The sequence below is a fragment of the Nocardioides sp. zg-1308 genome (assembly GCF_013155375.1).
Taxonomy (GTDB): domain Bacteria; phylum Actinomycetota; class Actinomycetes; order Propionibacteriales; family Nocardioidaceae; genus Nocardioides; species Nocardioides renjunii.
The window spans coordinates 745,865-801,881 of sequence record NZ_JABJQY010000004.1 but is presented as its reverse complement, the minus strand read 5'-3'; the positions used below and the strand labels follow the sequence as shown (position 1 = coordinate 801,881).

Sequence of the window (56,017 nt, the reverse complement as noted above, 5' to 3'; positions counted from 1 at the left end):
GACCTCCATCGAGCAACGACGACAGAACGCTGGGGAAGGCGCATCTGGAGCGTCGGAACTCAAGGAGGTCATGGTGACCACACGCATTGCTCCCCGCCCGGACGGTCCGGGGACGCGGGGCATTCTCTACGTGCACTCTGCGCCCTCCGCGCTCTGCCCTCACATCGAGTGGGCGGTCGGCGGGGTGCTCGGAGCTGCCGTCTCGCTCGACTGGACGCCGCAGCCTGCCCAGCCGGGCGCGTACCGAGCGGAGCTGTCCTGGTCCGGCGCGGCCGGCACCGCTGCCGCCGTCGCGTCGGCGCTGCGCGGTTGGAACCACCTGCGCTTCGAGATCACCGAGGAGCCGACCTCCTCCACCGAGGGCACGCGCTTCTCGTGCACGCCCGACCTGGGCATCTTCCACGCGATCACCGGACCGCACGGCGACATCCTCATCCCGGAGGACCGCCTGAAGGCGGCCGTCGTCAAGGCGGCGCTCGGTGACACGACGCTGCTGCTCGAGATCGACAGCCTGCTCGGCAAGCCGTGGGACGACGAGCTCGAGACCTTCCGCCACGCCGGCGAGGGCGCTCCCGTGCGGTGGCTCCACCAGGTCGTCTGACGCCTGTCCGTCCCGCAGGGGCGGCCGCACCGCGGCGCCGGGCGCGTCCGGCGCCCGTCGCCGAGGCGGGTCAGAGCGGGATGTTGCCGTGCCGCCCGCGGCGTACGCCGGCGGTGTCGATCTCGTGGCGCATGGCCTCGGCGATGGCGCTGCGCGTGCGCGTCGGCTCCACGACCTCGTCGACGACGCCGATCTCGACGGCCTTGTCGACGCCCCCCGCGATGCGCTCGTGCTCGGCGGCGAGCTCGGCCTCGACCTGCGGACGGATCTCGGGGGAGACCTCGGCCAGCTTGCGCCGGTGCAGGATGCGGATCGCCGCGACGGCACCCATGACGGCCACCTCGGCCCCCGGCCAGGCGAAGACTCGCGTCGCGCCCAGCGAGCGGGCGTTCATGGCGATGTAGGCGCCGCCGTAGGTCTTGCGGGTCACCAGGGTCACCCGGGGGACCACGCACTCGCCGAAGGCGTGCAGCAGCTTGGCGCCGCGGCGGACGACCCCGTCCCACTCCTGGCCCACGCCGGGCAGGTAGCCCGGGACGTCGACCAGGACGACGAGCGGGACGCCGAAGGCGTCGCACATGCGGACGAAGCGGGAGGCCTTCTCCGCGGAGAGGGAGTCGAGGCAGCCGCCGAGCCGCAGCGGGTTGTTGGCGACCACGCCCACGGTGCGCCCACCGAAGCGGCCCAGGGCCGTCACGATGTTGGGCGCCCACCGGGCGTGCAGCTCCTGCACGGTGCCCTCGTCGAGCAGGCCGTCGACGAGCGGGTGCACGTCGTAGGCGCGCTTCTTGGACTCGGGCAGCAGGGCGCCGAGGTCGCGGTCGTCGACGGACTCCACGGCGAGGCTGCCCTGGGCGCCGAGGAGCGAGGCGACGGTGCGGGCGCGGTCGAGCGCCTCGCGCTCGGACTCGGTGAGGATGTGCACCACGCCGGAGCGGCGCCCGTGCGGCTCGGGACCGCCGAGGCGCAGCATGTCGACGTCCTCGCCGGTGACCGACCGTACGACGTCGGGGCCGGTGACGAAGATGCGGCCCTCCGGGCCGAGGATCACCACGTCGGTGAGGGCGGGGCCGTAGGCGGCGCCGCCGGCCGCGGGGCCGAGGACGACGGAGATCTGCGGGATGACGCCGGAGGCCTGGGTCATCACCTGGAAGATGCGGCCGACGGCGTGCAGCGACAGCACGCCCTCGGCCAGGCGGGCCCCGCCGGAGTGCCAGAGGCCGATGATCGGCACGCCGTCGGTGATGGCGCGGTGATAGGCGTCCACGACGACCCGGCAGCCGACGTCGCCCATCGCGCCGCCCATCACGGTGGCGTCGGAGCAGAAGGCCACCACGGAGGTGCCGTCCACCCGGCCGACCGCGGCGAGCATGCCGGAGTCGTCGTCGGGCGTGATCAGCTCGAGGGTGCCGTCGTCGAGCAGGGCGGTGAGGCGGTGGACCGGGTTGCGCGGGTCGTCCTCGCGCGGGAGCTTGACCGGCTTGGTCGCGGTGGTCGTCATCAGTGGTCCTTCCGGGACGGTTCAGATGCTCCCGAAGGCCACGGCGACGTTGGCGCCGCCGAAGCCGAAGGAGTTGTTGAGGGCCACGATGTCCCCGTCGGGCAGGTCGCGCCGCGACGTCGGGATGTCGAGGTGGACCTCGGGGTCCTTGTCGTCGAGGTTGATCGTCGGGGGGCTGACCCGGTCGCGCAGGGCCATCACGGTCGCGACGGCCTCGAGCGCGCCGGCGCCACCGAGGAGGTGGCCGGTCATCGACTTGGTGCTGGTCACGACGCAGCGGTCGACGTGCTCGCCGAGGACGGCGTGCAGCATGAGGCCCTCCGCGATGTCACCCTTGGGCGTGGAGGTGGCGTGGGCGTTGACGTGGACCACGGTGGCGGGGTCGACGTCGCCCTCGCGCAGCGCCATCTGGATGGCGCGGGTGCCGCCGCGGCCCTCGGGGTCGGGCTGCGCGATGTCGTGCGCGTCGTTGCTGATGCCGGCGCCGCGCACCTCGGCATAGATCGTGGCGCCGCGGGCGCGGGCGTGCTCCTCGGACTCGAGGACGAGCAGGGCGCCGCCCTCACCGAGCACGAAGCCGTCGCGGGCGGAGTCCCAGGGACGGGAGACGGACGACGGGTCGCGCCCGTCGTCGCCGCTGGCGGTCTTGGACAGGGCCATCATGTTGGCGAACGCCGCCATGGGCAGCGGGTGCATCGCGGCCTCGGTGCCGCCGGCGAGCACGACGTCGGCACGGCCGAGGCGGATCAGGTCGAGGGCCATCGCGATGGCCTCGTTGCCGGACGCGCAGGCCGACGTGGGTGCGTGGACGGCAGCGCGCGCGCCGTACTTGAGGCTCACGTTGGCAGCGGGGGCGTTGGGCATCAGCATCGGCACGGCGAGCGGCGAGACGCGGCGCGCGCCCTTCTCGAGCAGCGCGTCGTAGTTGGCCAGGAGCGTCGTGACGCCGCCGATCCCGGAGGCGACGGCGACGGCGAGGCGCTCGGGGTCGAGGCCGGAGCCCTCGAGCCCGGCATCGGCCCAGGCCTGCTCGGCAGCGACCATCGCGAACTGGCTCGACCGGTCGAGCCGGCGGGCCTTGACGCGGTCGAGGACCTCGGAAGGCTCGACGGCGACGCGGCCGCCGATCTTGACCGGCAGCTGGTCGACCCACTCGTCGTCGAGGTACCGGACGCCGGACGTGCCGGCGAGCATCGCCTGCCACGTGGAGGCGACGTCTCCACCGACGGGGGAGGTGGCGCCGAGGCCGGTGACGACTACGCGGGTCGAGGGCATCAGATGAGGTTCCGTTCCGTGCGGGGGTGAGGGTTTCCGTGGTCGCGGGGGCCGGGCTGCTCGCCCGGCCACCCGCGACGTGGCCAGAGGGCGTCAGCCCTGGGCGCGCTCGATGTAGGCGACGGCGTCACCCACGGTCTTGAGGTTCTTGACCTCGTCGTCCGGGATGGTCACGCCGAACTTCTCCTCGGCGGCCACGACGACCTCGACCATGGAGAGCGAGTCGACGTCGAGGTCGTCCACGAAGGACTTGTCCAGCTGGACGTCGTCGGCGTCGACGCCGGCCACCTCGTTGACGATGTCAGCGAGGTCGGCGCGGATTTCTTCGGTGGTGGCCATGGGCCTCCCTTTCTTCTTGGGGTGGTTCTTCGGACGGATCAGGGGCTTGCGGGGCGGTCTCGAGGGTGGTCCGGGGGACCGCGGGACTGGTCAGGGGACGGTGACGACCTGGGCGGCGTAGGACAGGCCGGCGCCGAAGGCGATGAGGAGCGCGGTGTCGCCCGGCCTGGCCTCGCCCTCCTCCATCATCCGGTCGAGGGCGAGTGGGACCGACGCGGCGGAGGTGTTGCCCTGCTCGGCGACGTCGCGGGCGATCCGGACGGTGCCGGGCAGCTTCATCGAGCGGGCCATCGCGTCGATGATGCGCATGTTGGCCTGGTGGGGCACGAAGACGTCGAGGTCGTCGAGGCTCACGCCGGCCGCGTCCAGCGCCTGCTGGCCGATCTTGGCCATCGCGAACGACGCCCAGCGGAAGACCGGGTTGCCCTGCATGGTGAGGTGCGGCATCACGCCACTGCCGGGGACCTCGGGGGTGCCGACGACGTCGCGCCAGTCCTCGCGCTGCCGGATGAGGTCGAACTGCTCGCCGTCGGAGCCCCACACGACCGGGCCGATGCCGGGCGTCTCGCTGGGACCCACGACGGCCGCGCCGGCGCCGTCGGCGAAGATGAAGGCGGTGCCGCGGTCCGTGAGGTCGAGGATGTCGGTCAGGCGCTCGACACCGACGACCAGGACGTAGCGGGAGCTGCCGGCGCGGACGAGGTCCGAGGCGAGGGCGATCCCGTGGCAGAACCCGGAGCAGGCGGCGGAGATGTCGAAGGCGGCGGCGTCGGTGCCGAGCTCGTGGGCGATCGCCGTGGCGACGGCCGGGGTCTGGAGCAGGTGGCTGACCGTCGCGACGACCACGCAGTCGATCTGGCCGGCGTCGAGACCGGCCCGCTCGAGGGCGATGCGCGAGGCCTCGACGGACATCATCTGCACCGACTCGTCGGGACCGGCCCAGCGGCGCGTCCTGATGCCGGAGCGCTGCTGGATCCACTCGTCGCTGGAGTCGATCGCGTCGACGACGTCGGAGTTGGGGACGACCCGGACGGGTCGGTAGGCACCCACGCCCATGATGCGGGCGTGGGGGGCTCCGGTCCTGTCGGTGAGCGCCGCCATCAGAGGGTCGCCTCGGGGTGGAGCCGCAGCAGCGGCTGCCCGGGGGAGACCAGGTCGCCGTCCTCGACGAGCCACTCGACGACGGAGCCGCCGTGGGGCGCCGTGATCTCGGTGCGGTCGCGGAGGCTGGCGACCGCGCCGATCGACGCACCGGGGGCGAGCACGTCGCGCTCGACGGCCTCGGAGGAGAGGTGGAAGGTGCCCTTGGCGGGCGAGACCACCATGCGCCAGGTCGGCGTGGTCTCGATCATCGAGGCCTCCCCGTGCTTGTCGCAGAAGTCGCGGGCGGCGTCGAGCTGGTCGGGCGTCTTGAGGGCGAACGTCTCGACGCCCTTGAGCGCGCGCTTGGCGATGCCGGTCAGCGTGCCGGCGGGCGGCATCTCGAGGACGCCGGTGACGCCGAGGTCGGTCATCGTCTCCAGGCACAGGTCCCAGCGGACCGGACTGGCGATCTGACCGACCATCCGACGCAGCACGTCGCGCCCGTCGTGGACGATCTGGCCGTCGCGGTTGGAGATCACCGGCGTGCGCGGGTCGTGGGTGGAGACCGAGCGCGCGAGCGAGGCGAGCCGGTCGACAGCAGGCGCCATGTGGGTGGTGTGGAAGGCGCCTGCGACGCTCAGCGGCATCAGGCGGGCCTTGGCCGGCGGGTCCTCGGCGAACGCGGCGAGCTGCTCCATGGTGCCCGCGGCGACGACCTGGCCGGGGCCGTTGTCGTTGGCGGGGGTCAGGCCGTGGCGCTCGATCGCCGCGAGCACCTCCTCGCGGTCACCGCCGAGGACGGCCGTCATGCCGGTGGCCGTGGTGGCGGCGGCGTCGGCCATCGCGTTGCCGCGCTCGCGGACGAGGACCATCGCCTGCTCGGCGGTGATCACCCGGGCGCCCGCGGCCGCGCTGAGCTCACCGACGCTGTGGCCGGCGACCGCGCCGATGCGGGCGAAAGCGTCGGCGGGGTGCGGGAACAGGTCGAGGGCCGCGATGAGTCCGGTCGCGACCAGCAGCGGCTGGGCGATCTTGGTGTCGCGGATGGTCTCGGCGTCGGCCTTCGTGCCGTAGTGGGCGAGGTCGATGTCGGCGACGGTGGCCAGCCAGTCGAACCGCGCGGCGAAGACGGGGTCCTCGAGCCAGGGCGTGAGGAAGCCGGGGGTCTGGGCCCCCTGGCCGGGGGCGACGATGACGAGCACGGGGTCCACTCTGCCGGGTGCGCGGCTCCGCTCGCGGGTCCGACGCCGACGAAACTCACCCGGGGATCGTTGGAGGTTTCCTACAACTCGGTGCGGCCGGACTGGCGGCCGAGGATGAGCGCGAGCTGGAGGGCGAAGGCCTCCCGGGGACGGGTCGGCGACCACCCGGTGAGCTCCGAGACCTGGCGCAGCCGGTAGCGCACGGTGTTGGGGTGCACGAAGAGCGCACGGGCCGTCCCCTCGATGGAGGCGCCGTGCTCGAACCAGGCGCCGAGGGTCTCGAGGAGCGTGCCGCGCGTGGCCATGAGGGGGAGGTAGACCTCGTCGACGAGGTGTCGCCGGGCGTGCCCGTCGCCGGCGAGCGCGCGCTCGGGGAGCAGGTCGCGGCTGGCCACGGGACGGGGTGCGTCCGGCCAGCCGCTGGCCGCTCGGTGGGCCGACAGCGCGGCGCGGGCCGAGGCGTTGGCGTGGGCGAGGTCAGCGGTCACGGGTCCGACCACCACCGGTCCGTCACCGAAGTGGTCGAGCAACCGGGTCGCGGCCTTGAGCGGATCCGTGACGCCGCCGAGCACGACCACGAGCCGCTCGCCCTGCGTGGCGCAGAGTGCATCCATGTCGCCGACGCGTGCGGAGCGGCGTACGGACTCGAAGACGTCGAGCTCGGCACGGTGCGGGGGAACCGCGCCCAGCACGACGGCCACGTCGCCGTGGGCGCCCCAGCCGAGCGCGCTGGCGCGCGACAGGACCGTCTCGTCGGCCTCGGCCCGGACGACCGCGTCGACGACCAGCGCCTCGAGGCGGGCGTCCCAGGCGCCGCGGGACTCGGCGGCCCGCGCGTAGACGGCGGCGGTGGCGAAGGCCACCTCCCGGGCGTAGAGGAGCACGGCGTCGTGGACCTCGCCGACGTCCTCCGGGTCGAGCAGGGCGTCGATGTTGGTCTCGACCACGCGGATGCTCAGCCGCACCAGCTCGACCGTCTGCTGCAGCGAGATCACCCCCGTCAGCTCGCGGGGTGCGGCGCCGAAGACCACCACGTCCAGCGGGTCGTGGGAGGAGACCTCGACCTCGCGGTCGTACCAGTCGACGAAGCCGCGGATGCCGGCCTGGACGATGAGCCCGACCCAGGAGCGGTCCTCGGCGCTGAGGTCGGCGAACCAGGGCAGGTCAGTGGCCATCCGGCCCGTCGCGGCGGTGCTCAGCGTCCCGGACGAGCTGCGCAGCGCCTCGGCTGCGCGGCGTCTGGACGGTGGCATGGGACGACTGTAGTGCCGCAGCGGTTCTCGTGGGGTTCCCACGAAGGGCCCCCGGGCGGGACGGTCGCCGGTGGCGGGCGCCGCAGGTCACGACTGCGCATCGTCACCGTCGTGGCGGGGTACGACGGCGTCCCGTCTGGTTGAATCCGGCACCTGTCCTGACCGGTTGGAGTCCGAGTGCCCCGCCGAGCCGCCCCGCACCTGCAGCACGTCACCGTGCACGGGCACCGTCGGGCGTACGTCCGCGCGGGCTCGGGGCCGGTCGTCCTCCTGCTGCACGGGCTCGGCTGCGACCACACGACCTGGGACCCCGTCATCGGGCAGCTGTCGCGCACGCACACCGTGATCGCGCCCGACCTCCTCGGCCACGGCAGCTCGGACAAGCCGCGCGCCGACTACAGCGTCGGCGGCTACGCCAACGGGATGCGGGACCTGCTCACCGTGCTGGGCGTCGACACCGCGACGGTGGTCGGGCACAGCCTGGGCGGGGGAGTGGCGATGCAGTTCGCCTACCAGTACCCCGAGCGCACCGAGCGGCTGGTGCTGGTGGCGTCCGGCGGCCTCGGCCCCGAGGTGTCACCGGCGATCCGCGCGGTCACCACCCCCGGGTTCCAGGAGGTGATGGGCCTGCTCACGCTGCCCGGGCTGCGCCACGTCACCACGACCGCGTTGCGGGTGCTCTCCCGCACCGGCGTGCCCGAGCTGCGCGACCTCGGCGAGGTCGCCGCGATCTACGACTCCTTCAAGGACCCCCAGACCCGGGCGGCGATCCGGCACGTCGTCCGCGCGGTGGTGGACTGGAAGGGCCAGGTCATCACGATGGCCGACCGGGCCTACCTTACCGAGGCGATGCCGATGTGCGTCATCTGGGGGGCCGACGACCAGGTGATCCCGGTCGCCCACGCGCAGAACGCCGGCGAGCTCGCCCCGACGGCGCGCATCGAGGTGGTGCCGAACGCCGGCCACTTCCCGCACAAGGACCATCCCGAGCGGTTCGTGCGGATCCTGCGCGACTTCATCCGCACGACCGAGCCGAGCCGGCACGACCGCGAGCGGTGGCGCGAGCTCCTCGAGGAGGGTGCGCCCGTGGTCCCGGCCGAGGCGGAGGCGGGGGAGCCCCCCGTGACGCCGGTGCCCGCCGCGGGGTGACCCGCGGCGGGCCGGCGTCGGGGACGGCGTGCGCCGTCAGGCGTCGCCGCCCTCCTGCTTGATGTCCTTGGTCGCCGTCGGGTCGTCGATCCGGTAGCGCTGGGCTGCCTCGACCGCCTTCTCGGCGGGCAGCTCGCCGGCGTCCGCGAGCGCCTGCAGCGCCTGGACGACGACGCTCGGCGCGTCGATGTGGAAGAAGCGACGTGCGGCCGGGCGGGTGTCGGCGAAGCCGAACCCGTCGGCGCCGAGGACCCGGTAGTCGGCCGGGACCCAGCGCGCGATCTGCAGCGGGACGGCCCGCATGTAGTCGGACACCGCGACGACCGGACCCCGGGCGCCGGCGAGCTTGTCGCTGACGTAGGCGGTGCGGTGCTGCTCGCCGGGGTTGAGGAGGTTCCACTCCTCGGCGGCGGCGCCGTCACGGGCCAGCTCGTTCCACGACGTCACCGACCACAGGTCGGACTGGACGCCCCAGTCCTCGGCGAGCATCCGCGCCGCGTCCTGGATCCACGGGAAGCCGACGCCGGAGGCCATCAGCTGGACGCGCGGGCCCTCGCCGTCGGCGGTGGACACGCGGTGGATGCCGCGCAGGATCCCCTCGACGTCCACGTCGGCCGGCTCGGCCGGCATCGACACCGGCTCGTTGTAGACGGTCAGGTAGAAGATGACGTCCTCGCCCTGGCCCTCCGGCCCGCCCGAGCCGTACATCCGCTCGAGGCCGTCCTGCATGATGTGGGCGATCTCGTAGGAGAACGCGGGGTCGTAGTGCACGACCGCCGGGTTGGTCGCCGCGAGCAGCGGCGAGTGGCCGTCGGCGTGCTGGAGGCCCTCGCCGGTCAGCGTGGTGCGCCCGGCCGTCGCGCCGATCAGGAAGCCGCGGGCGAGCTGGTCGGCCATCGCCCAGATCGAGTCACCGGTGCGCTGGAACCCGAACATCGAGTAGAAGATGTAGAACGGGATCATGTGCTCGCCGTGGGTCGCGTAGGCCGACCCGGCCGCCGTCGCCGAGGCCATGGCACCCGCCTCGGAGATGCCCTCGTGGAGCATCTGGCCCTGCGCGGACTCCTTGTAGGAGAGCAGCATCTTGCGGTCGACCGACTCGTACTGCTGGCCGCCGGGGTTGTAGACCTTGGCGCTCGGGAACATGGAGTCCATGCCGAAGGTGCGGTACTCGTCGGGGGCGATCGGGACGAGGCGCTCGCCGATCTCCGGGTCCTTCATCCAGTCGCGGAGCAGGCGCACCACGGCCATGGTCGTGGCGAACTTGTTCTTGCCCGAGCCCTGCTTGAGCTCGGCGTAGAGCTCGTCGCCGGGGAGCTTGAGCGCGGTGGACCGGTTGATCCGGCGGGGGATCGAGCCGCCGAGTGCCCTGCGGCGCTCGAGCATGTAGTCGATCTCCGGCGAGGAGGCGCCCGGGTGGTAGAACGGCGCTCCGCCGGTCTTCTCGTAGGACTCCTCGAGGTCGCGGTCGCTGATCGGCAGGTAGAGCCGGTCGCGGAACTTCTTGAGGTCGGGGAGCGTCAGCTTCTTCATCTGGTGGGTGGCGTTCTTGCCCTCGAGGGCGTCGATCGTCCAGCCCTTGATGGTGTGCGCGAGGATCACCGTCGGCTGCCCGGTGTGCTTGGTCGCGGCGTCGAACGCGGCGTAGACCTTGCGGTAGTCGTGGCCACCGCGCGGCAGCTTCTCGATCTGCGTGTCGCTCATGTGCTCGACCATCGTGCGCAGGCGCGGGTCGCCGCCGAAGAAGTGCTCGCGGACGTAGGCGCCGTCCTCGGTCGAGTAGGTCTGGAAGGCGCCGTCGGGCGTGGTGTTCATCTGGTTGACCAGGACGCCGTCGACGTCCTTGGCGAGCAGCGCGTCCCACTCGCGGCCCCACACGACCTTGATGACGTTCCAGCCGGCACCGCGGAAGTTGGCCTCGAGCTCCTGGATGATCTTGCCGTTGCCCGTGACCGGGCCGTCGAGCTGCTGCAGGTTGCAGTTGATGACCCAGGTGAGGTTGTCGAGCTCCTCGCGGGCCGCGACTCGGATCGCGCCGAGCGACTCGGGCTCGGCCATCTCGCCGTCACCCATGAAGGCCCACACGTGCTGCTGGTCGGTGTCCTTGATGCCGCGGTTGTCGAGGTAGCGGTTGAACCGGGCCTGGTAGATCGAGTTGATGGCGGTCAGGCCCATCGAGACCGTCGGGAACTCCCAGAAGTCGGGCATGAGCCGCGGGTGGGGGTACGACGGCAGGCCGGCGCCGCGGCCGTGCTGGACCTCCTGGCGGAAGCGGTAGAGCTGCTCCTCGCTGAGGCGGCCCTCGAGGAACGCGCGGGCGTAGACACCCGGCGAGCCGTGGCCCTGGATGTAGATCTGGTCGCCGCCGCCCTCGTGGTCCTTGCCGCGGAAGAAGTGGTTGAAGCCGACCTCGTAGAGGCTCGCCGAGGACTGGTAGGTGGCGATGTGGCCGCCGACCTCAAGGCCCTTGCGGTTGGCCGAGGACACCATGACCGCGGCGTTCCAGCGGATGAAGGCGCGGATGCGGCGCTCGACGTCCTCGTCGCCGGGGAACCACGGCTCGCGCTCCGGCGGGATGGTGTTGATGTAGTCGGTCGAGCGCAGGGCCGGGACGCCGACCTGCTTCTCGCGCGCACGCTCGAGGAGGCGCAGCATCACGTAGCGAGCCCGGTCGCGGCCCCGGTCGTCGAGCATCGCGTCGAAGGACGCGAGCCACTCCTGGGTCTCGTCGGGGTCGATGTCCGGCAGCTGGGTGGGGAGTCCCTCGTGGATCACCGACGCGATGGCCGGGCTCTTGCGGGACTTGTCAGCGTCACTCACTCACTCATCGTGTCACGCGACGCGGCGCCACGAAATCTACCCATGGGTAGCGGCATCTGCCGTGAGACGCGTCCCACCGACACGCTCGACGGACGGGCCGGGGTTGCGGCGCCTGCTGTGTTCGGGTGGACTATGCGCAATCCCCGCCTGTCACAGGCGTACCCGGACATTGGAGGCACTGCGTGAGCTCGACGGTGGGCGACTCTGCCCCGGCGACCGGCACGGGCGATCGGCTGGGGCTCAAGCCCGGCATGGTCGTCCAGGAACTCGGCTGGGACAACGACACCGATGACGAGCTGCGCGTCGCGGTCGAGGACCGGATCGACGCAGACATGGTCGATGGTGACTACGGCAACGTCGTGGACGCGGTGCTGCTGTGGTGGCGCGACGACGACGGCGACCTGGTCGACGGCCTCGTCGACGCGCTGACCGACCTGGTGGGCGGCGGCTCGATCTGGCTGCTGACGCCGAAGGTCGGGAGGCCCGGGACCGTCGACCCGGCGGACATCGCCGAGGCGGCACCCGTCGCGGGCCTGTCGCAGACGACCACGGCCGCGGTCAGCAAGGACTGGCAGGCGACCCGCCTGGTCGCCCCGAAGACGCCCGCGTGACCGGTCGCGGCCTCGCGCGCGCCCTCACCACGAGGGCGGGCGGGGCCGCCACCACGGTCCGGGTGCTCGGCAGGGCGGGCGTGATCCGCGCCCACGGCCCGCGGACGCTCGCCGGCGTCGGCCGCGTGGTGCTCCGGTGGGGCACCGGCCCGGCCGGCGGGTTCGCCGGCCTCGCCGCCCGTGCCCCGCACGAGGTGGGCGTCGTCGACGAGCTCGGCGAGCTGACCTGGGGCGAGCTGCACCGACGCTCGAACTCCCTGGCCAGGGCGCTGTGCGAGCGCGGCGTGGGCGAGGGCGACTCGGTCGCGGTGATGTGCCGCAACCACCGCGGGTTCCTCGACGCCACCATCGCCGTGGCCAAGCTCGGCGCCGACATCCTCTACCTCAACACCTCCTTCGCCGGCCCCCAGCTCGTCGACGTCATCCACCGCGAGGTGCCGAGCATGGTGGTCCACGACGAGGAGTTCACCGACCTGCTGGCCGGGGCCGCCGTCGAGCGGCGCGTGCTCGCCTGGACCGACGGCGTCCCGCCGGCAGGGGTCGAGACGCTCGAGCAGCTGGTGTCGGCGTACGACGAGGGCGACCTGCAGCCGCCGGCACGCCACGCCCGGATCGTGATCCTCACCTCCGGCACCACCGGCGCGCCCAAGGGGGCGCCGCGCAAGGAGGCCGGCATCGACGCCGCGGTCTCGCTGCTCTCGCGGATGCCGTTGCGGGCGGGGTGGCGCACGCACGTCGCGGCGCCGCTGTTCCACACCTGGGGCTTCGCGCACCTCGCGCTGGCGATGCTGCTCGGCTCGACGCTGGTGCTGCGGAGGACGTTCGACCCCGTCACCGCGCTGCGCACGGCGCAGGACGAGCGTTGCGAGTCGATGGTCGTGGTCCCGGTGATGCTCCAGCGGATGCTCGCGCTCGATCCCGGGGTGCTCGACGGGATCGACCTGTCCCGCATGCGGGTCGTGGCGTCGTCGGGCTCCGCGCTGCCGGCCACGCTCGCCGAGGCGTGGATGGACCGCTTCGGTGACAACCTCTACAACATCTACGGCTCCACCGAGGTCGCCTACGCCTCGATCGCCACGCCCGAGGACCTGCGGGCCGACCCGACCTCGGCGGGCAGGCCGCCCCACGGCACGGTCGTGCGGATCCTCGACGAGTCCGGTCGCGAGCTGCCCCGGGGGGAGACCGGGCGGATCTTCGTCGGCAACGCGCTGCTCTTCGAGGGCTACACCCACGGCGGGTCGAAGGAGGTCGTCGACGGGCTGATGTCGTCGGGCGACGTGGGCTGGTTCGACGACGCCGGCCGGCTGCACGTGGCGGGACGGGACGACGACATGATCGTCTCCGGCGGCGAGAACGTCTTCCCGCAGGAGGTCGAGGACTGCCTGGTCACCCACGAGCGCGTGCGGGAGGTCGCTGCCGTGGGCGTCGAGGACGACGACTATGGTCAGCGCTTGCGCGCCTTCGTGGTGCGCACCGGCGAGGTGTCGGACGACGAGCTGCGCGAGCACGTGAGGGTCAACCTGGCGAGGTTCAAGGTGCCCCGCGAGATCGTGTTCCTCGACGAGCTGCCGCGCAACGCCACGGGCAAGGTCCTCAAGCGGGAGCTCGCCCGGCTGGACCGGCCCCCGCACGAGCAACCCGGGGACGACCCGGGGACCGGCACCGAGGACGGCACGAGGGACGGCAAGGAGAAGGCGTGAACGGCGAGGGCCTGTGCATCGGCGACGAGGCACCCGACTTCACGTTGCGCGACCAGTTCGGCCAGGACGTGCGGCTCAGCGACTTCCGCGGGCGCAAGGCCGTGGCGCTGATGTTCTTCCCGTTCGCGTTCACCGGCGTGTGCACCGGCGAGCTCTCCGGCGTGCGCGACCGGCTCGACGAGTTCCTGTCCTTCGACACCGAGGTGCTGGCACTGTCCTGCGACTCGGTCTACGCCCTGCGCAGCTTCGCCGAGGGGGAGGGCCTCAACTTCCCGCTGCTCTCGGACTACTGGCCGCACGGCGCGGTGGCCTCGGCCTACGAGGTGTTCGACCCGGTCAAGGGCGCCCCGCGGCGCTCGTCGTACGTCGTGGACCGGGAGGGCCGCCTGCGGTGGGCCGTGCACAACGCGAACCCGGACGGACGCGACCTCGACGAGCACCTCCGCGAGCTGCACGCCGCCGTCGGTCCGGGTCTGGTCTAGACACCTCGCGGCCTTTTCCGTGAATCCCGGGACGCTGTTGCGGACTGGTGTAATCTTCTTCTTGTTGAGCCGCTGGTGACCCGAGACGCCAGCGGCTCAACTCATTTCTCCCGCGGTCGAGAGCCGGTCCCGGCGCCCCGGGCAGGTCCCGTAGTGTGTGCCACTGCGCGTCGGTAGCTCAGCGGTAGAGCACTCGGTTTACACCCGAGCGGTCGGCGGTTCGAAACCGTCCCGACGCACCGGATCCTCGTGCATGAGAGGCCTCTCATCAGCGCCTCACGGACGGCTCACGCCGCCGCAGCAGTGTCCTCGTCATCGGGCCGACACGGCCCCTGACGAGAGGAACCATGATGAGGAAGCTCCTTCCCACCGCCCTCCTGGGTGTCGCCGGCCTGACCGCGGTCGGCCTGATCGGCATGTCGTCGCCCGTCGTCGCCAGCGGCGCCGACGAGGCCGCCAAGCGCGAGGACGACGCGCCGTCCCTCGTGCTCGTCGCCGACGACGATGACGACGACACCAACGACGACGACGGTGACGACGAGACCCGCACCCGCACCGGCAACAGCCGCGACACCAACGACAACACCGCGAGCAACGTCACCGGGGTCAGCCGCGACCGCGACAACAGCCGCGGCGACAACACCCGTGACTGGACGCGCGACGGTGGCGACAAGACACGGGACAGGACGGCCGGCAACACCAACGACCGCAGCCGCAACGACACCCGCGGCTGACGCGGCCGACCAGACGCGACGACACGGGACGACAGGGGAAAGACGATGGGCACGCGCGACGACGGCTGGCACCTCGGGGAGGGCGACCTCCTCGCTCCGGGGCTGAGCGCCCTGAAGCGCCTGGGCGGGGGAACCGCGTACGAGGCGTGGCTGTGCTTCGACGAGGTCACGTGGTCGGCGGTCGTCGTCAAGGTCCTGCGTCCCTCCCAGGTCGACGACGAGTCCTCCCGGCGCGGGCTGCGCCGGGAGGTGCTCGCGCTCGCCACGATCAACCACCCCGTCGTGGTCCGCGGGCTGCGCGACGGGCAGCACGGCGACCGGCCCCACGTCGTCCTCGAGCACATCGACGGCCCGCGGCTCTCCAGCCTGGTCCGTCGCCATGGCCGGCTCCAGGAGCAGCAGTACCTGCCGCTGGCGATCGACGTCGCCTCGGCGCTGCACTACCTGCGCCAGGTCGGCTGGACGCACCTCGACATCAAGCCCAGCAACGTGATCATGGGCGCCCCGGCCCGTCTCATCGACCTCTCGGTCGCGCGTCCCGAGGAGGACGCCCGCCGGCTGCGCCACCCCATCGGCACCGACGCCTACATGGCTCCCGAGCAGTGCGACCCGACGGCGCCGGGCGGAGCGGTGCCGTCGTACGCCTCCGACGTCTGGGGGCTCGGCGCCACGCTGTTCCACGCCGTCGCGGGTGTCCGGCCGTTCGCCCACGGCGACCCGGACGCCGACGACGTGCGCCTGCGCTTCCCGCAGCTGGTGGCCGACCCGGCGCCGCTCCCGGACGACGTGCCGCCGACGGTGGCCGACGTCGTGCACGCCTGCCTGCGTCGCGACCCGGCCGGGCGGCCGCTGCCCCACGAGGTCGCCGACGCCCTCGAGCCGGTCCTGGCGGGGCTGCCCCGCGGGTCGCTGGCCGGCTTCCGGATCAGGGGTTGAGCCGATAGCCGACCCCTCGGACGGTCGAGATCGCGTCGGTGCCCAGCTTCTTGCGCAGGTAGCCGACGTAGACGTCCACGACGTTGGAGCCGGGGTCGAAGTCGTAGCCCCAGACGAGGTCGAGCAGCTGCTCCCTCGTCAGCACCTGCCCGGGGTTGAGCAGGAAGATCTCGGCGAGGGCGAACTCGCGCGCCGACAGCTCGGACTCGCCGCGCGGACCCGAGATGCGACGCGTACGCCGGTCCAGGCGGAGGCCGCCGACCACGACGTCGTCCCCGGTGCTCGGGGCATCGGCGGGGGCGAGCGACCGCAGCCGCAGCCGGATGCGCGCCATCAGCTCGGCGAAGCGGAACGGCTTGGCCATGTAGTCGTCGGCGCCGCTGTCCAGGGCGGTGACCGTGTCGGTGACCGAGTCGCGCGCCGTCAGCACGATGACCGGCATCCGGCTGCCCTGCGAGCGCAGGTGGTCGAGGACCTCGAAGCCGTCCATGCCGGGCAGGCCGATGTCGAGCACCATCAGGTCGAAGCGACCGGACAGCGCCTCGTCGAGCCCGCTCGGTCCGTCGCCGGCCACGGTCGGTTGGTGCCCCTCGGCACGCAGGCCCTTGGCCACGAACGAGGCGATGCGCTCCTCGTCCTCCACGATCAGGATCTGGGCCACGTCGTCTCCTCGATGTGCGGGCCGGGCTGGTGGCGGGGCTGCTGCCGGGGTCGGTGCGGGGGCTGCTGACGTGCCGGTCGTGGCTGGTCGCGGCCCAGGGACCGGTCGGGCAGGACGATCTCGACGTGCGCCCCCCGGGGCTCGGCGTCGGTGATGCGGACGACGCCGCCGTGCGCGTCGGCGATGGCGCGGACGATGCTCAGGCCGAGCCCGAACCCGTCGTCCCCGGCCCGCACGGTGCTGCGACCGAAGCGCTCGAGGACGGCCTCGCGGTCCTCGGGCGGGATGCCGTCGCCGCCGTCGCGGACCCACAACCGGACCTCGCCGTCCTCGCGGGCCGAGCCGACGGCGACCACCGAGCCGGGGTCGGTGTGCTTGACGGCGTTGTCGGCGAGCTGGAGCAGCGCCTGGGTCACCCGCTGCTCGTCGAGCACCGCCCGGCCCCTCGCCGTGCCGTCGAGCCGCCACTCCCGCTCGCCGAGCGCGGTGGCCTTGGCCAGCACCGACCGGGTCAGCGCGTCCACGTCCACCTCGCCGAGGACCAGGAAGTCGTGGCGCCGGCTCTTGGCGAGCAGGACGAGGTCGCCCACGAGCCGCGACATCCGGTCCACCTCGTCGAGCAGCAGCTCGCGGGTCTCGGCCAGGTCCTCGGCGTCGCCGTGGTCGAGCAGCTCGAGGTGCCCGCGGACGACGGTGAGCGGGGTCTTGAGCTCGTGGCCCGCGTCGTCGAGGAACTGGCGCTGGGCGGCGAAGCCGGCGTCGAGGCGCTCGAGCATGCCGTTGATGGTCCGGGTGAGCGCGGTGATGTCGTCGTTGCCGCGCTCGGGGATGCGCCGCGACAGGTCCGTCGCCGTGATCTCGCGGGCCGTCTCCTCGAGCGTGCGCAGCGGCGCGAGCAGCCGGCCGGACTGGAAGGCAGCGATCGTGGTGATGAGGCCGAGCGACAGCAGGGCGATGAGGGCGTACGTCTGCAGCGTCCGGTCCAGCTCCTCGTGCTCGTCGCGCAGGAAGTTGACGATGACCAGCGCCCCGTCGCCCTGGGTGTTGGTCACCGGCACGAGCGTCACCCACGTCTCGCCGAAGGTCGGCGACTCGATGACCCGGGTGCCGCCGGCGTCGGCGAGCTCGGCGAGGGCGTCCTGGTAGTCGGGCTCGTCCAGCACCTCCTGGCCGTAGCGGTTGGCCGTGCGCTCCGGCACCTCGCCGCGCACGTAGCCGACGAGCATCTCGTCGTCGTCGGGGACGTTGCGGGTGAGGAAGACGTTGAGCACGCGGCCGACGTCGTCGAACGGGCGACCGGTGTTGGGGTCGACGCGCAGGTTGCGGAACTCGGCGATCTCCTGCTCGATCTGGTCGTTGACGGCGCGCTCGATGCGCGCGGACTCCAGGGCGTAGACGAGGATCCCGGCACCGGTCATCGCGGCGGCGGTGAGCAGGGCGATGACGGCGGCGATGCGGGTCCGGACGGAGACCTGCGCGAAGCGGCGCGGGGCACCGTCAGTCGTCCCCGCCGTCGTCCCCGTCGTCGTCGGTCTCGTCGTCGGTCGTGTCGTCACTGTCGTCACCGTCATCCCACTCGTCGTCGTCATCCTCGCCGATGGGCGTGGGTTGCGGTGTCACGACCACGGCGTCGTCGCGACCGGAGCCGTCGCGGTCCCCGGGCGTCGGGGACGGCGTGGGGGGCGGCGTCGGGGCCCGCGTGGGGGTCGGCGTCGGGATCGGCCGAGGGGCGGGCTTCGGGGTGGTGCTGGTGGTCGGGCTGGAAGTGCGGGAGTCCGGGCGGGAGTCCTGGGTGGAGTCCGGGGTGGAGTCCGGGGTCGACGGGCCGTCGCGCAGGATCACCGGGCTGTGGTCCCCGGGACCGGGCAGGTCCGGGGTGGCGAGCGACGTCGCGACGTAGGCCGTCACCGGGACCACGAGCACGAGGAGGACCACCCCCTTCACCAGCTGGCTCATGGCGCGATGGTCGCGCCCGGTCGTCGCAGGAGGATGAGACGGAGATGAGAGACCTCTCATCCGGCCGCTCGTCGCGGCCGCGCGACCGTCCGCCGCAGCCGCTGTCGGGGCCCTCGTCGGGGCGGGTGACGCATGCCACAGTGGGATCATGATCGTCCCCTTCAGCGTCACCGACTTCATCGAGCGGGCCGCTGCCGTCTACGGCGAGCGTCCCGGCATCATCGACGAGCCCGACCAGCCCGCGGACCCGCTCGGCACGCTGACCTACGCCGAGGCGTACGAGCTCTCCCGCCGCCAGTCGGCGCGGCTCGACGAGCTCGGGATCGGGGTCGGGGAGCGCGTCGCGATCGTGAGCCACAACTCGGCTCGCCTCCTCACGTCGTTCTTCGGCGTGAGCGGCTCGGGCCGGGTCCTGGTGCCGATCAACTTCAGGCTGCGCGCCGACGAGATCTCCTACATCGTGTCCCACTCGGGCGCACGGGTCCTCTACGTCGACCCGGAGCTCGTCGAGACGCTGAGGGGCATCGACGTCGAGCACACCTTCGTGCTCGGCGACGACGCGTCGATGTATGCCGCCCCCGGGACGGAGCCCAGGCACTGGGAGCCGGACGAGAACGCCACCGCGACGATCAACTACACCTCCGGCACGACGGCACGGCCCAAGGGCGTGCAGCTGACGCACCGCAACCTCTGGACCAACGCGGTGACCTTCGGCCTGCACGCCGGGGTGAGCGACCGCGACGTCTACCTCCACACCCTGCCGATGTTCCACGCCAACGGCTGGGGGATGCCCTTCGCGATGACCGGCCTCGGCGTGCCGCAGGTGGTGCTCCGCAAGGTCGACGGCGCGGAGATCCTGCGCCGGGTCGAGCAGCACGGGGTCACCGTGATGTGCGCAGCGCCGGCGGTCGCCGCCGCGGTCCTCGACGCCGCGCAGGACTGGGAGGGCGAGATCCCGGGCCGGGACCGGGTGCGGATCATCATGGCCGGCGCCCCGCCGCCGACGAGGACCGTCGTGCGGGTCGAGGAGGAGCTCGGCTGGGAGTTCGTCCAGATCTACGGCCTGACCGAGACCTCGCCGCTGCTGACCGTCAACCGCTCACGATCCGAGTGGGACGACCTGTCCGCCGAGGACCGGGCCGCCAAGCTGGTGCGGGCCGGGGCGCCGGCCATCGGCGTACGGCTGCGCACCGACGAGCACGGCGAGGTGCTGGCGCGGTCCAACGTGATCCTCGAGGGCTACTGGGAGCGCCCGGACGAGACGTCGAAGGCGCTGGTCGACGGCTGGTTCCACACCGGCGACGGGGGAGCGATCGGCGACGACGGCTACCTCTCGATCAGCGACCGCAAGAAGGACGTGATCATCACCGGCGGGGAGAACGTCTCCTCGATCGAGGTGGAGGACGTGCTGTTCTCCCACCCGGCCGTCGCCGAGGTCGCGGTCATCGGGGTGCCGAGCGAGAAGTGGGGCGAGACCATCAAGGCGCTCGTCGTGCTGGCCGACGGAGCCACTGCGGACGAGGCCGAGCTGATCGCGTGGTGCAAGGACAGGGCCGCGGGCTACAAGGCGCCGACCTCCATCGAGGTCCGCGACGAGCTGGCCCGGACCGCGACAGGCAAGCTGCAGAAGTTCAAGCTGCGCCAGCCCTACTGGGAGGGCCACGACCGGCAGGTCAACTGAGCCCCGCCGCCCGTCCCCGGCGGATCCTCGATACTGGCGCCATGCCCACCCTCGCCGACGTCGTCGACCTCCTCCACGACTGGTACCCGCCGCGCAGCGCCGACGCCTGGGACGCCGTCGGCCTGGTGGCCGGGGACCCCGCGGCCGAGGTCTCCCGCGTCGCGTTCGCGGTCGACCCCACGCTCGAGGTCGCCCGCGAGGCCGTCGCGTGGGGTGCCGACCTGCTCGTGGTGCACCACCCGCTCCTCCTCACCCCGGTCAGCTCGGTGGCGGCGACCACGCCCAAGGGCCGCACGCTGCACACGCTCACCGCGGGAGGGTGCGCGCTGCTGACGGCGCACACCAACGCCGACCAGGCGGAGGCCGGCGTCTCCGAAGCGCTGGCCTCCGCTCTCGGGCTCGTCGACGCCGTCCCGATCCGGCCCGCGCCCGGCGAGCCGCTCGACAAGGTCGTCGTGTTCGCCCCAGCCCCCTCAGCGGACGCCGTGCGCGCGGCGATGACCGCTGCTGGTGCGGGCCGGCTGGGCGACTACGACTCCTGCACCTGGTCGACGCCGGGCGAGGGCCGCTTCCGCCCGCTCGACGGCGCCTCGCCCGCGATCGGCCGGGTCGGCGACCTCGAGGTGGTCGAGGAGGTGCGGATCGAGGCCGTGCTGCCGCGCGGGCGTCGTACGGCGGTCGTGCGGGCGCTGCTCGCCGCGCACCCCTACGAGGAGCCGGCGTTCGACGTCCTGCCGCTGGCCGACGCCGGCCTCGCCACCACCGGGACCGGGCGGGTGGGCGCGGTGGAGGAGACGACGCTGGAGCAGTTCGCGGCGCGGGTCGCGCAGGCACTGCCCGCCACCGCCCACGGCGTACGGGTCGCCGGCGACCCGGCCCGCCGGGTGCGGCGGGTCGCAGTGTGCGGCGGCGCAGGCGACTTCCTCCTCGACGAGCTCGCCCACGGCGATGCCGACGTCTACGTGACGAGCGACCTGCGGCACCACCGCGCGGGTGAGTTCCTCGAGCACGGCGGGCCGGCGCTGGTCGACGTCGCGCACTGGGCGGCCGAGTGGACCTGGCTCCCGGTGGTGGAGGCTCGGCTGCGCCGGGCGCTGGGCGATAGGGTCGAGACCCGGGTCAGCACGCTGTGCACGGACCCGTGGACGTTCCGTCCTGGCAGCCATGAGTCGTCACCCCAGTCGTCACCGAAGCAGGAGGGCCGTTGAAGGCCGATCCCACCCACCAGGTCGCGCTCCTCGACGTCGCCGAGCTCGACTCGCGCGCCGCGCAGCTGCGGCACCAGCGCACGCACCTGCCCGAGCTGGCCGAGATCGCCGCGCTCGAGGCCGAGCGCACCGCGCTCACCGACCAGGTGCGCGACGCCCGGATCGTCGTCGACGACCTCACCGTCGAGCAGGCGAAGGCCGACCGCGAGGTCGAGCAGGTCAGGACGCGCCGTGAGCGCGACCGCAACCGCATGGACACCGGGCAGATCACCAACCCCAAGGACCTCGAGCGGATGCAGCACGAGCTGGTCTCGCTCGAGCGGCGCATCAGCAGCCTCGAGGACTCCGAGCTGGAGGTGATGCAGGCCCTCGAGGAGGCCCAGCAGGTGCTCGACGGCCTCGGGATCCGCGCCGAGGACATCGACGCCCGCCTGGCCGAGCTGGTGGCGGCGCGCGACGAGCGGCGCGCCGCCATCGACGCCTCGCTGGAGGAGGTCACCGCCGCGCGGGGACCCGCCATCGACGGCATGCCCGACGACCTGATGGCGCTCTACGAGCGGCTGCGCGAGCAGAAGGGCATCGGCGCCGCGCTGCTGCGCGCGCGCCAGTGCGGGGGCTGCAACATGACCCTCGACGCCTCCGAGCTCTCCCGCATCCGCTCCGCCCCGGCCGACGAGGTCATCCGGTGCGAGGAGTGCCAGCGCATCCTGGTGCGCACCGACGAGTCGGGACTTTGAGAGCGGCGACCCGTGCGCTACCTCGACGCGGAGCTGGTCGCAGCCCGCGGTCGTACGTCGCTGCGGGCCCGCGTCGGCCGGCTGCGGGCCAAGGCGTGGGTGATCGGCCAGTGCGCGGTCGCCGCCGGGATCGCCTGGTGGCTGGCCGCCGACGTCTTCGGGCACCGGCTGCCCTTTTTCGCGCCCATCGCGGCCGTGGTGTCGCTGGGGATGTCCTACGGCCAGCGCCAGCGGCGGGTCGCCGAGGTCACCGTGGGCGTCGCCCTCGGGGTGCTGCTGGGTGACGTCGTCACCCACCTCATCGGCTCCGGAGGGCTCCAGATCGCGCTGATCGTGGCGGTCGGCATGTCGATCGCGCTGCTGCTCGACGCCGGCCAGCTGCTGCTCATCCAGGCAGCGGTGCAGGGCATCGTCGTGGCGGCGCTCGCCCCGGCGCCGGGGGATGCGTTCCTGCGGTGGACGGACGCGCTCATCGGCGGGGCCGTGGCGCTCGCCGCGGCGACCATCGTGCCCCGCGCGCCGCTGCGGCGCCCACGCGACCAGGCGGCCGTCGTGGTCCGCAAGATCGCCGAGCTGCTCCGCTCGTCGGCGGACCGCATCGGTGACGGCGACGCGGAGGCGGCCCTCGCGGTGCTGCGCGACGCCCGCCAGACCGACTCCCTGATCGCCGAGCTGCGCGCGGCCTCGCAGGAGGGCCTGTCGGTGGTCAGCTCCTCGCCCTTCCGGCGGCACCACGGCGAGCACCAGCGCCAGCTCGCCGAGCTGGTGGAGCCGCTCGACGTCGCCCTGCGCAACACCCGGGTCGTGGTGCGCCGGGTGGCGGTGGCCGCCCACCGCCGCGAGCCGGTGCCCGCGTCCTACGCCGCGCTCATGCGCGAGCTCGCCGACCTGGCCGACCGGGTCGCCGACGAGCTGGTCGAGGACCGGATGGCCACAGCCGTGATCGAGGACCTGGTGGCGCTCGGCCGGGCGACCGCGACGGTCGAGCGGAGCGAGGACCTGTCGGCGGAGGTGATCCTCGCCCAGGTGCGCTCGATCATCGCCGACCTGCTGGCGCTGTGCGGGATGGACCCGCTCGAGGCGACCGACGTCATCCCGCTGCGCTGAGGTCCCTCAGACGTCGGTGACGACCACGTCGAGCTGGGTCCCTCTGGCGGTCGGGTGGCCGACCTCGACGGTCCAGCCGAGCCGGGTGAGGGTCTCGGCAAGGGCCTTTGGTGTGCGCGGGTCGGCGCCGTCCTCGAGCAGCGCGCGGACGATGCGTCCCTTGGTCGCCTTGTTGAAGTGGCTCACGACGGTGCGGCGGCCGCCGGACTCGTGGAGGACGCGCACGGTCGCGACCCGGCGACCGACGTCCGCGGCGGGCCGCCAGAAGGCGGCGTACGTGCTGGAGCGCAGGTCGACGAGCAGCCCCGAGCGCATCGCGTCGGTGACGGCGTCGCCGAGGACCTCGCGCCACACGCCGGCGACCGACCCGACGCCGGGGAGGACGGCGTCGCCGGAGAGCCGGTAGGCCGGGATCCGGTCCCCCGGCCGGACGATCCCGAACAGCGAGCTGGTGACCGCCAGCCGCGACGTCGCGCGGCGGCGGGCGGCGGGGGAGAGGGTGGCCGGACCGAGGGCGTCGTAGAGGACACCGGTGTAGATCGCGTCCGCCCGCGCCGTCGGGGCGGTGGGCAGGCCGGCGTTGCGCTCGACGAGGTCGCGCTGCGCCGGACTGAGGCCCAGCACGCCCGCGGCCTTGTCGGGGTCCTCGCGGCACAGGGTCGTGAGGGCCTCGAGGAGCGTCGCGCGGGTCCCGGTCAGCGCGGGCGAGGACAAGGAGGCGAGGTCGAGGGGCTTGCCGCGGCGCGGGGCGGTCTTGCCCTCGCTCGGCGGCAGGAGGATCAGCACGCGGGCAAGCGTAGAGCGCGCTGCTGTCGCGCCCGGCTAGGGTCGGGACATGCCGAGCAACCGTGTGGTGAAGGTCCGGTCGACCGGGGAGAGCGTCACGGCGCAGGAGATGCGGGACGGCATCGCCGCCATCCAGCAGGAGATGAAGCTGTCCGCGGCCTTCCCCGACGCCGTCGAGGAGGCGGCCGCAGCCGCTGCGGCCGCGCCGCGGCTGCCCGAGCTGGACCGCACGGACATCGAGCTGGTCACCATCGACCCCGAGGGCGCGCGCGACCTCGACCAGGCGATGCACATCGCACGCGACGCCGACCACCCCGGCGGCTACGTCGTCCACTACGCCATCGCCGACGTCGCCGCATTCGTCACGGCCGGTGACCCGGTCGACGTCGAGGCCAACCGCCGGGGCGAGACGCTCTACGGCGCCGACTCGAAGATCCCGCTGCACCCGAAGGTGCTGTCCGAGGGAGCGGCCTCGCTGCTTCCCGACCAGGTGCGTCCGGCCCTGCTCTGGACGATCCGCGTCGACGACGTCGGTGAGGGCGTCGACGTACAGGTCGAGCGGGCGCTGGTGAGGTCCCGGGCCCAGCTGTCCTACCTCGAGGTGCAGGCCGACCTCGACGCCGGACGCGCGCCCGAGCTGATCGGCCTGCTGAAGGAGGTCGGCGAGCTGCGGCTGGCCCGCGAGGCCGCCCGCGGCGGCGTGTCGTTGCCGCTGCCCGAGCAGGAGCTCGTCGAGACCGGTGACGGCCACTGGGAGCTCGAGTTCCGCCGCCTCACGCCCGTCGAGAACTGGAACGCGCAGATCTCCCTGCTCACCGGCATGGCCGCGGCGTCGCTGATGGTCTATGCCCGCGTCGGCATCCTGCGCACGCTGCCTCCCGCCGACCCCCGCGACGTGCAGCGGCTGCACCGCACCGCGCGGGCGCTGGGCATCGAGTGGCCGGCCGAGCAGCTCTACCCCGACTTCATCCGCACCCTCGACCCGTCGCGGCCCACCCACGCGGCGATGATCGTGGCCTGCACCCGGCTGCTGCGCGGCGCGGGCTACGTCACGTTCAACGGCGAGCTCCCCGAACAGGCGCAGCACTCGGCGCTCGCCTCGGAGTACGCCCACGTCACCGCGCCGCTGCGACGCCTCGCCGACCGCTACGCCGGCGAGATCTGCGTGGCGCTGTGCGCCGGCACCGAGGTCCCCGACTGGGTGATCAGCGCGATGGCCGAGCTGCCCGACACGATGACCAGCTCCGGCCGGCGCGCCAACCAGTACGAGAACGCCGTGGTCAACCTCTGCGAGGCCGAGCTGCTCAGCGACCGGGTCGGCGAGACCTTCACCGCGGTCGTCGTCGACCTCGACGAGAAGGACAAGAAGAAGGGCGACATCACCATCCAGGACCCCGCCATCGAGGCGAGCGTCGTGGGCTCCGCCGACCTCCCGCTGGGGGAGGAGGTCACCGTCGAGCTGGTGCAGGCCGACCCCCGCACCCGGACGGTGGAGTTCCGCCTGGCGTGAGGCGTACGGCGGCCCGCGCGGCGCGTCGGCCTGTCGGGCAGGACGAAGTCCGCGCGAGCCGCGGGTCGTACGCTCGCCTGCCCTCTGGTCCCGGGGTTCGTCCTGTCTGACGGGCCGCCTGTGGAGAGCGACGGCGCGCGGTGCGCCGGACTTGGCAGGCTGGCGCGATGGACCCGGTCGAGGCGCTGCAGCGACACGGCGGCGTGGCCAGCCACGCGCAGCTGCTGCGGCTGACGACGCGCCGAGCGCTGAGAGGCGCGGTGCGCCGGGGGACCGTCCTCAGGGCGTCGCGGCACCGCTACGTGGTGCCCACCGCCGAGGACGCCCGTCGTGCGGCGTCCGCGCTCTCCGGCGTGGTGTGCCTGCGGAGTGCGGCGGCCCACCACGGTTGGGCGACGAAGGAGCAGCCTCCGGAGCCGGAGGTCGCCGTCAACCCACGGCGCCACCTGGCCGCGAGCCGGCGGGAGGGCGTACGCGTGGTGTGGATGCCGGTCGCGGAGGACGACCTGGTCACCGGCGTGACCGGCCCGCTCAGGACCGTCATCGACTGTGCCCGTCACCTTCCCTTCGACGAGGCGCTGGCGATCGCAGACTCCGCGCTGCGGACCGGATCGGTCAGGCGCGCCGAGCTCGACGGCGTACGTGTGCGCGGCGCCGGTGCGGCGGCCGTACGTCGGGTGCTGGTGTACGCCGACGGGCGGGCTGCGAACCCGTTCGAGTCCGTGCTGCGGGCGCTGTGCATCCTGGCGGGGCTCGAGGTGGAGCCCCAGCAGGCGGTCGACCTCGGGTCGGGCACCGTCCACCCGGACCTGGTCTCACGGGCGCTGAGGGTCGTGCTGGAGGCGGACTCCTGGACGTTCCACGCGACCCGCGCGGCGCATGCCCGCGACTGTGCGCGCTACAACCTGCTGGTGATCCACGGCTGGCGCGTCTTCCGCTTCACGTGGGAGCAGGTGATGCTCGACCAGGCCTACGTCCGGTGGGTCCTCGCGCAGGTTGCACGGCCTGTCGAACAGGAGGAAGCCGGCGGTGGGTGGGCGGTCCCCGCGTGACGAGGGACGCGTCTGAGGGTTCGTCCTGTCCGACAGGCCGGGAGTGGGTCGGCCTGTAGGCCGGGTTCTGTCCCGCTGACGCGGGGGCGACCATCCATCTGCGACGACCGTTGCCGGCCGCCTGGTGCGATCTACCCGGATGCTCGGGCGGGCCGCCCTCGAACGCATCCTGTCTGATCTTGCTCCGGGTGGGGTTTGCCTAGCTGCGCCGGTCGCCCGGCGCACTGGTGGTCTCTTGCACCACCGTTTCACCCTTACCGCCCGGCACGCCGGGAGGCGGTCTGTTCTCTGTGGCACTGATCCCGCGGGTTGCCCCGGGTGGCTGTTGGCCACCACCCTGCCCTGTGGAGCCCGGACCTTCCTCGACCCGCCACTTCGGGTCAGACCCGGAGGAACGAGCCGCGGCCGCCCGGCCGACCCACTCGCGGAGGAGTCTAGGGGTGGGTCAGGACCTCGGCGCCATCCGCGGTGACGAGGAGCGTGTGCTCGAACTGGGCGGAGCGCCGCCCGTCCTGGGTGACCACGGTCCAGCCGTCGTCCCACATGTCGTAGTCGGGGGTGCCGAGGTTGAGCATCGGCTCGATCGTGAAGGTCATCCCGACGCGGATCTCGTCGTCGAAGCGCGGGTCGTCGTAGTGGGGGATGATCAGGCCGGAGTGGAACGAGGTGCCGATGCCGTGGCCGGTGAAGTCGCGGACGACGCCGTAGCCGAAGCGCTTGGCGTAGGCCTCGATGACGCGTCCGATGATGTTGACCCGGCGGCCGGGCTTGACCGCCTTGATCGCCCGGTCGAGCGCCTCGCGGGTGCGCTCGACGAGCAGGCGCGTCTCCTCGTCGACGTCGCCGGCCAGGAAGGTGGCGTTGGTGTCGCCGTGCACGCCGTCGATGAACGCGGTGATGTCGATGTTGACGATGTCGCCGTCCTCGACGACCCGGGAGTCGGGGATGCCGTGGCAGATGACCTCGTTGACGCTCGAGCACAGCGACTTGGCGAAGCCGCGGTAGCCCAGGGTCGAGGGGTAGGCGCCGTGGTCGCAGAGGAACTCGTGCCCGATGCGGTCCAGCTCGTCGGTGGTGACCCCGGGTACGACGTGCGCGCCGACGAGCTCGCGTGCCTGCGCGGCCAGCCGGCCGGCGATCCGCATCCGCTCGATGGTCTCGGCGTCCTTGACCTCCTCGCCGGTGAAGCGCTGGGGCGCCGGGCGGTCGACGTACTCCGGGCGGGGGATGTGCGCCGGGACGGCCCGGCGCGGGGAGATGGTGGCAGGGGCGACGACAGGCACGTGCGCGAGTGTAGTTTCGGGTCATGAGCGAGAACGAATACTGGTTCTGCCTGACCCACCACGCGGTCGAGGGCCGGGACGGCTGCAAGAACTCCGACCGCCTCGGGCCCTACGCCACCGCCGACGAGGCGTCGCACGCGCTCGAGAAGGTGGCCGAGCGCAACGAGGCGTGGGACAACGACCTGGAGTGGAACGACGACGAGCCCGGGCCGGACGGTCGGGTCAGCGAGCGCTGATCACTTCTTCTTCTTGCCCTTGCCCGGCGCAGCCGACTGAGCGGCGTCCGCGGCCGCACGCACGCTCTTCAGTGCCTTCTTAATGCTCTTGTCCAGGGTCTTGGTCAGCTCGGCGATCGCCGCCTCGTACTGCTGGCTGACGCGGGCGGCGGTCTCGGCGGCGACCCGCTCGGCCGTCTCCGAGGCGACCTTCTGGACCAGCGCCGCCGTCGCGACGGCCTGCGCCCCGACGTCGGCGGCACGCTCGGCGGGGGACCGCCGGGCGGCCGTGGCGACCGGCTTGGTCGACGGGGTGGTCCTGGCGGTGCCGCTCCCGCCGGCCGGCGCCTTCTTGGCGGTCGTCTTCTTGGCAGGGGCCTTCCTCGCCAGCGCCTTCGTGGCGGTCGACTTCTTCGCGGGCGTCCTCGCGGTCGCCGACTTCGTGGTCGCCGACTTCGTGGTCGCTGACTTCTTGGTCGCCGTCCTCGTGTTCGCCGACTTCGTGGTCGCCGACTTCTTCGCCGGCGACTTCCTGATCGTCTTGCTCGTCGCAGCCGTCTTCTTGACCGGGGTCTCGCTCACCGCTCACTCCTCGCGTCGCTGGATGCCTGATCCTGCCGGTCCCGGAGGGCGTTGTCACCGGGGGTTGCGTCCCGGCGTGCTCGTCCAAGCGCCGGACGACCGGCGCGGACAGGAGTGAGGACGGGAGCTAGAAGGTGTGGTCGGGCCCGGGGAACGTGCCGCCGCGCACGTCGTCGGCGTAGGCCCGGGCCGCGTCGAGGAGCACGCCGTGCACGTCGGCGTACTGCTTGACGAAGCGCGCCATCCGGCCGGTGCGCAGGCCGAACGCGTCCTGCCAGACCAGCACCTGCCCGTCGCAGCCCGCGCCGGCGCCGATGCCGATCGTCGGGATGGTGAGCTCCTTGCTGATCTGCTCGGCCACGTCGCCGGGCACCATCTCCATCACCACGGCGAACGCGCCGGCCTCCTGGACCGCCCGCGCGTCGGCGACGACGCGGTCGCTCGCCTCGCCGCGGCCCTGGACGCGGTAGCCGCCGAGGGTGTGCTCGGACTGGGGCGTGAAGCCGATGTGCGCCATGACGGGGATGCCGCCCTGCGTGCACTTCTGGATGACCGGTGCCATCTCGGCGCCGCCCTCGAGCTTGACGCAGTGCACGCCGGCCTCCTTCATGAACCGGACCGCCGTGAGGTAGCCCTGCTCGGGGGACGCCTGGTAGCTGCCGAAGGGCAGGTCGCCGACGACCATCGCCCGCGTGACCGACCGGGCGACCGCGCGGGTCAGGGGGAGGAGCTCGTCGACGGTGACCGGCAGCGACGTCTCGTTGCCGTAGACGTTGTTGGAGGCGGAGTCGCCCACGAGGAGGAGGTCGATGCCCGCCTCGTCGAACGTCGCCGCGGTGTACATGTCGTAGGCCGTCAGCATGGTGATCTTCTCCCCGCGCTCCTTCATCTCGCGGAGATGATGGGTGCGGACCCGCCGGACGGGGGCCGCGGGGGGAGCGGCCGGGCCGGAGCCGTAGGGGGCGGTCTCCTCGGGCTGTGCGGGCTGAGCAGGCTGTGCGGACTGTGCAGACATCGTGCGCTCCTCGTCGTCTCGCAGCTCCCCGGTGGAGTCCACGGACCGTTCGTCAGGCTAGTGCCGAACCCGCGGGTACGTCCGTGTGGCGGCGCTCACACGCGGCGCGACGGATCACTCGACCAGCGTGCGGGCGGGCTGGAGGTTCTGCGCCTCCACGTAGTCCTCGTCGTCGCCGCTGTAGCGGTGGCACGGACCCTGGAAGCTCATCGACCACGTGCCCGGCGCCTTGGCCGCGAGCTGCTGGGAGAAGTCGAGCTCGACCCCGCGGCGTACGACGCTGACGTGGCCGTCGGCCTGCGTCTCGTCGTCGAAGCCCCCACCGACGAGCGCCTCGCGGACGGCCTCGAGCTGGGCCGCACCGTCGCCTTCTGGAGCGGTGAGCGTCCCGCCACCCTGGAAGCGGTGCCCGACGCCGCCGGGGCAGCTGTTCCACTTGCCGTCGACCACGGCGGTGGTGGCGCCCAGCGCGTCGCGGGCCAGCGGCACCGCCTCGTCGACGGTGTCGACGACCTCCTGCTCGCGGGTCTTCGCGGGCACCTCGTCGCCCCCGAGGCTGCAGGCCGAGGTGGCGCCGAGGAGCGCCGCGAGCGTGAGCAGGGTGAGTGCGGTGCGCATGGCACCCAACCTAGTTGTCACGGCCACCGCGGAGGCCACACGCTCTCCCACGCGTCGTCCCAGGCGTCCTGCGCGCCCTCGACCGCGTCGTCGACACCGTCGCGCACGCCCTCATAGGTGTCGACGACACCGTCGCGCACGCCCTCGTAGGTCTGCACCACCCCGTCACGCACGTCCTCGTAGGTCTCGACGACCGGCTCGACCACGTGGTGCTGCACCTCCTCGCCCGCCCAGTCGTAGAGGTAGTCGTGCGCGTCCTGGGTGCGGCCGCCGGTGTCGACGACGTCGTCGGAGTTGCCCGAGACGATGTCGGCCATGTTGGCGAGCGCGGGGTTGCCGTCGTCGAAGTAGTTGACGTGGTTCTGCATGAAGCCGGTGCTGACGAGCCCACCCGGCCCGTGGAACTCCTGGCCGTTGTCGACGCCGAAGACGTGGGCGCCGAAGTCGCTCTGCGCCGGGTCCTGGCCGAGGCCGAGACTGTCGTCCCACGAACCCGGGAGGAGGCCGTCCTCGCCGCCCAGCCACGAGACGGGGTCGTTGTCGGCGGCACCGACGAACACCTGGCCGGGCGGCATGTTGAGGTCGGAGGCGTGGTGGGCTCCCTCGCTGGCGCCCGGGCTGCCGATCAGGACCAGCGAGTCGGCGTCCATGCCGCCGACCGCAGCGTAGGACGACGTGGTGGATCCGTAGCTGTGGCCGATGACCGTCAGGTGCGGCTGGTCGCCCTCGGAGTGGGTGCTGTTGAGGCCGTCGACGAACTGCGAGAGCGCAAGTCCGCCGGCCTGCGCGTTGGCCTCGGTCACGGTGTGGCCCACGTCGCCGGCGGAGTCGCCGAGGTCCCACGGCCACATCGACTCGGGGTTGAAGTTGGGCGAGTCGTAGCCGATCCAGGCGATGGTCGACACGGAGCCCGGCCGGGGCGGGTCCTCGGCCAGCATGCTGTTGAGCGTCTCCTCGTAGAGGTTGAGCGCCTGCGCACCGTTCTCGTCGATCTGGGTGCCGTCCTGCATGATGCCGGGCACGTAGACCGCGGTGTGGTCGGCCGTGTCGGGGTCGCCGTAGGCCACCGCCGCGATGCCGTCGCCGCCGAAGGCGTGGGGCTGGTAGGCCATCACGAAGGCGTCGACGCCCAGGGCGGCGTACTGCGCCGAGGAGGCGTTGGCGACGGCCAGCTCGATCGACTGGGCGTTCTCCAGCCAGCGCTGCTCGGACGCGCTGAGGTCCTGTCCGGACGCCTGGAGGCCGAGGAGGTACTCGATGTCGCGCTGGACGGCGGAGGTGTTGGCCTCGTCGCGGTCGCCGGTCGGGACTCCGTTGGTGTTGCCGACCAGGTCGGGGTCGCTGATCATCAGGGCGTTGCGCTCGGCCTGGGACAGCCCGTTCCACCAGGCGTTGACCGCGTCGGTGTCGGTGCCGAGGCGGCGCAGCTCGGAGGCCAGGGCCCCGGTGTCGACGCGGGCGGGGTCGGCCGCGGCGGTGACGCCCTCCGCGAGCTCGTCGACGGCCGCGAGCGCGCGGACCGCCGCCTGCTCGTCGGCGTCGACCCGGTCGCGCCACGCGACGAGGTCCTGGTGGTAGGAGGTGAAGCGCTGCCGCAGCGCGGACGCCTCGGCCTGCAGGGCCTCGACCTGGTCCGCGGTGGCACCCTCGATGCGGGCGAGCAGTGCCTCCCGGTCGTCGTTGAGCCGTTGCCGGCGCTCCATCAGCTCGTCGTGCTCGGTGCGGCGCTGCCGCATCGCGGTCAGGAACGTGTCGATGGCCAGGGCGCCGCGCTCGAGGGCGGCGTGCACGACGTCGGTGTCGCCGGCGAACCGCGTGACCGCGTGGTCGGCGGCATCCGCGGCGTCACCCGCGAAGTCGTCGGGAGCACCGTTGGCCCGCGCCCAGTCAGCGACGTCGCTCACGGCGGTCGCAGCGGCGCGTACGTCGGTGAGCACCGCGCCCGACGACTCCTGAACCTCCAGCTCGGGCTCGCGCGGCAGCCAGGCCGGGACGGCGATCGTCGTCACGGGCCCACCGCCTCGACGGGCTGGGTGTCGCGGTCCTCCCACAGGAGGAGGCCCTGGGTGGCCTGGACGCTCTCCTGGTCGGTGAGCAGCAGGTCGTACATCGTCTGGGCGAGCGCGTCAGCGTGGCCGGACGCCCGGTCGCGGAGCGCGAGGACGCGCTGCTCCCACGTCGTGAGGAACGCGTCCGCCGCGCCCTGCACGGCCGGCCCGAGGAGCGCGGGGTCGGCCTGAGCGAGGTTCTTGCGCGGGCCGTCGAGGCCCTCGGACTGCTCCTCCCAGGCGGTGCGGGCCCGGGCGAGGGTCGCGGTCCACATCTGCAGCGTCATCACGCGACCTCCTGCACGGCGCGCACCTTGGCGGTCCGCAGGTCCAGGACCACCGAGTCGGGCCGGACGGTGGCGGCGCCCTCGAGCCCGCCGCGGCGGCGCGCGACGAGGCGGGGACGGTCGCCGGGCACGGGTCGTGCCTGCCAGCCGAGGCCGACCAGCGCGTGGCCGGTGGCGCGGAGGAGCGCGATGTTGCCACCGGTGGCGAGCGGGCCGACCACGGCGGTGCAGGAGTACCAGCTCTGCCCCCACTCGTCGGTGTGCCACCGCGCCTCGCGCACGACGGGTGCCGCCTCCGGGTCGGGGACGACCCGGGCGAGCAGGTCGTCGAGCGAGCGGTCGAGGGCGGCCGCCAGCCCGTCACGCTCGGCCGCGGTCAGCTCGGGTGCGACGGGGGCCGGCGCCTGCTGCGGCAGGACGACCACGTCGACCTCCGGGTGGCGCTCACGCAGGACACGGAGCATCGGGTCGGCCATCGCGGGGTCGGAGGAGGCCGGGTCGGTGGGCCGGTCGGGAGGGAACGCGTCTGTCGGAGGAGGCGTCATGACCTCCTTCCTTCCGCTGCGAGGGCCTCCTCAAACCCGGGAGGCCGCTCCTGTGGAAGGAGGTCGACGCAGGACGGGCGCAGGGTCAGCGCGGCGACACCCTCAGCACCCGGTCGCCGGTGCCGTTGTCGGTGGTGAGGAGGAGGTCGCCGTCGCGCGTGGACGTGACCGAGCGCAGCCGGCCCAGGCGGGCCAACCGCGCGGGCCGGACCACGGAGACGAGCTCGCCGGTGGCGTCGAACCGCATGAAGAGCACCTCCGAGCCCTTGAGCGCGGCCACCGCGAGCGTGCCCTCGAGCGGGCCCCACTGGGCGCCGCGGACCCAGGCCGCGCCGGACGTCGCGATGGTCGGGTCACCGGAGGACCAGGCCGCCTCCTGCTGCACACCGGGCAGCGACTGGTCGGTCATCGGGACGGACTCGTCGTAGCCCGGTCCCGGGTTCCAGCCGTAGTCGCCGCCGGCGACGAGCAGGTTGACCTCGTCGTCGCGGTAGCTGCCGTGCTCGACCGACCACAGCGAGCCGTCGTCGCGCTGCGCGAGCCCCTGCACGTTGCGGTGGCCGTAGGTCCACACGAAGCGGCGGGGCGACACGGCCGAGGCGAAGGGGTTGTCGGCCATCGGCGCACCCGTACGACGGTGCACGCGCAGCACCTTGCCGCCCAGCGAGTCCAGGTCGCGCGGGTTCGTGCTCACGGCGGCGTCGCCGGTGCCGACGAGGAGGCCGTCGCCCTCGCGCTCGAGCAGGAGACGGCAGCCGCCGTGGCGGCCGCTGCTCGCCGGGAGGCCGGCGAGCACGACCCGGCGCTGCGACAGCCGGCGCCAGGCCGCGTCGGCTCGCCAGCGCGTCACCCGGACCTCGTTGCGTCCGCCGGACCTCGCGCCGTGGCAGGCCCAGACGGTCCGGGAGCCGGCGTCGACGGCCAGCGACAGCAGCCCCGTCTCCCCGGAGACCCACACGAGGCGCGAGAGGTCAGCCAGGGTGCGCCGCTGGCCGTCGCGTACGACGCTGATCCGGGCGCGGTCGCGCTCGGAGACGAGCACCCGCCCGCCGGTCGCCTGCTGGACGTCCCAGGGGTGCTCGAGACCGCGGGCGACGGTGCGCACGCGGAGCCGAGGTGCCCGGGCGAGCGGACGGTCCGGTGCCGCCTGCACGGCCGTGGGCCGGGTCGGACCCGGGTCGGCGCCCGAGGGCGGCGGGCCGGTGAGCAGGCCGACGGCGAGGGCGGCGACGGACACGGACAGCGAGGTGGTGCGAAGAGGGGTGCGCACGTCCGGGACGCTACTGGGGCCCGCGCCCGATGGGAATGATCGGAGGGGTGGACGGGACTACCCGGACACTGGTCGGGCGAGCTGCACGCCCACCCGGGTCGTGGCGTAGCCGAGGCGGGTGTTGAGGGCGCGCATCGCGGCGTTGCCGTCCTGGGTCCAGGTGTAGACCTCGTCGATCCCGTGCTCGGCCGCCCACGCCAGGGCCCGCAGCTTGAGGTGGACCGCCAGGCCGCGCCCTCGCCAGTCCCGGCGCACGGCCGTGAGCCCGTTCTCGGCCCGGGTCGGCTGGTCGGGGTCGCGGCCCAGGCCCGCGCAGCCCACGACCTCCCCGTCGTCGAGCGCGAGGAACATCGGGTCGGCCAGCCAGTCGCGTGCCCAGCGCTCCGGGCTGACGTCGAGGGGTGTGTCCACGGCGAAGTCGGACAGCGCCTCGAGTCCGAACCGCTCGTACGACGCCTCCCACAGCCCGGGTCGCTCCTGCGCCGTCACCACCTCGACGCCGTCCGGGGCGGGAGCCTGCAGGACGGGCCCGGCGATGCGGTAGGTCTGCTCGACCTCACGGTTGACCTCCTCGAACCCGAAGCGGTGCGCGAAGGCGAGCGCACCGTCGTCATCGGCCCCGGCGCGGAGCACGGGCAGGCCCAGGTCGGCGACGTGCTGGGTGAGCCGCTCGAGCAGCGCCGTACCGATGCCTTGACGGCGATGGGCCTCGAGCACGCGCGGGATCACCGAGCCACCGCCGGCGAGGTCCGAGCGCTGCGCGAGGCCGTGGCCGACCACCACACCGTCGACCCGGGCGAGGAGCAGGAGCCGGTCCGGGGTGTCGCCCTCCCGCAGCTCGGCGAGGGACTGCGTGCGCTCGTAGGGCAGGACCGCGATGCGGACCTGTCGCCACGCCTCGTGGTCGGCGTCGCTGACGCAGCGGGTGATCTCGAGCTCGGGCATCCCTGCACGGTAGGCGCGCGCCCCGCGGCCCGTCGCGAGGTTTTCCGCGACCCGGGTCGCCGGACCGCCGTGTCCGCGCCGTTCCCTAGAGTGAGGACGTGGACTTCTACTCCGCCTACGCGCAGGGCTTCGCCCGCATCGCCGCCGTGACCCTGCCGGTGCACCTCGCCAATCCCGCCGCCAACGCCGCCGCCGTCATCGAGCAGGCCCGCGCCTGCCACGACGACCACGTCGCCGTCGCGGTGTTCCCCGAGCTGTGCCTGACCGGCTACTCCGTCGACGACCTCTTCCTCCAGGACACGCTGCTCGAGGCGGTGCAGGAGGCGATTGCCGAGATCGTGGAGGCCAGTGCCGACCTGATGACCGCCCTCGTCGTCGGTGCGCCGCTCGTGCAGGGCAACCGCGTCTACAACTGCGCGGTGGTCGTGCACCGCGGGTCCGTCCTGGGCGTCGCCCCGAAGTCCTACCTCCCCAACTACCGCGAGTTCTACGAGCGCCGCTGGTTCGCCCCCGGCGACGACCGCGAGCTCGAGTGGATCACCGTCGCCGGCCAGGACGTGCGCTTCGGCCCGGACCTGATCTTCCGGTGCCTCGACGTGCCGGGCCTCGACCTGCACGTCGAGGTCTGCGAGGACCTGTGGGTGCCCGTGCCGCCCAGCGCCGAGGCCGCGCTCGCCGGCGCGACGGTGCTGGTCAACCTGAGCGGGTCGCCGATCACGGTCGCCCGCGCCGAGGACCGTCGGCTGCTGGTGCGCAGTGCCAGCTCGCGGTGCGCGGCGGCGTACGTCTATGCCGCGGCGGGCCAGGGCGAGTCCACCACCGACCTCAGCTGGGACGGCCAGACGATGGTCTACGAGTGCGGCTCGCTGCTCGGCGAGAGCGAACGCTTCCCCGACGGGCCGCGCCGCACCGTGGTCGACGTCGACCTCGACCTCGTGCGCCAGGAGCGGCTGCGGCAGGTCACGTTCGACGACAACCGGCGCACGCACGCCGAGCGCGTCCAGCGCTTCCGCGACGTCGAGTGGGAGCTCGACCCGCCGGCCGGCGACATCGGGCTGCTGCGCAAGGTGGACCGCTATCCCTTCGTCCCCGACGACCCCGAGCGCCTCGCGCTCGACTGCTACGAGGCCTACAACATCCAGGTGTCCGGCCTCGAGCAGCGGCTGAGCTCCATCGGCTCGCCCCAGGCCGTCATCGGCGTCAGCGGCGGCCTCGACTCCACCCACGCGCTGATCGTGGCGTGCAAGGCGATGGACCGGCTCGGACGCCCGCGCAGCGACGTGCTCGCGTTCACCATGCCGGGCTTCGCGACCGGGTCGACCACCAAGGCGTACGCCACCCGGCTCTCCGAGGCGCTCGGCGTGACCTTCGAGGAGATCGACATCCGCCCGGCGGCCGAGCAGATGCTGGCCGACCTCGGCCACGCGTACTCCCGCGGCGAGAAGCTCTACGACGTCACCTTCGAGAACGTGCAGGCCGGGCTCCGCTACGACTACCTCTTCCGCCTGGCCAACCAGCGCGGCGGCATCGTCGTCGGCACCGGTGACCTCTCCGAGCTCGCCCTCGGCTGGTGCACGTACGGCGTGGGCGACCAGATGTCGCACTACACGGTCAACGCGGGGGTCCCCAAGACCCTGGTGCAGCACCTGATCCGCTGGGTGATCAGCCACGGGGAGTTCGGCGCCGAGACCAACGAGGTGCTGCGCGAGATCCTGGCGCAGGAGATCACGCCCGAGCTCATCCCGATCGAGGAGGGCAAGAAGCCGCAGGCGACCGAGGACTCGGTCGGCCCCTACAACCTGCAGGACTTCACGCTCGCGCTCGTCGTGCGCCACGGCTTCCGCCCCCGCAAGATCGCCTTCCTCGCCTGGCACGCGTGGAAGGACATCGACGCGGGGGAGTGGCCGCCCGGCTTCCCGGCCGACGCGCGGGTCGCCTACCAGCTCGAGGACATCCGCAGCTGGCTCGAGGTCTTCGTCAAGCGCTTCTTCGCCAACCAGTTCAAGCGGTCGGCGCTGCCCAACGGCCCGAAGGTCAGCCCGAGCGGCACGATGAGCCCGCGCGGCGACTGGCGGATGCCCAGCGACGCCAAGGGCACCGCGTGGCTGGCCGAGATCGAGCGGGACGTGCCGGTCGCCTGACGCAGCGGTGCGGGAGTCACCTTCTCGCCGCCCGAAAGGTGGCTCACCCACCGCTCGGAGGTCGTACGCCGCACCGGCGGTGAGTGACGCAGTTTTCTTGCACGCAGAACCTGCCTCACTCACCGCTCCGGAGGTCGTGCGCCGCACCGCCGGTGAGTGACGCAGCTTTCTTGCCCGCAGAACCTGCCTCACTCACCGCTCGGAGGTCGTACGCCGCACCGGCGGTGAGTGACGCTGCTTTCCTGCCCGCAGAACCTGCCTCACCCACCGCTCCAGCAGCCTTTGCGTGCCCTTAGCACCGGGCTGGAGCGGGGTTAGCCGCTCCTGCACGAGCCTTCCTGTCATGACGCCGAGCGGCGTCGGACGAGGAGGAGGAATCGTGCAGAAGAAGGCAGTCATCGGCGGTGCGGCCGCAGCAGCGGTCGTGGTCGGTCTCGGAGCCTGGTGGGCGGTCGACAGCCAGGTCGAGGCCCAGACGTCGGAGCGCGGCACGTGCGGCGGCGCCACCTGGGAGCTCAGCGCCGAGGCCGAGGACGACGGCACCGAGGTGAGCGCCGAGCTGCAGTCCGCCGGCCCCGGCGAGGAGTGGGACATCGAGCTGTCCCGCGACGACGCGTCGCTGCTGGCCGGCTCCCGCACCACGGACGAGGACGGCGAGATCGACGTCGACGCCTACAGCTCGGGCACCCCCGGCGACGCCACCTGGACCGTCACCTTCACCCCCGCCGAGGGCGAGGCCTGCACGGCCACCCTCGGCGCCTGAGCTGCCTGAGCACTGACCCCAGCTCCACCCACCCCAGATCCACCCCACCCGAGGAGAACAGCCATGAACAAGACCCTGATCGCCGGCGCCGCCCTGGCCGCCACCGCAGCAGCAGGCACCACCGTCCTGGTCGCCGCCCCCGCCAGCGCCGACGTGGAGCGCCGCGGCACCTGCGCCGGCGCGACGTTCGAGCTCAACGTCGACCGCGAGCGCGGTGGCTTCGAGGTCGACGCCGACATCGACCGCGCCCGTGCGGGCAGCGAGTGGCGGGTGGCGATCCGCCACGACGGCAAGGTCGCGACGTCCCGGGTGCTGACGGCGGACGACGAGGGCGAGCTCGACCTCGACCTCGACACCTTCCGTCGCAACACCGCGGGCTCGGACACGTTCACGCTGTCGGTCACCCCGACCGGTGGCTCGACGTGCTCGGTCAAGGTCACCCTCCGCTGAGCCGCCCCGACGGGCCGGAGCCTGGGTCAGGCCGTCCGCAACGTGACGGCGACCCGGGCTCCGCCCATGTCGGAGGCACCGGCGCCGAGGGCGCCACCCGAGTCCTCGGCGGTGCGGGCGGCGATCGAGAGCCCCAGGCCGGTCGAGCCCGCGCCGCTCTCCCCGCGCCCGGTGACGTCGAGCCCGGCGGGCAGGCCGGGGCCGGCATCGTCCACGACCAGCTCGAGCCCGTCGTCCGACGCGGCCAGCGTGATGCGTACGGCGGCGTCGTCGGGCGTGTGGGAGAAGACGTTGTCGAGCAGCACGTCGACCAGCGCCTCCAGGTCGGCGCGGCTGGCCCGCAGCAGCGGTCCCGAGGTGGCGAGGTCGGTCGTCCAGGGACGGCCCTGGTCCTCGGCCAGCGGTTCCCAGTGGCGTACGCGCTCGGTGACCACCGCGACCGCGTCGGTGCGCGGGTCGAGCCCCTCGCGCTCGGAGCGCCGGGCCTCGCGGACGATCTCGTCGACGGTGGCCTGGAGCGAGTCGAGGTCCGACCCGAGGCGCTCGCGCAGGTCGTCGTCGGCGACCGTCTCCACCCGCAGCCGCAGCGCCGTCACCGGGGTGCGGAGCCGGTGGGAGAGGTCTGCCACGTTCTCCCGCTCACGGGCCAGGAGCAGCTGGATCCGGCCGACCAGCCGGTCGACCGCGCCCGCGAGCTCGCGCACCTCGGCCGGGCCCTCGACCGAGGCGAGCGGCTGGACGGCGCCCGAGCGGCCCAGCGTCTGGGTGTGGTCGGCGAGGCGGCGGATGGGCTGCACGAACGACCGACCGAGCCGGTCCACGACGACCAGGGAGCCGGCGAGCAGCGTCAGGCCGAGGACCGCCAGGAGGCCCCATGCGAGGCCGACGACGGACGTGAGGCCGGGCTCGGCGACGACCACCCGGATGACCGGGGTCAGCGAGGGGAGGGCCGAGTTGCCGCCGCGCGACACCGGCACGAGGATCTGCGAGCCGCCGGCGACGTCGTCCACCCGGGCGCGGCCGGTGTTGCGGGCGTCGAGGACCTTGTCGTCCTCGGACGGGTCCGGGCCGATGCCCACGCCGTCGGGGTAGAGCACCGTGACCTGGCGGTCCTCGTCGTCGCGGTTGAGCTTGTCGACGTACTGCCCGACGATGCCCTCGTCCTGGCCCGACACGACCGTCTCGACCGCCTGCACCTCCAGCGCGGCCCGCGCGAGCCGGTCCTCGAGGGCATAGCTGCGGACCAGGATCGCCATCGGCACGAGCATGGCGAGCAGCACCATCGAGATCGCCGCGGCGGCGGTGACGAGGAGGCTGCGGCGCACCTCAGCCGTCCTCGTCGGGGGCGGCGAGGCGTACGCCGACCCCGCGCACCGTGGTCAGGTAGCGCGGTGCCGCCGCCGTCTCGCCGAGCTTGCGGCGCAGCCACGACAGGTGGACGTCGACGGTCTTGTCGGACCCGCCCCACGGCTGGCGCCACACCTCGACGAGGAGGTCGCGCTTGGTCACCACCTCGCCGGGGCGCTCCGCCAGGTGGGCGAGCAGGTCGAACTCGCGCGGGGTGAGGTCGACCTCCTGTCCGTCGAGGTGGACGCGCCGCCCGGCGAGGTCGACGGACAGGCCGCCGACGGTGATGCTCGTCGGTCGCCGGCGTCCGGACTCCACGCGCCGCAGGACGGCTCGGATGCGGGCGTCGAGCTGCGCGCTGGTGAACGGCTTGACGACGTAGTCGTCGGCGCCCGCGTCCAGCGCGCCCACGAGCGACGGGTCGTCGGCCCTGGCGCTGGCGATGATGACCGGCACGGCGCTGACGGCCCTGAGCATGGACAGGACCTGGGTGCCGTCGACGTCGGGCAACCCGAGGTCGAGCACCACCAGGTCGGGGCTGCTGTCGACCGCGAGCTGGAGGCCCGTCATGCCGGTGGGCGCGGAGGTCACGGTGTGGCCGCAGTCGCGCAGGCCCCGCACCAGCAACGGCCGGATCCGGTCGTCGTCCTCGATGATCAGCACCTCCGCCACGCCGCGACCGTACCGCCCGACCGGGTCCGCGCCACCCCTCCGGCACGGGCCTTAGCGCTCCCTTAACCGGCGCCTCACCTCGCGCTGACCTCGCAGCGGGCACGATGGACCGGTGAGACGTCGGATGCTGCTCGTGGGCCTGTGGGCCGTCACGACCACCGTCGCCGTGCTCGTCGGCGTCCTCGCGGTGTCGACCGTCGGCGCGACCATCCGCGACCGCGGGCCGGTGGGCGACGAGGTGATGCGCGACGACTCCGTCGCGCCGCCGTCCTCGCCGCCCGCGGGGGCGCCGCGGGTCCGCGACGAGATCGCCGGTGAGTGGGGCGCCTTCGTCGTCGAGTGCCGCGACACCTGGGCGTACGGCGTCGGCGTCCGTCCCGACGAGGCGGCCGGGTGGGACGTCGTCAGCTGGGAGAAGGGCCCGGACGACGACGTGGACGCGGTCTTCAGCGACGGTAGCCGGTCGGTGGACCTCGAGGTGTTCTGCAACCGGGGTCGGCCCACGCTCGCCGAGCTCGAGCGCAACACCCTCGGCGCCGACGACTGAGCCGTACACGAAAATCAGGTGCAACCTCGCCGCGCGGTGTGGCGTCCTGAGGGGGACACCATCCCGAACGGAAGCAGAGAGATGACCATCCGCACCACCCTGATCGGCACGGCCCTCACGGCCGTCGCCCTCCTCGCCACCACCCTGCCGACCGCCGCGACCGCAGGCCCCGCCGAGTCCGCCCGGTCGGACCAGCGGGCCGCCGCGGCGCGCACCCAGCTGACCTTCACCGTCGACGACTGCGAGGGCTGCGAGATCCAGCTCAGCAACGCCCGCAGCACCCTCGACGCCGACGTCGTGCACGTCTGGAGCTCACGGACGCGCACGGTCCGCGACGGGTCCGTCACCTTCGACATCCCCACCAAGCGCACCTGGGGGATGTCGGTGGCGGTGAAGGCGCCGTGGGAGGGCTTCACCGGCTATCGCACCACCGTGGCCTTCCGCTACGACGGCGAGCGCGTCGGCGACGCCGTCACCCTCGAGGAGGCGGTGAAGAAGCGTCGGGCGTCCGCGTGCTGGGAGGGCGTACGCCGTCCTGACGTGACGGTCCCGCTCGTCGTCGAGGAGGTCGAGGTGGACGGCGCGCGGAAGCGCGTCCCGGGCAGCATCGCGTTCGTGCCCACCACCGAGAGCTGGATCGGCGAGATGCGCGAGGTCGTCGACGGCGTGCTCGGCTCGCAGGACGTCAACATCTGCCGGTGACCGACGGTCGTACGACTCCCGCCGGCGCTGCTCCACCACGGTATGCGGGCCGATGGGCACCTCCCTGGGTCGACTGACCGAGGGACGTGCCCATCCGGCGCCATCCCGTGATGGACGCTCACCGGGCAGGGCGTCACTCGATGCGGATCCCCACACCGGGCCCGACGTCGGCGCCGGTGAGGTAGAAGACCGTCAGGACCGCCACCCAGGAGATCCAGAACGGCACCACGAACGGGATCATCCGGGAGATGACGGTGCCGAGCCCCGCCTCGGGCTCGTAGCGCTTGAGCATCACCAGGAAGATCCAGATGTAGGGGTTCATCGGCGTGATGACCTGCGTGGCGGAGTCGCCCACCCGGAACGCCGCCTGCACGAAGCCCGGCTCGTAGCCGAGGAGCGCGAAGAGGGGCACGAACACGGCCCCCATCAGCGTCCACATCGACGAGCCGCTGACGATGAACAGGTTGAGCACCGAGGCCAGCAGGATGAAGCCGATGATCGCGGGGTAGCCCGTGAGGCCGATCGACTCCAGCCCGTTGGCGCCGGTGACGGCGAGCGCGGAGCCGACGTTGCTCCAGTTGAAGAGGGCGATGAACTGGCCGAGCATGAAGGCCAGGACGATGAACGCCGCCATGTCCTTGATGCCGAGGGCCATCACCTTCGGCACGTCGGCGGCACGGCGCAGCGAGCCGCTCACGAAGCCGTACGCCAGGGCCGGTCCCAGGAACAGCACGAACACGACGAAGACGGTCGAGTCGAGCAGCGGTGACTCCGGCAGGAAGTTGCCGTCCTCGTTGCGCCACGGCGAGCCCCCCGGCAGGACCGCGGCCAGGATCAGGGCCGACAACGCGAGGAAGACCAGTCCGGCGATGCGCAGGCCGCGCCGCTCGGCGGGCTCGAGGTCGGGGGAGAGATCGGTGGGCGCGGCCCGCAGGGCCGGGGCCACGTCCTCGTCCTCCGCAGTGCCCGGCTCGAGGGTCGCCTCGTCCTCGGCCGCCACCATGTCGGTGGGGGCGCCCTCGCGCACCAGCCGGGGCTCGACGAGCCGGTCGATCACGATGCCGGCGACCAGTGCGAGCACGAGCGCGGAGACGATGTTGAAGTAGAGGTTGGAGACCGGGGTGACCGTCGCGCCCGCGTCCGGCAGGCCTTCCGTCACCGCGTTGGTGATGCCGGCGAAGAGGGCGTCGAGGCTGGTCACCACGACCGAGGTGGAGTAGCCGGCGCCGACCGCGGCGAAGCCGCCCACCAGGCCGGCGAGCGGGTGCCGGCCGGCGGCCTTGAAGACCATCGCGGCCAGGGGCGGCACGACGATGAAGGCGGCGTCGGCCATCACCGACGCGCTCACCCCGACGAACCCGACGGCGTAGGGCAGCAGCCACCGCGGCGCGGACCCGAGGCTCGCGCGGATCGCGGCCGACAGCAGGCCCGAGCGCTCGGCCACCGTGACCGCCAGCAGGATCGTCACGACGGTGACGAGCGGCGGGAAGCCGATGAAGTTGGCACCGAGGTTGACCGTGAGCCAGGCCAGCCCCTCACCGGTGAAGAGCCCGCGCACCGCGGTCTCCTCGTCGGTGCCCGGGATGGTCACCGCGGTGCCCGCGAGCTGCAGGACGGTCGAGATGACCCCCACCACCAGGAAGAGGCCGAGGAACAGCAGGAACGGGTCCGGCAGCCGGTTGCCGACCCGCTCGACGGCGGCGAGGGCCCGGTCCGTGCGCGACATCGTCGTGGTGGTCATCGCTCACCCCCTGCGGGTGCGGCCGAGGTGGGGCCGAAGTAGGACGGGACGTCGACCGGCCCGCCGGCCGCCTCGAAGTCGTCCGCGGCGGTGCGGCGCAGCTCGGGGTCGCTCAGCCAGTCGGCGCTGACGGCGGCGAGCGCCCACGCCGAGTCGAGCACCACCTGGTCGGCCTCGGCGCTGACCGCGGCCTCGGCGAACTCGCGGGTGTGCAGCGACAGGTCCGCGTCGGTGATCCGGACCATCGCGTGCACACCGGGCATGCGGTAGGAGACGTTGCCGAAGTCGGTGGACCCGGCGAACATCCGCGGCACCACCTCCGGCGGCAGGACCGTACGTCCCCGCTCGCCGTAGCGGGTCGTCCACGCGGCGGCCAGGGGGCCGTTGCCGCGCACGGGCAGGTAGGCCGGCGCCTCGTCCCATGCCAGCGTGACGCCGCAGCCGGTCATCAGCGCCGCGCCGCGGGCGATGTCGGCGAGGCGGTCGCTGAGCACGGCCAGGCCCTCCGGGTGCTCGCTGCGGAGGTAGAAGAGCATCTCGGCGTGCTCGGGGATGACGTTGGGCCGCTCGCCGCCCGCGGTCACCACGCCGTGCACCCGGTCGGTGGGCGGCATCTGCTGGCGGTGCAGCCCGACGCCGGTGTACATCAGGTTCACCGCGTCGAGCGCGTTGCGGCCCATGAAGGGCTGGGCGGAGGCGTGGGACGTGACGCCGGTGAAGGTGGCCCGCAGCTGGCGGCGGCCCAGGAAGAGCGGGTCGGCGATGTCGTAGGTGAAGGGGTGCACCATCAGCGCCGCGTCGACACCGTCGAAGGCGCCGTGGCCGGCCATGATCTCCTTGCCGCCGCCGCCCTCCTCGGCGGGCGTGCCGAGCCAGACGACGCGCCCCGGCAGCCGGTCGCCGACCGCGGCGAGGGCCAGGAACGCGCCCAGCCCGGCGGTGGCGATGACGTTGTGCCCGCACCCGTGGCCGATGCCCGGCAGCGCGTCGTACTCCGACAGCACAGCGATCGTCGGCCCTCCGGGGTCGCCGGTCTCCGCCCGGAGCGCGGTCGGCAGCCCGTGCGCCTCGCGCACCACCTCGATGCCGCGGCCCTCGACGAGGTCGGCCAGCGCGGCGGCCGAGCGGTGCTCCTCGAACGACACCTCGGGGTGCTCGGAGAGGTCGTGGCTGGCCGCCAGCAGCACCGGTCCCAGGTCGTCGACGGCGTCGCGGAGCGCCGCGAGCAGGTCGGGGTCGGCGCCAGCGGTGGTGGCCCCCGGGGCGTGGGCCGATCGGGCGCGGCGCCGGGTCTCCTCGGCGAGGTGGGCGACGAGGAAGTCGTCGGGGACCGTCGGCGTGGAGAGGTCGCGGCGAGTGGCGCCGGAGTGGGGGTCGGACTGGTCCTGGGGGTGGCTCATCGAGCAGCGTCCCTTTCCCGTGGTGAGCGGGCCCGAGTCGGGCGGCTGGTCTCGCGACGCTAGCACCGACCGCTCCTCGGCCTGCCGCGCGTGGGGCACCGGCCGTCCCCCTAGGCTGCAGCCATGGGCAAGCAAGAGGACTTCGTACTCCGCGCGCTCGAGGAGCGTGACGTCCGGTTCGTCCGGCTGTGGTTCACCGACGTGCTCGGCTTCCTCAAGAGCGTGAGCGTGGCGCCGGCCGAGCTCGAGAACGCCTTCGAGGAGGGCATCGGGTTCGACGGCTCGGCCATCGAGGGCTTCGCCCGCGTCTACGAGTCCGACATGCTCGCGCACCCCGACGCCTCGACGTTCCAGATCCTGCCCTGGCGCACGGGGGACGACGGCGGCCCGGCGACGGCCCGGATGTTCTGCGACATCGTGATGCCCGACGGCAGCCCGTCGTACGCCGACCCGCGCCACGTCCTCAAGCGCACGCTGGGCCGGGCGGCCGACCAGGGGTTCACGTTCTACACGCACCCCGAGATCGAGTTCTACCTGTTCAAGAACGCGCCCGGGAAGGGCGACGAGCCCGAGCCGGTCGACCGCAGCGGCTTCTTCGACCACACCGCCCAGTCGCGGGGCGCGGACTTCCGCCGCGAGGCGATCACGATGCTCGAGGCGATGGGCATCTCGGTGGAGTTCAGCCACCACGAGGGCGGACCCGGCCAGCAGGAGATCGACCTGCGCTACGCCGACGCGCTGACGACCGCCGACAACATCATGACCTTCCGCACCGTGATCCGTGAGGTCGCGCTGGGCCAGGACATCTGGGCCTCCTTCATGCCCAAGCCGTTCACCACGCACCCCGGGTCGGGCATGCACACGCACGTGTCGCTCTTCGAGGGCGACCGCAACGCCTTCTTCGAGGCCGGTGCGCAGTACCAGCTGTCGAAGACGGGCCGGCAGTTCATCGCCGGGATCCTGCGCCACGCGAGCGAGATCAGCGTGGTCACCAACCAGTGGGTGAACTCCTACAAGCGCCTGCTCGGCGGCGGCGAGGCCCCCTCGTCGATCTGCTGGGGCCACAACAACCGCTCGGCGATGATCCGCGTGCCGATGTACAAGCCCAACAAGGGCCAGTCGACGCGCATCGAGCTGCGCACGGTCGACCCTGCGTGCAACCCCTACCTCGCCTTCGCGGTCGTCCTGGCGGCCGGCATGCGGGGGATCGAGGAGGGCTACGAGCTGCCGCGCGAGGCCGAGGACGACGTGTGGTCGCTGACCGAGCGCGAGCGCAAGGCGCTCGGCATCGCACCGCTGCCCAAGAGCCTGTCGGACGCCATCGACGTGGCCGAGAGCTCCGAGCTGCTCGCGGAGACGCTCGGCGAGCACGTCTTCGACTACTTCCTGCGCAACAAGCGCGCCGAGTGGGAGGAGTACCGCACACAGGTCTCCGCCTACGAGCGCGACCGGATGCTCCCGGTCCTCTGAGCCCCGGTGCGGAGCAGAGCGGCGGGTCGGGTGGCGTGTCGGGTGGTGGACCGGTGGTGAGCTCGCCCGGGACGTACGTCCGCCTCGGCTTCGTCGACGGCGCCGCCGCCGCGCGGGGCATCGAGCGCCTCGGCGCCGCCGGCAAGCCGCTCACCGACAAGCTCGCGGCGACCGCGGACCCGGACGCCGCGCTCGACGGGCTGCTCCGGCTCGCCGACGCGCTGGACGAGGCCGACGAGGGCGCGGGCGCCGCGATGCTCGCCGAGGTCGCCGACGACGAGGGCACCGCGATGCGGCTGTGCTGCGTCCTGGGCGCCAGCGCCGCCCTGACCCAGCACCTGGTGCGCCACCCGGGGCACTGGCGTGAGCTCACCGATCCGACGCTCGGCACCACCCGCCCGGCGGCGTACGCCGTCCGCGAGGCGATGCTGGCCGCCGTCGGCGCCGACCCGCGGGCCACCGAGCCGGTCGCCGCCCTGCCGGACGCGGAGGCCGTCGACGTCCTGCGGGTGGAGTACCGCCGGGTCCTGCTGCGGCTGGCCTCCCGCGACCTGGCCCACCACGTGGGCATCGACGACGCGGCGGCCGAGATCTCCGACCTGGCCGCGGCGACCCTCGAGGCGGCCCTGGCGGTCGCGCGGGCGCGGGTCGGCGAGACCGCGCACGACGTACGGCTCGCCGTGGTCGCGATGGGCAAGTGCGGGGGCCACGAGCTCAACTACATCTCCGACGTGGACGTGGTCTTCGTCCACGAGCCGGCCGAGCTGGGGACGGGGGAGCGGGCCGACGAGGGCGTCGCGCTGCGGGCCGGGACCCAGCTGGCCTCGCACCTGATGCGGATCTGCTCCGACCACACTCGCGAGGGCACCATCTGGCCGGTGGACGCCAACCTGCGTCCGGAGGGCAGCCAGGGCCCGCTCGTGCGGACCCTCGCGAGCCACCGCGGCTACTACGAGAAGTGGGCCAAGACCTGGGAGTTCCAGGCCCTGCTCAAGGCGCGTCCGGTCGCCGGCGACGTCGCGCTGGGGCAGGCCTACCTCGAGGTCATCGAGCCGTTGGTGTGGCGCGCCGCCGAGCGCGACGGGTTCGTCACCGAGGTGCAGGCGATGCGCCGCCGCGTCGTCGACCACATCCCCGCCCACGAGGCCGAGCGCCAGCTCAAGCTCGGCTCCGGCGGCCTGCGCGACGTCGAGTTCGCCGTGCAGCTGCTGCAGCTCGTCCACGGCCGGGCCGACCCGTCGCTGCGGGAGGGCGCCACCCTCAGCGCGCTGACCCGGCTCACCGAGGGCGGCTACGTCGGCCGTGAGGACGGCGAGAGGCTCCACGAGGCCTACTCCTTCCTCCGCACGCTGGAGCACCGGATCCAGCTGCACCAGCTCCGGCGCACCCACGTGCTGCCCGACGACGAGGCGTCGCTGCGTCGGCTCGGCCGGTCCCTCGGGCTGTTCTCCGAGCCGGCCGTCCAGCTCGACAAGCTGTGGCGCTACCACCGCCGCGAGGTCCGCCGGCTGCACGAGAAGCTGTTCTACCGGCCGCTGCTCGGTGCCGTCGCCAAGCTGCCCGGCACCGAGGCGCGCCTCTCGCTGGAGGCGGCCGGGGCCCGGCTCTCCGCGCTCGGGTACGCCGACCCGCGGGCGGCGCTGCGCCACCTCGAGGCGCTCACCAGCGGGGTGTCCCGCACCTCTGACATCCAGCGGACCCTACTGCCGGTGCTGCTCGAGTGGTTCGCCGACTCGCCCGACCCCGACGCCGGGCTGTTCGGCTTCCGGCGCATCAGCGAGAGCCTCGGCCGCTCGCCGTGGTACCTCACGATGCTTCGCGACGAGGGCGAGGTCGCGCAGCGCCTCGCCCACCTGCTCGGCACGTCGCGCTACGCCACCGACCTGCTGGAGCGCGAGCCGCAGGGCGTGAAGATGCTCGGGGAGTCGCTCGAGCCGCTGAGCGCCGAGGCGGCCCTCACGGAGATGCAGGCTCTCGTCGAGCGCGCCGGGTCCGCGGAGGCGGCGGTCGGCGCCGTGCGGGCCGTACGCCGTCGCGAGCTGCTGCGCATCGCCAGCGGGGAGCTCCTCGCCGGCACCGACGTGGCGGTGGTGGGGCGGGGCCTGAGCCGGCTGACCGACGCGACGCTGCAGGCCACCCTCGACGTCGCGACCGAGTCGGTGCGCCGCCAGCGCGGGCTGGAGGCCGCGCCGACCCGGATCGCGGTCGTGGCGATGGGGCGCTACGGCGGCTTCGAGCTGTCCTACGGCAGCGACGCCGACGTCATGTTCGTGCACGAGCCGGTCGCCGGCGTGGAGGCGCAGGTCGCCACGTCGTTCGCGCAGGCGGTCGTCTCCGAGCTGCGCAGGCTGCTGTCGCTGCCGGCCAGCGACCCGCCGCTGGAGGTCGACGCCGACCTGCGCCCCGAGGGCCGGAACGGGCCGATGGTGCGCACGGTGGAGTCGTACGCCGCCTACTACGCCAAGTGGTCGCACGTGTGGGAGTTCCAGGCCCTGCTGCGGGCGGACCCGGTGGCGGGCGACGAAGGCCTGCGCCGGCGCTTCACCGAGCTCATCGACCCGTTGCGGTTCCCGGCCGAGGGCATCTCGGAGGCCGACGTGGTCGAGGTGCGCCGGATCAAGGCGCGCGTCGACGACGAGCGCCTGCCCCGGGGTGCCGACCGCCAGACGCACCTCAAGCTGGGCCGCGGCGGCCTCGCCGACGTGGAGTGGACGGTGCAGCTGCTCCAGATGCGCCACGCCGGGACGGTCGAGGGGCTGCGGACGCCGCAGACGCTGCCGGCGCTGGCGGCCGCCGCGGAGGCGGGGCTGGTCGCCGGGGAGGACGCCGGGACGCTGGCCGAGGCCTGGCGCCTGGTCAGCCGGGTGCGCAACGCGGTGACGCTGGTGCGGGGCAAGCCGTCGGACCAGCTTCCCCGCGACGCGCGGGAGCGCGCCGCCGTCGCCCGCGTGCTCGGCTACCCGCCCGGCTCCTCCGACGAGATGGTCAACGACTACCTGCGGGCCACGCGGCGTGCCCACGCCGTGGTGGAGCGGATCTTCTGGGAGTGAACCGCTCCGCTTCATCTGGCCGAAGATAAGGTATGTTCTTCACATGGCAGCGATGAACCCTGAGGCTTCAGTGACGGTCATCGGCGACCTCGTGGGCTCGCGTCTGCGCGCCGACCGCGCCGCCGTGCACGCGCGCTTCGAGCGGGCGATCGACGCCCTCAACACCGAGTACGCGCCGCCGGTGCCGCTGCGCATCGGCCTCGGCGACGAGTTCCAGGGGATCTTCGACACCCTCGGTGCCGCGATCGGGGCGACCCTCCGGCTGCGGATGGCGCTGCTGCCCGACGTCGACGTGCGGCAGGGCATCGGCTCGGGACGGGTGCTCGTCCTCTCGGCCGAGCCCCGCGTGGAGGACGGCCCCGGCTGGTGGGCCGCACGCGCCGCGATCGAGACCGTGGAGTCGTACGAGCGCAAGGCCCCGCTGCGCGCGGTGCGGACGGCGTACGTCGCGGCGGACGACGAGCCGGGCCCCTCGCCGGGCCTCGTCAACGCCGCCCTGATGGCACGGGACCAGGTCGTCACCGGCCTGTCGGAGCGGTCGGTGTCGGTGCTCGATGGTCTGATGAGGGGGAAGCGGCAGCAGGACATCGCCGACGAGCTGGGCATCAGCCCCTCAGCGGTCTCACAGCGGGTCCGCGCCGAGGGGATCGGCGTGGTCCTGGCGGCAGACGAGCTGCTGCGGGACCTGTGAGAGGAGGACGGCGACGATGAGCTGGCTCGGGATGCTGCTGATCGGCTTCGCCGTCACCGACCTCACCCACTCCGTGCGCAAGGTCCGCCACCTCCCCGAGTGCGTCGGTGCGCTGGTCGCCCTCGTGGTGGGGCTGCTCGCCGGCCTCACCTCACCGCGCGACGTGCTGGCGCTCTTCGCGGTGGTCGCGGCGGTGCTCGTCTGGGGCCAGACGGTGACGTGGGGGTTCGGCCGCCACGGCTCGGCCTGGCTGCCGCTCGCGGTCTTCCTGCTGTCGCTCACCGTCGCCGTCGCCTGCTCCGGCCTGGCGCCGGAGTCCGCGGGGTTGATCGACCGGTGGCTGGACTCGGTCGCGCTCCCCGCGCTCGACGGGCTCTCGGCCGACCGCTTCCTGTTGCTGCTCGGTGCCTTCGGCATCCAGCTGTCCACCGGCAACGTGCTGGTGCGGCTGGTGCTCAAGTCGACCGGGACCATCCACCCCCTCGCCGACGGCACCATGCCGCGCACCCGGCTCAAGGGCGGCCGGCTCCTCGGTCCCCTCGAGCGGCTGTTCGTCCTCGCGCTGGCGCTCGGCGGGCAGGTGACGGCCGCGAGCGTGGTCGTGGCGGCCAAGGGACTGCTGCGCTTCCCGGAGCTGTCCTCGCGCCGCGACCAGGAGCGCATCCACCAGATGACCGAGTACTTCCTGCTCGGCTCGTTCGTGTCCTGGCTCGTCGCGCTGGGGTCCTTCGTCCTGCTCTCCTGAGCGTCAGCCTCTGCCGACCGGGCACTTCCTGCCCGTCCGCCCCGCCGACCGGGCACTTCCTGCCGCATGACGGGCACGAAGTGCCCGGTCGGCGTCCGGGACGGGCACGAAGTGCCCGGTCACGTCAGAGGCGCAGCACGCGGCCGGCCACCACCAGGTGGACCTCGTCGCAGGCGGCGGCGACGCGCTGGTTGACCGTGCCGAGCAGGTCGCGGAACAGCCGTCCCGACCGGTGCTCGGGCACCACCCCGAGGCCGACCTCGTTGGTGACGAGCACGACGTCCTGCTCGGTGGCGCGCAGCGCGTCGGTGAGCTCGTCGGTCCGGGCCACCACCAGGGCGAGGACGGCGTCCCCGTCCTGCTCCCACGCGTCGGCGGCGTCGACGACCGCGGTGAGCCAGGTGCCGAGGCAGTCGACGAGCACGGGCGCCTCGGCGTCGCGGACGGCGGCGGCGAGGTCCTGGGTCTCGAGCGTCGACCACGACGCGGGGCGCCGATCGCGGTGTGCCGCGACCCGGGCGGCCCAGTCCGGGTCCGCGTCGGCCTCCGGCGTCGGCCCGGCCGCCACGTAGGTGGCCGGCTCGTCACCGATGAGCCCCTCGGCGTGGGTGGACTTGCCGGACCGTACGCCGCCGGTGACCAGGATCCGCATGGCGCAGATCTTGGCAGAGGGGTCGCGGATCGAGGCACGAGGAGGGGGTACGGGACGCCATGACCGACTCAGCTGACACCGCACCGACCACCTCGCCGAACGCCGCGCTCGAGGGCCGCCCGCTCGCCGTCGTCACCGGCGCGTCGAGCGGCATCGGCCTCGAGCTCGCCCGCCAGTTCCTCGAGAACGGCTTCGACCTCGTCGTCTCCGCGGAGGACGACGAGCTCGCCGCCGCGGCGGCGACCCTGCGCGCCGAGGGCGAGGGCAGCGTCGAGCCCGTCCGCGTCGACCTCCGCCGGGCGGAGGGCGTCGAGGAGCTCTACGCCGCCATCCGGCGCGACGGCCGACCCCTCGCGGCGATCGCCCTCAACGCCGGCGTCGGCCAGGGCGGGGCGTTCGTCGACAACGACCTCGACGACGAGCTCTCCATCATCGACCTCAACATCACCTCGACCGTCCGGCTCGCCAAGCTGGTGCTGCGCGACATGGTCGCCGCCGACGCGGGTCGGGTGCTGGTGACGTCGTCGATCGCCTCGACGATGCCCGGCTCCTTCCAGGCGGTCTACAACGCCTCCAAGTCGTTCCTGCAGTCCTTCACCGAGGCCCTGCAGAACGAGCTCAAGGACACCAACGTGACCCTGACGTCGCTGATGCCCGGCCCCACGGAGACCGAGTTCTTCGAGCGGGCCGACATGGCCGAGGACACCAAGGTCGGCACCTCGAAGAAGGACGACCCCGCGCAGGTGGCACGTCAGGGCTTCGAGGCGCTCATGGCCGGCAAGGACCGCGTGGTCGGCGGCGGCGTCGCGACCAAGGCTCAGGAGGCGGCGGCGAAGGTGATGCCCGACAAGCTCAAGGCGGCGATGCACCGCCAGATGGCCGAGCCCGGCTCGGGCGACTGACCGGCCGGCGGTCAGGTCGTCGCCGCGGCGAGCACCAGCACGGCGAGGGAGGCCTCGACGGCCGCCCCGAGCACGTCGCCGGTGACCCCGCCGAGGCGTCGTACGCACCGCAGCAGGAGGGCGCCCACCACCGCCACCATGGCGAGGAGCCCCGCCAGCGCGTGCCAGGGCGAGCCGAGGCCGTGACCGGCGAGCGCCACGGCCCCGGCGGCCACCACCAGGACGGCGGCGGCGCCGACCACCGGCACGGCGCCGATGTAGGTCGAGCCCAGGCCGCCGGCCCGCGCTGCCGGCACGCCACGGACGCAGGCCACGACGAGGCACGCGCGGGACGCGCAGACGAGGAGGCCGACGACCCACCAGCCCTGCTCGTCGCCGACCACCGCGCTGAGCCCGGCCGCCTGGAGCCCGGCCACGAGGACGACCGCCACGACGCCGGCCGGTCCGACCGGCCCGGTGCGCATCACCTCGAGCGACCGCTCGGGGGAGTAGGACGCGGTGAGGCCGTCGGCGGTGTCCGCGAGGCCGTCCCAGTGCAGCGCCCGGGTGCCGAGCGCCAGGGTTAGCAGCACGGCGTACGCCGTCGCGAGCGGCGGCAGCCCGACCGCGCCGCCGACGAGCACCACGAGCGCCGCGGCCAGGCCGAGGGGCACGACGGCGAGCGGCGCGAGGACCATCGCCAGCCCGGCGACGGTCCGGTCGACCGTGGTGGGCGGCGGCACCCGCACCGCCGTCAGGGTGCCGGTGGCCAGCAGCCAGGCGTCGCGGACGGTCACGGCATGATGTCGGACAGCAGCGCCACGTCGCGCAGGACCGCGATCCCCGACCGCAGGACGGGCAGCGCGGCCACCGCCCCGGACCCCTCGCCGAGGCGCATGCCGAGGTCGAGGAGCGGCTCGAGGCCGAGCGACGTGAGCGCGTGCGCCTGGGCGGGCTCGGTGGAACGGTGACCCGCCACCCACCAGGCCGACGCGCCCGGCGCGAGGGCCTCGGCCACGACGGCGCACGCCACGGACATCAGCCCGTCGAGCACGACCGGGACCCCGGCGGTCGAGGCCTCGACCAGGAAGCCCGTGGTGGCGGCGAGGTCGGCGCTGCCCAGCGCGGTGAGCAGCTCGACCGGGTCGGCGGCGCGACCGCCCACGCGGGTCAGCGCCTCGGCGACCACGTCGCGCTTGCGCGCCCAGCCGGCGTCGTCGACGCCGGTCCCGCGCCCGGTGACCTCGTCGGCGGGCAGGCCGAGCACGGCCGCGACGAGGGCCGCGGCGGGGGTGGTGTTGCCGATCCCCAGGTCGCCGGTCATCAGCACCTCGGCACCGTCCTCGACCAGCTCGCGTGCGACCTCCGCGCCGAGCGCCAGGGACTGCTCGGCCTCCGCGCGGGTGAGGGCGTCGGTCAGGTGGATCGGCCCCGAGCCGCGGCGCACCTTGCGGGCCCCCACCTCGGCCGGCAGGTCCGCCAGGTCGGCGTCGACGGCGATGTCGAGCACGGTCACCACCACGCCGTGCTCGCGGGCCAGGGCGGACACCCCGGCCCGGCCGGCGACGATCGTGCGCACCATCGCCTCGGTGACCGCCGGCGGGTAGGCCGAGACGCCGTGCGCCGCGACGCCGTGGTCGCCGGCGAAGACGACCAGCCGCACGTCGCTCAGCGGTCGTGGGGGCACCTCGCCCTGGACGGCGGCCAGCCAGGCGCCCACCTCGCCGACGCGCCCCAGCGCGCCCGCGGGTGTCGCCAACCCGGCGAGGCGCTCGCGCGCCCGGGCGGCGACCTCGGGGGAGGGCGGGGGGACGGGGCGCGGGTGCGGGCTCTGGTCGTGGCTCTGGTTCTGGTCCATGTCGCGCAGCAGCCTAGTGACGCGTGCCCGTGCCCGACCTGCCAGTCTTGCCGCGTGACCGGCCACTCCGTGCTGCAGCTGCCGGTGCCGGCGCTGGAGCCGTGGGTGCGCGCGCGCACCGCCCACTACGACGTGGGCTTCGTCTCGGCCGACCCCCGGTTCTCCCACGCGCACATCACCGCGCTGGCGCCCTTCCGGCACGCGCCGACGCCGGACGACCTCGCCACGGTCGCGGTCGTCGCCTCCACGACCGCGCCGATGGCCGTGCGGCTGGCCGACCTGGCGCAGTTCCCCAACGGGATCATCCACCTGCGGCCGGACCCCGACGCGGGCCTGCGCGAGCTGACCGCACGGCTGGTGGCCGCCTTCCCCGACTGCCCGCCGTACGGCGGTGAGCACGGCGAGGACGTGCGGCCGCACCTGACCGTCGATGCCGCGTCGACCCACGTCGACCTCGCCTCGACCGCCGCGCTGCTCGGCGACGTCGTACCGGTCACGGTCGTCCTCGACCGGCTGCAGCTCGCCTGGTGGGAGTCGGGGCGCTGCCACGTCGCGCACGAGTGGCGGCTGGGCGCGGCCTGAGGCGGCTGTGGCAGGATCAGGACATGGCTGCTTGGGCACATCTGGAGATCACCGTCGACGACCAGGGCAACGTGGAGGTCGGCGGCTACAACGCCGATCCCGAGGCGCTCGTCGAGGGCACCGAGTCGTGGGAGGACCTGCTGTCCACCCTCGGCGTCAACGGCTGGGAGCTCGTGCAGGTGATCCCCGGCGCGGAGACGACCTACTGGTTCAAGCGCCAGGCCTGACCGGCGCGTGAGCGACGACGTCCTCGCCCGCTTCCGGGCGGCGTCGGCCTCGGCGGACTGGGTGTTCGGTCGGGCTCCGTCGACGCCGGCCGCGATGTTCCGCGACCTCGCGGCCTTCGCCGAGGAGCACGCGGTCGAGTGGGACCGCTACGGCGAGCGCGGTGGCGTCGCCCGCCTCGAGGGCGAGGTCGCCGAGCTGCTCGACAAGCCCGCTGCGGTGATGTTCCCCAGCGGCGTGATGGCCCAGCAGGCGACGCTGCGCTCCTGGTGCGACCGCACGGGCTCGCGCCGCGTGGCCCTGCCCGACCTCTCCCACCTCGTGCACCACGAGCAGGACGGCCCCCGCCGGGTGCTCGGCCTGGAGCTGGAGTGGCTCACCACAGGACGCGAGACCCCGACGGCCGCGTCGCTCGGAGCGATCGGCGGCCGGCTCGGTGCCGCGATGGTCGAGCTGCCCCTGCGCGACGCCGGCTGCCTGCTGCCCGCGTGGGACGACCTCGTCGCGCTGTCCGCCGCGGCGCGGGAGCGGGGCGTGCCGCTGCACGCCGACGGCGCCCGGATCTGGGAGTCCGTGGCGCACTGGGACCGCAGCCTCGCCGAGGCGGCCGGCCTGTTCGACTCGATGTACGTCTCGCTCTACAAGGGCCTCGGCGGGTCGAGCGGCGCGCTGGTGGTGTGCGGGGAGGACCTCGCCGGCGAGCTGCGCTCGTGGCGGGCGCGGATGGGCGGCACGATCTTCTCGATGACGGCCGCGGCCGTCGGCGGCCTGCGCGGGCTGCGCGAGCACCACGCCGGGTTCGGTGCCAACCGGTCATGGGCGATCGAGCTCGCCGGCGCGCTGCGCGAGCACGGCCTGCGCTCGTTCCCCGAGGTGCCCCACATCGCGACCTTCCTCGTCTACGCCCC

54 protein-coding genes, 1 tRNA gene and 1 other RNA gene (1 of these 56 only partly in view) are annotated in these 56,017 nt (G+C 73.3%); 28 read left to right on the top strand and 28 right to left on the bottom strand.

Annotated features, from left to right (window positions below; translation table 11 throughout):
- Window positions 1-70 precede the first annotated feature (70 nt).
- Complete coding sequence (locus tag HN031_RS18555; protein WP_172273620.1) at window positions 71-601, top strand: DUF3145 domain-containing protein; 531 nt, start codon at window positions 71-73, stop codon at window positions 599-601.
- A 70-nt stretch (window positions 602-671) separates the two neighbouring features.
- Here HN031_RS18555 and HN031_RS18550 read toward each other — a convergent pair whose 3' ends face one another.
- The 6 genes from HN031_RS18550 to HN031_RS18525 form a co-directional block, all read right to left on the bottom strand.
- Window positions 672-2,102, bottom strand: coding sequence for an acyl-CoA carboxylase subunit beta (locus tag HN031_RS18550; RefSeq protein ID WP_172273617.1), 1,431 nt, complete (start codon window positions 2,100-2,102; stop codon window positions 672-674).
- A 21-nt stretch (window positions 2,103-2,123) separates the two neighbouring features.
- Window positions 2,124-3,377, bottom strand: a complete 1,254-nt coding sequence (locus HN031_RS18545) for a beta-ketoacyl synthase (protein WP_172273614.1) — start codon at window positions 3,375-3,377, stop codon at window positions 2,124-2,126.
- A 93-nt stretch (window positions 3,378-3,470) separates the two neighbouring features.
- Window positions 3,471-3,716 (bottom strand): acyl carrier protein, encoded by a 246-nt coding sequence (locus tag HN031_RS18540; RefSeq protein WP_129456799.1) that lies wholly within the window; start codon window positions 3,714-3,716, stop codon window positions 3,471-3,473.
- Window positions 3,717-3,806: 90 nt separating this feature from the next.
- Window positions 3,807-4,817, bottom strand: coding sequence for a beta-ketoacyl-ACP synthase III (locus tag HN031_RS18535; RefSeq protein ID WP_172273611.1), 1,011 nt, complete (start codon window positions 4,815-4,817; stop codon window positions 3,807-3,809).
- Window positions 4,817-6,001: an acyltransferase domain-containing protein gene (locus HN031_RS18530; protein ID WP_172273608.1), complete on the bottom strand. Its 1,185-nt coding sequence runs from the start codon at window positions 5,999-6,001 to the stop codon at window positions 4,817-4,819. Before HN031_RS18530 ends, HN031_RS18535 begins: the two co-directional genes overlap by 1 nt.
- A gap of 80 nt (window positions 6,002-6,081) precedes the next feature.
- The gene (locus HN031_RS18525) at window positions 6,082-7,254 is read right to left on the bottom strand and encodes a CdaR family transcriptional regulator (RefSeq protein WP_172273605.1); all 1,173 of its coding nucleotides are present in this window, start codon (window positions 7,252-7,254) and stop codon (window positions 6,082-6,084) included.
- A gap of 177 nt (window positions 7,255-7,431) precedes the next feature.
- Between HN031_RS18525 and HN031_RS18520 the strand changes: the two genes are divergently transcribed.
- Window positions 7,432-8,403 carry an alpha/beta fold hydrolase gene (locus HN031_RS18520; protein WP_322423879.1) on the top strand — a complete coding sequence of 324 codons (972 nt, stop codon included), beginning with the start codon at window positions 7,432-7,434 and terminating at the stop codon, window positions 8,401-8,403.
- Between the two features lie 36 nt (window positions 8,404-8,439).
- On the opposite strand, the gene aceE is transcribed toward HN031_RS18520, so the two are convergent.
- The gene (gene aceE, locus HN031_RS18515; protein WP_367650817.1) at window positions 8,440-11,223 is read right to left on the bottom strand and encodes a pyruvate dehydrogenase (acetyl-transferring), homodimeric type; all 2,784 of its coding nucleotides are present in this window, start codon (window positions 11,221-11,223) and stop codon (window positions 8,440-8,442) included.
- A 182-nt stretch (window positions 11,224-11,405) separates the two neighbouring features.
- On the opposite strand from aceE, the gene HN031_RS18510 reads away from it, so the two are divergent.
- The 6 genes from HN031_RS18510 to HN031_RS18485 all read left to right on the top strand — a co-directional run bounded on the left by HN031_RS18510 (window position 11,406) and on the right by HN031_RS18485 (window position 15,686).
- Complete coding sequence (locus HN031_RS18510) at window positions 11,406-11,834, top strand: DUF3052 domain-containing protein (RefSeq protein ID WP_172273602.1); 429 nt, start codon at window positions 11,406-11,408, stop codon at window positions 11,832-11,834.
- Window positions 11,831-13,534: an AMP-binding protein gene (locus HN031_RS18505; protein WP_172273599.1), complete on the top strand. Its 1,704-nt coding sequence runs from the start codon at window positions 11,831-11,833 to the stop codon at window positions 13,532-13,534. The genes HN031_RS18510 and HN031_RS18505 overlap by 4 nt, the downstream gene beginning before the upstream one ends.
- Window positions 13,531-14,016, top strand: a complete 486-nt coding sequence (locus HN031_RS18500; RefSeq protein WP_172273596.1) for a peroxiredoxin — start codon at window positions 13,531-13,533, stop codon at window positions 14,014-14,016. Before HN031_RS18505 ends, HN031_RS18500 begins: the two co-directional genes overlap by 4 nt.
- 167 nt (window positions 14,017-14,183) lie before the next feature.
- Window positions 14,184-14,255, top strand: a tRNA-Val gene (locus HN031_RS18495).
- 111 nt (window positions 14,256-14,366) lie between these two features.
- Complete coding sequence (locus HN031_RS18490; protein WP_172273593.1) at window positions 14,367-14,750, top strand: hypothetical protein; 384 nt, start codon at window positions 14,367-14,369, stop codon at window positions 14,748-14,750.
- Between the two features lie 45 nt (window positions 14,751-14,795).
- Entirely contained in the window at window positions 14,796-15,686 is an 891-nt protein-coding gene (locus HN031_RS18485) for a serine/threonine-protein kinase (protein ID WP_172273590.1), read from the top strand.
- Here the strand turns inward: HN031_RS18485 and HN031_RS18480 are convergent.
- The 3 genes from HN031_RS18480 to HN031_RS21140 are packed head-to-tail and all read right to left on the bottom strand — an operon-like array spanning window position 15,676 to window position 18,303.
- Window positions 15,676-16,347, bottom strand: coding sequence for a response regulator transcription factor (locus HN031_RS18480; protein WP_172273587.1), 672 nt, complete (start codon window positions 16,345-16,347; stop codon window positions 15,676-15,678). The two genes, HN031_RS18485 and HN031_RS18480, sit on opposite strands and share 11 nt — an antisense overlap.
- A complete protein-coding gene (locus HN031_RS18475; protein ID WP_367650816.1) occupies window positions 16,332-17,903 on the bottom strand; it encodes an ATP-binding protein in 1,572 nt (523 codons plus the stop codon). The genes HN031_RS18480 and HN031_RS18475 overlap by 16 nt, the downstream gene beginning before the upstream one ends.
- Window positions 17,845-18,303 carry a hypothetical protein gene (locus HN031_RS21140; RefSeq protein WP_216652536.1) on the bottom strand — a complete coding sequence of 153 codons (459 nt, stop codon included), beginning with the start codon at window positions 18,301-18,303 and terminating at the stop codon, window positions 17,845-17,847. Before HN031_RS21140 ends, HN031_RS18475 begins: the two co-directional genes overlap by 59 nt.
- A 148-nt stretch (window positions 18,304-18,451) precedes the next feature.
- Between HN031_RS21140 and HN031_RS18465 the strand changes: the two genes are divergently transcribed.
- The 4 genes from HN031_RS18465 to HN031_RS18450 are packed head-to-tail and all read left to right on the top strand — an operon-like array spanning window position 18,452 to window position 23,036.
- Window positions 18,452-19,984: an AMP-binding protein gene (locus HN031_RS18465; RefSeq protein ID WP_172273581.1), complete on the top strand. Its 1,533-nt coding sequence runs from the start codon at window positions 18,452-18,454 to the stop codon at window positions 19,982-19,984.
- 41 nt (window positions 19,985-20,025) lie between these two features.
- Window positions 20,026-21,192 (top strand): Nif3-like dinuclear metal center hexameric protein, encoded by a 1,167-nt coding sequence (locus HN031_RS18460; RefSeq protein WP_172273578.1) that lies wholly within the window; start codon window positions 20,026-20,028, stop codon window positions 21,190-21,192.
- The gene (locus tag HN031_RS18455; protein WP_172273575.1) at window positions 21,189-21,929 is read left to right on the top strand and encodes a zinc ribbon domain-containing protein; all 741 of its coding nucleotides are present in this window, start codon (window positions 21,189-21,191) and stop codon (window positions 21,927-21,929) included. Before HN031_RS18460 ends, HN031_RS18455 begins: the two co-directional genes overlap by 4 nt.
- Before the next feature lie 12 nt (window positions 21,930-21,941).
- Window positions 21,942-23,036, top strand: a complete 1,095-nt coding sequence (locus HN031_RS18450) for an FUSC family protein (protein WP_172273572.1) — start codon at window positions 21,942-21,944, stop codon at window positions 23,034-23,036.
- A 6-nt stretch (window positions 23,037-23,042) separates the two neighbouring features.
- Here the strand turns inward: HN031_RS18450 and yaaA are convergent, their stop codons facing one another.
- Window positions 23,043-23,822, bottom strand: coding sequence for a peroxide stress protein YaaA (gene yaaA / locus HN031_RS18445; RefSeq protein ID WP_172273569.1), 780 nt, complete (start codon window positions 23,820-23,822; stop codon window positions 23,043-23,045).
- Between the two features lie 49 nt (window positions 23,823-23,871).
- On the opposite strand from yaaA, the gene HN031_RS18440 reads away from it, so the two are divergent.
- Window positions 23,872-25,332, top strand: a complete 1,461-nt coding sequence (locus HN031_RS18440) for an RNB domain-containing ribonuclease (protein ID WP_172273566.1) — start codon at window positions 23,872-23,874, stop codon at window positions 25,330-25,332.
- Window positions 25,333-25,499: 167 nt separating this feature from the next.
- A complete protein-coding gene (locus tag HN031_RS18435; protein ID WP_172273563.1) occupies window positions 25,500-26,384 on the top strand; it encodes a DUF559 domain-containing protein in 885 nt (294 codons plus the stop codon).
- A 40-nt stretch (window positions 26,385-26,424) separates the two neighbouring features.
- Here the strand turns inward: HN031_RS18435 and rnpB are convergent.
- An RNA gene (gene rnpB / locus HN031_RS18430) (RNase P RNA component class A) lies at window positions 26,425-26,805 on the bottom strand.
- A gap of 13 nt (window positions 26,806-26,818) precedes the next feature.
- Window positions 26,819-27,667, bottom strand: coding sequence for a type I methionyl aminopeptidase (map, locus tag HN031_RS18425; protein ID WP_172273560.1), 849 nt, complete (start codon window positions 27,665-27,667; stop codon window positions 26,819-26,821).
- A gap of 23 nt (window positions 27,668-27,690) precedes the next feature.
- On the opposite strand from map, the gene HN031_RS18420 reads away from it, so the two are divergent.
- The gene (locus HN031_RS18420) at window positions 27,691-27,903 is read left to right on the top strand and encodes a hypothetical protein (protein ID WP_172273557.1); all 213 of its coding nucleotides are present in this window, start codon (window positions 27,691-27,693) and stop codon (window positions 27,901-27,903) included.
- Here HN031_RS18420 and HN031_RS18415 read toward each other — a convergent pair whose 3' ends face one another.
- The 8 genes from HN031_RS18415 to HN031_RS18380 form a co-directional block, all read right to left on the bottom strand.
- Window positions 27,904-28,464 (bottom strand): hypothetical protein, encoded by a 561-nt coding sequence (locus HN031_RS18415; RefSeq protein ID WP_172273554.1) that lies wholly within the window; start codon window positions 28,462-28,464, stop codon window positions 27,904-27,906.
- Between the two features lie 127 nt (window positions 28,465-28,591).
- A complete protein-coding gene (gene panB, locus HN031_RS18410) occupies window positions 28,592-29,479 on the bottom strand; it encodes a 3-methyl-2-oxobutanoate hydroxymethyltransferase (RefSeq protein ID WP_172273551.1) in 888 nt (295 codons plus the stop codon).
- Window positions 29,480-29,593: 114 nt separating this feature from the next.
- The gene (locus HN031_RS18405; RefSeq protein WP_172273548.1) at window positions 29,594-30,097 is read right to left on the bottom strand and encodes a hypothetical protein; all 504 of its coding nucleotides are present in this window, start codon (window positions 30,095-30,097) and stop codon (window positions 29,594-29,596) included.
- A 17-nt stretch (window positions 30,098-30,114) separates the two neighbouring features.
- Window positions 30,115-32,106, bottom strand: coding sequence for an alpha/beta hydrolase (locus tag HN031_RS22410; RefSeq protein ID WP_172273545.1), 1,992 nt, complete (start codon window positions 32,104-32,106; stop codon window positions 30,115-30,117).
- Window positions 32,103-32,435, bottom strand: coding sequence for a hypothetical protein (locus HN031_RS18395; RefSeq protein WP_172273542.1), 333 nt, complete (start codon window positions 32,433-32,435; stop codon window positions 32,103-32,105). Before HN031_RS18395 ends, HN031_RS22410 begins: the two co-directional genes overlap by 4 nt.
- Complete coding sequence (locus HN031_RS18390; protein ID WP_172273539.1) at window positions 32,432-32,977, bottom strand: hypothetical protein; 546 nt, start codon at window positions 32,975-32,977, stop codon at window positions 32,432-32,434. The genes HN031_RS18395 and HN031_RS18390 overlap by 4 nt, the downstream gene beginning before the upstream one ends.
- Window positions 32,978-33,062: 85 nt before the next feature.
- The gene (locus tag HN031_RS18385; protein WP_172273536.1) at window positions 33,063-34,247 is read right to left on the bottom strand and encodes a PQQ-dependent sugar dehydrogenase; all 1,185 of its coding nucleotides are present in this window, start codon (window positions 34,245-34,247) and stop codon (window positions 33,063-33,065) included.
- A 57-nt stretch (window positions 34,248-34,304) separates the two neighbouring features.
- Window positions 34,305-35,192 carry a GNAT family N-acetyltransferase gene (locus HN031_RS18380; RefSeq protein ID WP_172273533.1) on the bottom strand — a complete coding sequence of 296 codons (888 nt, stop codon included), beginning with the start codon at window positions 35,190-35,192 and terminating at the stop codon, window positions 34,305-34,307.
- Between the two features lie 98 nt (window positions 35,193-35,290).
- On the opposite strand from HN031_RS18380, the gene HN031_RS18375 reads away from it, so the two are divergent.
- The 3 genes from HN031_RS18375 (at window position 35,291) to HN031_RS18365 (ending at window position 38,546) form a co-directional block, all read left to right on the top strand.
- A complete protein-coding gene (locus tag HN031_RS18375) occupies window positions 35,291-37,333 on the top strand; it encodes an NAD(+) synthase (RefSeq protein WP_172273531.1) in 2,043 nt (680 codons plus the stop codon).
- A gap of 379 nt (window positions 37,334-37,712) precedes the next feature.
- On the top strand, window positions 37,713-38,096 hold the full coding sequence (locus tag HN031_RS18370) for a hypothetical protein (protein WP_172273529.1): 384 nt from the start codon (window positions 37,713-37,715) through the stop codon (window positions 38,094-38,096).
- A gap of 63 nt (window positions 38,097-38,159) precedes the next feature.
- Window positions 38,160-38,546: a hypothetical protein gene (locus HN031_RS18365; RefSeq protein WP_172273527.1), complete on the top strand. Its 387-nt coding sequence runs from the start codon at window positions 38,160-38,162 to the stop codon at window positions 38,544-38,546.
- 26 nt (window positions 38,547-38,572) lie between these two features.
- Here HN031_RS18365 and HN031_RS18360 read toward each other — a convergent pair whose 3' ends face one another.
- A complete protein-coding gene (locus HN031_RS18360) occupies window positions 38,573-39,871 on the bottom strand; it encodes a HAMP domain-containing sensor histidine kinase (RefSeq protein WP_172273525.1) in 1,299 nt (432 codons plus the stop codon).
- Between the two features lies 1 nt (window position 39,872).
- Entirely contained in the window at window positions 39,873-40,565 is a 693-nt protein-coding gene (locus tag HN031_RS18355; RefSeq protein ID WP_172273523.1) for a response regulator transcription factor, read from the bottom strand.
- Window positions 40,566-40,677: 112 nt separating this feature from the next.
- Between HN031_RS18355 and HN031_RS18350 the strand changes: the two genes are divergently transcribed.
- Window positions 40,678-41,112, top strand: coding sequence for a hypothetical protein (locus HN031_RS18350; protein ID WP_172273521.1), 435 nt, complete (start codon window positions 40,678-40,680; stop codon window positions 41,110-41,112).
- A gap of 81 nt (window positions 41,113-41,193) precedes the next feature.
- Entirely contained in the window at window positions 41,194-41,814 is a 621-nt protein-coding gene (locus HN031_RS18345; protein WP_172273519.1) for a hypothetical protein, read from the top strand.
- A 133-nt stretch (window positions 41,815-41,947) separates the two neighbouring features.
- Here HN031_RS18345 and HN031_RS18340 read toward each other — a convergent pair whose 3' ends face one another.
- Both HN031_RS18340 and HN031_RS18335 read right to left on the bottom strand, forming a co-directional pair.
- Window positions 41,948-43,555 carry an AbgT family transporter gene (locus HN031_RS18340; RefSeq protein ID WP_172273516.1) on the bottom strand — a complete coding sequence of 536 codons (1,608 nt, stop codon included), beginning with the start codon at window positions 43,553-43,555 and terminating at the stop codon, window positions 41,948-41,950.
- On the bottom strand, window positions 43,552-44,955 hold the full coding sequence (locus tag HN031_RS18335) for a M20 family metallopeptidase (RefSeq protein WP_172273513.1): 1,404 nt from the start codon (window positions 44,953-44,955) through the stop codon (window positions 43,552-43,554). Before HN031_RS18335 ends, HN031_RS18340 begins: the two co-directional genes overlap by 4 nt.
- 123 nt (window positions 44,956-45,078) lie before the next feature.
- Here HN031_RS18335 and glnA point away from each other — a divergent pair, with 123 nt between their 5' ends.
- Genes glnA through HN031_RS18315 form a run of 4 tightly spaced genes read left to right on the top strand, consistent with a single transcriptional unit; the run spans window position 45,079 to window position 50,911 of the window.
- Window positions 45,079-46,425, top strand: a complete 1,347-nt coding sequence (glnA, locus tag HN031_RS18330; RefSeq protein ID WP_172273510.1) for a type I glutamate--ammonia ligase — start codon at window positions 45,079-45,081, stop codon at window positions 46,423-46,425.
- A gap of 56 nt (window positions 46,426-46,481) precedes the next feature.
- Window positions 46,482-49,475, top strand: a complete 2,994-nt coding sequence (locus HN031_RS18325; RefSeq protein WP_172273507.1) for a bifunctional [glutamine synthetase] adenylyltransferase/[glutamine synthetase]-adenylyl-L-tyrosine phosphorylase — start codon at window positions 46,482-46,484, stop codon at window positions 49,473-49,475.
- A 43-nt stretch (window positions 49,476-49,518) separates the two neighbouring features.
- On the top strand, window positions 49,519-50,166 hold the full coding sequence (locus tag HN031_RS18320; protein WP_253943495.1) for a SatD family protein: 648 nt from the start codon (window positions 49,519-49,521) through the stop codon (window positions 50,164-50,166).
- 16 nt (window positions 50,167-50,182) lie between these two features.
- On the top strand, window positions 50,183-50,911 hold the full coding sequence (locus HN031_RS18315; protein WP_172273504.1) for a hypothetical protein: 729 nt from the start codon (window positions 50,183-50,185) through the stop codon (window positions 50,909-50,911).
- A gap of 124 nt (window positions 50,912-51,035) precedes the next feature.
- Here the strand turns inward: HN031_RS18315 and cobU are convergent, their stop codons facing one another.
- Complete coding sequence (gene cobU, locus HN031_RS18310; RefSeq protein WP_172273501.1) at window positions 51,036-51,563, bottom strand: bifunctional adenosylcobinamide kinase/adenosylcobinamide-phosphate guanylyltransferase; 528 nt, start codon at window positions 51,561-51,563, stop codon at window positions 51,036-51,038.
- 59 nt (window positions 51,564-51,622) lie between these two features.
- On the opposite strand from cobU, the gene HN031_RS18305 reads away from it, so the two are divergent.
- On the top strand, window positions 51,623-52,465 hold the full coding sequence (locus HN031_RS18305; protein WP_172273498.1) for an SDR family oxidoreductase: 843 nt from the start codon (window positions 51,623-51,625) through the stop codon (window positions 52,463-52,465).
- Window positions 52,466-52,476: 11 nt separating this feature from the next.
- Here HN031_RS18305 and HN031_RS18300 read toward each other — a convergent pair whose 3' ends face one another.
- Together HN031_RS18300 and cobT are read right to left on the bottom strand one after the other, a co-directional pair.
- On the bottom strand, window positions 52,477-53,241 hold the full coding sequence (locus HN031_RS18300) for an adenosylcobinamide-GDP ribazoletransferase (protein WP_172273495.1): 765 nt from the start codon (window positions 53,239-53,241) through the stop codon (window positions 52,477-52,479).
- A complete protein-coding gene (cobT, locus tag HN031_RS18295) occupies window positions 53,238-54,302 on the bottom strand; it encodes a nicotinate-nucleotide--dimethylbenzimidazole phosphoribosyltransferase (RefSeq protein ID WP_172273492.1) in 1,065 nt (354 codons plus the stop codon). Before cobT ends, HN031_RS18300 begins: the two co-directional genes overlap by 4 nt.
- A gap of 54 nt (window positions 54,303-54,356) precedes the next feature.
- Here cobT and HN031_RS18290 point away from each other — a divergent pair, with 54 nt between their 5' ends.
- The 3 genes in view from HN031_RS18290 to HN031_RS18280 are tightly spaced (at most 23 nt apart) and all read left to right on the top strand, a layout consistent with a single transcriptional unit that may run on beyond the window.
- The gene (locus HN031_RS18290; protein WP_172273489.1) at window positions 54,357-54,884 is read left to right on the top strand and encodes a 2'-5' RNA ligase family protein; all 528 of its coding nucleotides are present in this window, start codon (window positions 54,357-54,359) and stop codon (window positions 54,882-54,884) included.
- Window positions 54,885-54,907: 23 nt separating this feature from the next.
- Window positions 54,908-55,111, top strand: coding sequence for a hypothetical protein (locus HN031_RS18285; RefSeq protein ID WP_172273486.1), 204 nt, complete (start codon window positions 54,908-54,910; stop codon window positions 55,109-55,111).
- Window positions 55,112-55,118: 7 nt separating this feature from the next.
- On the top strand, window positions 55,119-56,017 hold the 5' portion of the coding sequence (locus HN031_RS18280) for a beta-eliminating lyase-related protein (protein WP_172273483.1). It continues 211 nt past the right edge of the window; only the first 899 of its 1,110 coding nucleotides appear in the window; its start codon is at window positions 55,119-55,121; its stop codon lies off the right edge, out of view.

Bases quoted from the DNA above. Each gene is read 5' to 3' on its own strand.
- HN031_RS18460 (WP_172273578.1), top strand. From the start codon at position 20,026: ATGCCCACCCTCGCCGACGTCGTCGACCTCCTCCACGACTGGTACCCG.
- glnA (WP_172273510.1), top strand. From the start codon at position 45,079: ATGGGCAAGCAAGAGGACTTCGTACTCCGCGCGCTCGAGGAGCGTGAC.
- HN031_RS18540 (WP_129456799.1), bottom strand. From the start codon at position 3,716: ATGGCCACCACCGAAGAAATCCGCGCCGACCTCGCTGACATCGTCAAC.
- HN031_RS18365 (WP_172273527.1), top strand. From the start codon at position 38,160: ATGAACAAGACCCTGATCGCCGGCGCCGCCCTGGCCGCCACCGCAGCA.
- HN031_RS18420 (WP_172273557.1), top strand. From the start codon at position 27,691: ATGAGCGAGAACGAATACTGGTTCTGCCTGACCCACCACGCGGTCGAG.
- HN031_RS18535 (WP_172273611.1), bottom strand. From the start codon at position 4,817: ATGGCGGCGCTCACCGACAGGACCGGAGCCCCCCACGCCCGCATCATG.
- HN031_RS18335 (WP_172273513.1), bottom strand. From the start codon at position 44,955: ATGAGCCACCCCCAGGACCAGTCCGACCCCCACTCCGGCGCCACTCGC.
- HN031_RS18285 (WP_172273486.1), top strand. From the start codon at position 54,908: ATGGCTGCTTGGGCACATCTGGAGATCACCGTCGACGACCAGGGCAAC.
- HN031_RS18345 (WP_172273519.1), top strand. From the start codon at position 41,194: ATGACCATCCGCACCACCCTGATCGGCACGGCCCTCACGGCCGTCGCC.
- HN031_RS18485 (WP_172273590.1), top strand. From the start codon at position 14,796: ATGGGCACGCGCGACGACGGCTGGCACCTCGGGGAGGGCGACCTCCTC.
- HN031_RS18390 (WP_172273539.1), bottom strand. From the start codon at position 32,977: ATGACGCCTCCTCCGACAGACGCGTTCCCTCCCGACCGGCCCACCGAC.
- HN031_RS18465 (WP_172273581.1), top strand. From the start codon at position 18,452: ATGATCGTCCCCTTCAGCGTCACCGACTTCATCGAGCGGGCCGCTGCC.
- HN031_RS18435 (WP_172273563.1), top strand. From the start codon at position 25,500: ATGGACCCGGTCGAGGCGCTGCAGCGACACGGCGGCGTGGCCAGCCAC.
- HN031_RS18555 (WP_172273620.1), top strand. From the start codon at position 71: ATGGTGACCACACGCATTGCTCCCCGCCCGGACGGTCCGGGGACGCGG.
- panB (WP_172273551.1), bottom strand. From the start codon at position 29,479: ATGTCTGCACAGTCCGCACAGCCTGCTCAGCCCGCACAGCCCGAGGAG.
- HN031_RS18440 (WP_172273566.1), top strand. From the start codon at position 23,872: ATGCCGAGCAACCGTGTGGTGAAGGTCCGGTCGACCGGGGAGAGCGTC.
- HN031_RS18490 (WP_172273593.1), top strand. From the start codon at position 14,367: ATGAGGAAGCTCCTTCCCACCGCCCTCCTGGGTGTCGCCGGCCTGACC.
- cobU (WP_172273501.1), bottom strand. From the start codon at position 51,563: ATGCGGATCCTGGTCACCGGCGGCGTACGGTCCGGCAAGTCCACCCAC.
- HN031_RS18525 (WP_172273605.1), bottom strand. From the start codon at position 7,254: ATGCCACCGTCCAGACGCCGCGCAGCCGAGGCGCTGCGCAGCTCGTCC.
- HN031_RS18305 (WP_172273498.1), top strand. From the start codon at position 51,623: ATGACCGACTCAGCTGACACCGCACCGACCACCTCGCCGAACGCCGCG.
- HN031_RS18405 (WP_172273548.1), bottom strand. From the start codon at position 30,097: ATGCGCACCGCACTCACCCTGCTCACGCTCGCGGCGCTCCTCGGCGCC.
- HN031_RS18315 (WP_172273504.1), top strand. From the start codon at position 50,183: ATGAGCTGGCTCGGGATGCTGCTGATCGGCTTCGCCGTCACCGACCTC.
- HN031_RS18380 (WP_172273533.1), bottom strand. From the start codon at position 35,192: ATGCCCGAGCTCGAGATCACCCGCTGCGTCAGCGACGCCGACCACGAG.
- HN031_RS18545 (WP_172273614.1), bottom strand. From the start codon at position 3,377: ATGCCCTCGACCCGCGTAGTCGTCACCGGCCTCGGCGCCACCTCCCCC.
- HN031_RS18320 (WP_253943495.1), top strand. From the start codon at position 49,519: ATGGCAGCGATGAACCCTGAGGCTTCAGTGACGGTCATCGGCGACCTC.
- cobT (WP_172273492.1), bottom strand. From the start codon at position 54,302: ATGGACCAGAACCAGAGCCACGACCAGAGCCCGCACCCGCGCCCCGTC.
- HN031_RS18550 (WP_172273617.1), bottom strand. From the start codon at position 2,102: ATGACGACCACCGCGACCAAGCCGGTCAAGCTCCCGCGCGAGGACGAC.
- HN031_RS18340 (WP_172273516.1), bottom strand. From the start codon at position 43,555: ATGACCACCACGACGATGTCGCGCACGGACCGGGCCCTCGCCGCCGTC.
- HN031_RS21140 (WP_216652536.1), bottom strand. From the start codon at position 18,303: ATGAGCCAGCTGGTGAAGGGGGTGGTCCTCCTCGTGCTCGTGGTCCCG.